The organism is Planomicrobium sp. CPCC 101079 (assembly GCF_007859275.1).
Classification (GTDB): domain Bacteria; phylum Bacillota; class Bacilli; order Bacillales_A; family Planococcaceae; genus Planococcus.
This window is the reverse complement of the sequence record NZ_VOHC01000028.1, coordinates 57672-115342: the sequence shown is the minus strand read 5'-3', so window position 1 is coordinate 115342 and position 57671 is coordinate 57672. Positions and strand designations below refer to the sequence as shown.

Below are 57671 nucleotides of genomic sequence, written 5' to 3'. Positions count from 1 at the left end.
ACAGCAAGTGGCTGGAAACAAAAACGGCAACGCCGCTTTCAGTTGCGACTTTTTGCAAATACAGGCGAAATTCCCGTATCCCTGCAGGATCCAGCCCGTTTGTTGGTTCATCCAAAATCAAAAATTTTGGTTTGTGAAGAAGGGCTTGGGCCAAACCTAAGCGCTGCCGCATGCCGAGCGAATAAGAACTTACTTTTTCATGAATGCGGTTTTGCATCCCGACTTGCATGACGACTTCATCGATGCGCTGTTTCGAAACGCCTTTGTGCATGCGGGAAAAATGCAGCAAGTTTTTATACCCGCTCATGTACTTGTACATTTCAGGATTTTCGACGATAACGCCAACTTTCTGGATACTTTCTTCAAAATCGGTCTGAATGGATTGTCCGTCGATCATCACGTCTCCGGACGTCGGCTGCATCAGCCCGACCATCATCCGGATGGTCGTGGTTTTTCCTGCGCCATTTGGCCCGAGAAACCCTGTGATTTGACCGGGGTATAAATCCAAGTTCAAATTTTTGATGATTTTCTTTTTGCCAATGGTTTTTGAAAGGTTTTTTAATTGCACAATCGGTTTTCCATCCATCTTCCTTCACCTGCTCTCAATAATAACGTTCAATTCTCAGTAGTAATAACGAATCAACCTGCCTAAAGTTTCGGTTTTTGAACAATCGCCTGCAGGAAATCTGCTTATCAGAAGAAAATGCATATTGAAGTGAAAATCAGGGAATACGAAAACAAAGAGCAGGAAAAATGGAGGGATTTTAATGGCGGCATTTCAGGATAAAGAACAAATCTTAATGGCTTACTATGTGCAATACTACAACGGCGCAACGATAGCAGAAGTGAAAGAGCTTGATAAACGCCTGCGCGACGAGATAGGTGAAGAACAATACAGCAAAGCGATGGGTGAATTGGTTGATCAAGGCTTGGCCCTTGGAATCGAAGGGGTGGAAGAGCGGGACAGAGAAGGGCTTGAAGCGCCGATGGCAACAAGAGAAGGGATACTTTACGTTACCGATGCTCTCAGCCTGCAATCGGATATGGTAGAAGAAACAATGTTGTACTTTTTCGAAAAATATCTTCAATCAAGTGAAGAGAATGGACTAGAACTGACATTGGAACCCGTAAAAGCCTATATCCAAGAAGCAATTGAAGAACATCGGGAAGAAAAACCGAATTCCAATCAGCCTTAAAAATATAAAAAGAGCCCGCAAAATTTTGCGGGCTCTTACAATTCCAGAGCGAAAAAAGATAGGACCAGCGCCAAGAGGACGGCAAAGTTTATGACTATCGCCTTGCGTCTGTCAACAGGTTCTTCTAATGAAGGAAGGCGCGCGGCAAGTTTCGATAAGCCGGCTATCAACGCAACAATCAGCAAAATCACCAACACTACATGCATATTGTAAATGCGGACATCAATAAACCGGACAAAGATAACTGAGAATGCCAGAATGACGCCGTTTAGCAGCTTCTGTTTCGTCATAGCAAGTGCTGCAATTCGTTTTCTAAAAAAGGCTCAGCGGACAAAAGTTGCGTGAACGCTTTATAGCGCTCGAGTTGTCCAGATGCTGGTTTTTTGCCGGTCTTATACGCCCGGATCAGAATGTTTTTTGGTGTGTTTTCCAAGTCGATAAATTCCATCAGCTGCGTTTCGTAGCCGACAAGCGACAAGATTTCAGCACGAATGGAGTCGGTCGCAAGGGCACTGAGGCGCTCTTTGATCAATCCATGCTGAAGCATGGGCCCGAGTTCAGGTGCACCTATCTGGCTGTTCAATTCATGCTGGCAGCAAGGGACACTCAAAATTACGCTGGCGTTCCACTTTACTGCCCGGGAAAGGGCCATGTCTGTTGCGGTATCGCAGGCATGAAGTGTCACTACCATATCGACTGCTGATTCTTCATTGTATTCATTGATGTCGCCGACCAAAAATTCCAATTGCTCATATTGAAGATCGTCAGCGATTTTTTGGCACTCTTCTATTACTTCTTTTTTCAGATCGAGGCCGGTCACACGCAAGTCCAAACCTTTTTCAATTCTCAAGTAGTGATACAGGGCGAACGTTAAGTAAGATTTGCCCGAACCGAAATCGAGGATTCGCACTGTCCGGTCTTTTGGTAAATGTTCAAGCGCATCATCAATAAATTCAATAAAGCGATTTATTTGGCGGAATTTATCATATTTTTGCTTTTTCACTTTGCCGTCTGAGCTTTGAACGCCGAGGCGTACTAGAAATGGGTAAGGCACTCCATCTTCAAGCAAATATTGCTTTTTACGGTTGTGCGAAAGCTCTGCGGTTTTCGCTGCAGTTCCTTCGGCTTTCCAGGACACTTTGAATTTCTTGGAGATCTGGATTTGCACTTTTTCTTCCGTAAATTGAAATAGAGCTTGGCGAAAATCATCAAAAATGGCTTCCAACTTCGCAGCCGCTTCATCCACGGACAAGTTTTCGTGCTTTAATATATGTTCATGTTGGTATTCAAATTGAATATGATATTCGTTTCTTATAATGACGGGTTTAAGTTTTATGCGCTTAATATCGTTTGATTTTAATCGGGGCTGGCTGATGGTTGCGGAAACAAGTTCGCGGCCATTTAAGCGTTCGGCAAGTTGAGTGTGCATCGTTTGTAGTTCCATTGCAAATCCTTTCCTTTGACCAGAGTAGCCTTATTTTATCACGATTATGAACAAAAGCGCGAATAAGCAGCACAGACGGAACCAGCTTTCTTGCCGCTGTATTCTAAATTTTATGATAATATGGAAGGGATATTAAAAGTGACGAGATGGGGGTATGGTGATGGCAATTTTGCAAAAGACGGTAGGACAAATCGTGCGCGAACAAGCAGCAAAGCATCCGGAAACGGAGGCGTATGTCTATCCGGAGCACGGCATCCGCAAAACGTATAAAGAGTTCGATGAAGAAACGGATCGATTGGCAAAAGCCTTTATCGGCATGGGTATCGAAAAAGGGGAACATGTCGCAATTTGGTCAGACAACAAGCGCGAGTGGCTATTGAGCCAATTTGCAACGGGCAAAATGGGCGCGGTGCTTGTGACGGTAAACACGAATTACCAAGCGAGCGAACTGGAATACTTGCTGAATCAATCAGACGCGACCACATTAATACTTGGAGAAGAATTCAAGGGAACCAACTATATAGACATTCTTAACCAAGTCTGTCCAGAGCTGAAAACAGCAGAAAAAGGGTCTATCGAAAGCGGCAAATTGCCTCATTTTAAACGGGTGATCCTCATGGGGGAAAATAAGTATCCAGGAATATTTACGTGGAGTGAAATGGAAGCGTTTGCAGACAGCGTAACAGACGATCGACTCGAAGAACGTTTCAGCTCAATGGATTCAGATGATGTCATCAACATCCAATACACTTCCGGTACGACTGGATTCCCAAAAGGGGTGATGTTGACGCATGTGAACGTTGTCAATAACGGCAAATTGGTCGGTGACACGATGAATTTAACGGAGCACGATCGCTTGTGCATTCCTGTGCCATTTTTTCATTGCTTCGGCTGTGTGCTCGGAACGATGGCGGCAGTCACGCATTCGACAACAATGGTCATCGCGGAGCAGTTTGAAGCGAAGCGCGTCCTGCAGATGGTGGAAGACGAGAAATGTACGGGGCTTCACGGTGTTCCGACGATGTTTATCGCAGAACTGAACCATCCGGATTTTTCGTCGTTTGACACTTCGACACTCCGGACAGGCATCATGGCAGGTTCACCGTGCCCGATTGAAGTAATGAAAAAAGTCATCAATGATATGGGCGCATCGGAAATCACCATCGCTTATGGGCAAACAGAATCCTCTCCGGTCATCACGCAAACGCGCTCGGATGATGCAATTGGAAAGCGCGTAGCAACGGTCGGCAAACCGCATGCCGAAGTGGAAGTGAAAATTGTTGATCCGGCAACCAATGAAACAGTGCCAGTAGGAGTGCCAGGCGAACTTTGTACGCGCGGCTATCACATCATGAAAGGGTACTATAAAAACGACGAGGCGACTAAGAATGCTATTGATGAAGAAGGCTGGCTCCATACGGGTGATATTGCGGTTGAAGACGAAGATGGCTATATTGCCATCACCGGCAGGATCAAGGACATGGTCATCCGCGGCGGTGAAAATATATACCCGCGTGAAATCGAAGAATTTTTGTATAGCCATCCAGCCATCCAGGATGTGCAAGTAGTGGGAGTGCCGGATCCAAAGTATGGAGAAGAATTGATGGCTTGGATTATTTTGAAAGAAGGGCAAGGTATGGATGAGGACGAACTGCGTGCCTATTGCACCGGCAAAATCTCGCGCCATAAAATTCCACGCTATATCGAGTTTACAAAAGAATACCCGATGACGGCATCGGGAAAAATCCAGAAGTTCAAGTTGCGCGAACTGGCAAAAGAACGCAGCCAAAAAACAGAAGCTTGAAAATTGGACCTTTGAAAAGAAATCCATTGCTTGTTAAGGATTTCTTTTTTTTAACTTTGGAAAAGATACTAAAAGAGGTTCTCTTGAATTGGTGTTTAATGAAACGTGATAAGGGGGAAATGACTACAGTAAGAAAAATCTTTAAATCAGGATATTTAAAACTATGGCAACTGTCACGGATCTTATAGTAAAAGGGGAGAACTTACAATGGCAAATGTTAAGTTAGCAATCATTTACTACAGTTCTACAGGAACCAACTACCAAATGGCTCGTTGGGCAGAGGAAGCAGCAACTGAGGCGGGCGCTGAAGTACGAGTGGCAAAAGTAAGAGAAAATGCACCGCCGCAAGCGATTGCGGCAAATCCTGCCTGGCAGGCTCACTTTGATGCAACTCAAGATGTTCCAGAAGCGGAGGTAGCTTTGCTGGAATGGGCAGATGCCATCATTTTCAGTTTTCCGACGCGCTATGGCCACATTTCTTCTCAAGCACAGCAATTTTTTGATATTACAGGCGGTGCATGGGCGCAAGGCAAGCTAGCAAACAAAGTGGTAAGCGCCATGTCTTCTGCACAAAATCCTCATGGAGGACAAGAAGCGACCGTTTTGGCTGTTTATACGACGATGTTTCACTGGGGTGCCATTGTCGCGGCTCCGGGATATCGCGATGCGGCACTGTTCAAAGCCGGCGGAAATCCATACGGTACAAGTGTTACTGTCAATCAACAAGGTGAGATGGTGGAAGACGTAGAGGATGCCGTGAAATTACAAGCCAGACATACGATAGAAGTGGCCGGCTGGGTAAGAAACGGACAAAGCCAGTAAAGGCAATATAAATGCAAAACAGGTGGGTGCTCAATTCCTCACCTGTTTTTTGTACTTTTATTAGGAGGGGAAGACACTCATGATGTTTTGGTTAAGTTTTGTTTTTGTAATTGGATTTATTCTAATTCATCTTTTTTCTAAAAATATGACGTTTTTAAAGGACGTGCCTCGCAGCCGGTTTTTATCCATCGCTGGAGGAATCGCTGTAGCCTATGTTTTTTTGCATTTGCTTCCGGATCTAGGCAGATATCAGGAAACACTGCAAGAAGAGCTGGAAACCAGTAGTTGGAGATTCTTGGAAAGCCATATATACGTTATTGCGATGCTGGGGCTGGCACTTTTTTATGGACTAGAAAAAATGGCCAAATCCTCTAAACATAAAGAGGCGGAAGAAGAAGGTGAAAAATCGCCGGCTGGAGTTTTCTGGGTTCATATTGGTTCATTTACACTTTATAATGCAATCATCGGATATCTTCTTATTCGTGAGGAGTATGTTAGAGAATGGGGAATGGTTTTTTTCTTTGTAGCGATGGGTGTTCACTTTATCACCAATGACAGAGGGCTTCGGGCCACCCACAAAGAAGATTACGATCGATATGGAAGATGGCTGTTAACAATCGCTATTTTAGTAGGCTGGTTGATCGGAGTACTTACTGAAGTAAATGAACTGGTGATCTCTGTCCTTGTAGCAGTGCTTGCAGGAGGAGTGATATTGAATGTATTGAAAGAAGAATTGCCGGAAGAACGAGAAAGCAGTTTTACTGCTTTCTGCCTAGGCTTGTTCGGTTATTCAATACTATTGCTATTACTGTGATAAATGTTCTAATTTTCTGGCTATTTTCTTTTTAATCTGCTATAATTAAGGATAATATAGGTAGAAAGAGATGAGCCTTTAAAACTACGATTCTTTGAGGTGGCCAACTTGCTGACAAAAGAAGAACGAGTTGTTTTCGAAACTGAATTGCATAAACTGTACGGTGAATACCAAAAATGCGGAAATAGATACTTGAAGCTTCAAATTGAGAAGGACATCTCATTGATAAAATCGGTTATTTCGCCAGTCCAAAAACAAAAAGTTTAATGGACATGCAGCACTCAAACTATAGGAGCCCATGATTTTTCATGGGCTTTTTTTATTTGGCTTGTTGAGCGACGGGCTTGATATGGACTAAACGGCGAAAACTGAAAACTTATATTGTGGAATAGCATTAATTATCAAAGTTTTTGTTTTCAACTAAACTGTTTGGCTGGCATCGCTTTTCAATTGATATTGTGAACAGAATTGTAACAAACGCCCCTTGGCCTTAGGGAGAACAGGGCAACTGCGAAGGGTTTTAAAAGGGGATGCTTTATAATAAAAGCATAAGCGATAAAGCGCAATAAAAGGAGAGAACGGCATGATTGATCTGAAACAAATGGCGTTTGAGCGAAAAAATACCATGGCATTGCTCGGGACAGCTTCAGTATTGAAAGGGCTGGCCATCATCTTGCAAGCTTTGTTTTTTGTCTGGGTTGTAGACGGTGTTTTTCTCAAAGGCGATTCTTTTGAAACGGTCCTCCCATTGCTTGGCGGTTTATTTGGTGCAATTGTGCTTCGGGGTTTTTGTGGATACATTCTTGGAAGAACAGGCGTCCACCTGGCCACGGAGATTAAAAGCGAGTTGCGAAAAAGATTGATCCGTTCGTTCGCAACAAACCCGCTTCAAGCGGCGAGTCATGGCCAGTCCGGTAAAAAAGTGAGTTTGTTAATGGACGCAGTGGATGAAGTGGACGGCTTTTTCAGCAAATATATACCGCAGATGATGCAGACCTATACGATTCCTTTGATGCTCCTCGCAGTGATTTTTTATCAACATTGGGCAACTGGCCTCATCATTTTGATTACTGCGCCGTTTATCCCGGTCTTCATGGCGATTGTCGGGAAACGGACAAAAGTGAAAGCCGATGAAAAAATGGAGCAGCTTGGCCAATTCTCGGGGACTTTTTTAGATGTTCTGCAAGGATTGACCACGCTTAATCTTTATGGGCAAGCCAGCAAACAGAAACAACTCATTCAAAAAAACAGTTTGGCTTTCCGTGATGCTACGATGGGGGTATTAAAGTCGGCATTTTTATCTTCTCTCATGCTTGAGTATATTTCGATGCTGGGCATTGGAATCATTGCTCTTGAAATAGGGCTTCGGCTCGTGGTGTTTCAAAATATCACGTTCTTTACTGCTTTTTTCATGATGCTCCTCGCACCGGACTTTTTCAATATGCTAAAAGATTTCGGGGGTGCATTCCATACAGCGAGAGGCAGCATGGCAGCGGCCAAATTGTTATCGGCAGAATTTTCAAAAGAAGAACACAAGACCGAATGGGGGCAAGAAGTTTTGTCCTCTGGACCGCCTCATATCCAGCTTGATGAATTGGCATTCCAATATGGTGATGGTTTTGCTTTGCATCCGGTGCAAGCAGAAATTCCGCCCTTTAGCCGGGTTGCAATCATCGGCAAAAGCGGTTCAGGAAAAACGACGCTTATGCATTTGATTGCAGGGTTGTTGCCGCCAAGCGAAGGAACGGTAAAAATCAATGGGGTTCCGCGTGAAGAGATTAGCGAAAAAGCTTGGTTCGACCAGTTGAGTTATATTTCTCAAAATCCTTACCTGTTTGCCGGAACCATCAAAGAGAACATCACAATCGGCGCAACAGCAGAAGTGACGCACGAAGAAGTGGTGAAGGCAGCGGAAAAAGCGGGTATTGCTGAAATGGTGGCATCGCTTAAAAAAGGGTTTGATACAGAAATTGGCGAAGCGGGACGCGGATTGTCCGGTGGAGAAAAACAACGGATTGCCCTGGCGCGTGCCTTTTTGAAAAAGCCTTCTATTATCTTGTTTGACGAACCGACCACGGGGCTTGATTTGCAGACCGAACAGATTTTGCAGGATTCCATGGAAGATCTCGCCAAAACTTCTACGGTTATTACGATTGCTCATCGGCTTCATACAATCAGCCAGTCGGATCTTATCTTTTTCCTTTCAGACGGCCGGCTATCAGCTGTCGGCGGCCATATGGAATTGATAGAAAATTATAGCCCGTATCGTGAAATGGTTGCTGTACAGCAAGGAGGAGTTGCTGAATGAAGGAACTCAAGAGTATTTTCAAATTGACGATTATGGAGAAAAAAGACGTTGCGCTTGCAGTTTTATTTGGTTTTATAGCGGGCATTGCCGGAGTGGCTCTTCTTGCTTCAAGCGGTTACTTGGTTTCAAAAGCGGCTTTGACTTCGCAAATGACAACTTTGGTTGTGATGGCAGCGTGTTTAAAATTATTTGGCTTTGTTTCAGCGCTCAGCCGCTATGCGGAACGCTTGTATTCACATAGGGCAACATTCACGATGCTGAGCAACTTGCGGGTGTCGTTTTTTGAAAGATTGTCTCCGCTCGCCCCGAATCTATTCCAACGCTACAGAAGCGGTGATTTGCTGGCCCGCATTGTTGGGGATGTAGAAAGCTTGCAAAACTTTTTGCTGCGCGTATTCTATCCGCCGGTTGTTTTGGCGATTGTGTTTTTAAGCACCATTTTCTTTGCTTCTTTCTTTTCAGCGACGGTTGCTCTTGTACTGTTCATCGGCTTTTTACTGACGGTGGTGGTAGTGCCGGCTTTGTTCGCGTGGCAAAAACGCAAAACCGTTTCAAGAACAAGAGCGAGCCGTGCGGCTTTATCGACGGAAGCTACTGAATTTCTATACGGATTTCGCGATTTGAAAATCTATCAACAGCTGGAAGAAAAAGAAGGACAATTGCAGCGGCTGGTTGATGCCTATGCTGTAGAGCAACGGAACGAAGGGCAGAGGGAAAATTACAGCCAGTCTGCCAATGCTTTTGTGGCGATGCTCGTGTCGTTGGTGGTCCTTGGATTAGGTGCTTATTTTGTAGCGGTGGGTGAACTGGAAGGCTTGTATTTGGCTATGCTTGTTATGTTGTCACTGGCGGTATTCGAAAATGTGACGCCGATGGCTGTATTTCCAGCTTACTATGAAGAAAGCCGAAAAGCAGCGAGCCGTTTGGATAAAGTGGTGGAAGAACCTGTGCAAAATGAAGGGGAAAAAGGCCTTCAACCTGGGCACATAGGGATTACATTAAAAGATGTCTCGTATACGTATCCGCAAGAAGAACGGCCGGCGTTGAACAATGTATCGCTCAACTTGCCGCCTGGATCGAAAACAGCGATTGTGGGACCCAGCGGATCCGGGAAATCGACGCTGCTGCAAGTCCTCCTGCATATCCTGCAGACTGATAGCGGTTCGGTTCTTGTGAACGGGGAAGATATAAATCACTTTGATCAAGAAAAACTGTGGAGCCGAACCAATGTCGTGCTGCAAGAAAACCACTTCTTTTTCGGGACCATCCGAAGCAATCTGGCCATCGCAAGCGAAGAAGCGACGGATGAACAAATGAAAAGCGTGCTTGAAAAAGTAGAGCTTGACGCATTTCCTCTGTCGATGAAAGTGGAGGAAAAAGGGCAAAACTTGTCTGGAGGCGAAAAGCAGCGGCTGGCCATTGCGCGTGCCATGCTGAAAGGTGAGGCATTATGGTTGCTCGATGAACCGGTTTCTTCTATAGACAGCATGACTGCGAAGAGCATTTACAGCCGCCTTTTTGAACAAGGAAAAGAAGATACGTTTGTAGTCATTAGCCATGATTTATCCGGCCTTGAACAGTTGGATCAAATTATCGTCATGGAACAAGGGCGAATTGTAGAGATGGGTTCGTATAAGAACCTTATGGAACGCCGAGGTTATTTCTACGGACTGAAAAAAATTGAAAAAAGCGTTTTTGCATAAACAAAAATCACGAACTGCATTGCAGTTCCGTGATTTTTTTATTTTAGGAGAAAATCGTTTCCTTTTCTGGCGTCTTCGAGTTTCATCTGCTCTAGTTCAAGCCGCATTTTTTGGGTTTCAATGACAAAGTTGTCGTGCTTTAGCTTCTCAAGTTCCAGTTCTTTTTCAATCATTTTGTTTTTCAATTTTGCTTGTGTCTGAAGATGCGAGGTGATGATGCCAGCGAGCGGGATCGAAAAAATCATTATGACGGCTATCAGTCCGGTCATGCCGTTCACTCCTCTTTTGAATTTTCTGACTCCTTACAGTATACACCAATTCAGCAAAATAAAAAGCGGGGAAAAGGAGAAAAGATATGACAAGTGTCATGTCTAAACTAGACGTTTATGTCTTTTTTGCAGATGCTTTTCTCTTTATGATAAGGATAATAAGTTATCCGAGCCGACAAGCTCGTATAAGGAGGAAGAACATGAGCAGAGAAAAAACAGCACAATTACGCAAGTTTGTTGCCCCTTTCGAAAAAGCCGATGTAAAAGCAAGTGTCCGACAAATAATTAACACTATTCCACCATTTATCCTTTTCTGGGTTCTAGCGTATTTAGCGTTAGATGTATCCATCTGGTTGACAATCGCTAGCTCGATCGTAGCAGCAGGGTTTGTGGTCCGGACATTCATCATTTTCCACGATTGCACGCATGGTTCATTCTTTAAAAACAAAAAAGCCAATGCTGTTGTAGGGACGATTACAGGGATTTTGACGCTTTTCGCTTATGAAAAATGGAAACGTGAGCATTCGATTCACCATGCTTCAAGTGGAAATTTAGATAAGCGCGGAGTTGGCGATATTTGGGTCATGACAATTGACGAATATGTACAAGCGTCAAAATGGGAACGTTTCAAATACCGCATGTACCGCAATCCGCTTGTCATGTTCGGTTTAGGGCCTTTGTTCTTGGTCTTGATTTCAAGCCGCTTTAACCGCAAAGACGCACGTAAAAAAGAGCGCAACAACACGTATTTGATCAATGTTTCATTGGTTGTTCTTTACTCTCTCATTATTTGGGCAATCGGCTGGCAGGCATTTTTGATCGTACAAGGTACGACGATGTTTACAGCTGGAGCTTTAGGGATCTGGTTGTTCTACATCCAGCATACATTTGAAGATTCGTATTTTGAAGACGAAAGCGAATGGGATTATGTAAAAGCTGCTGTAGAAGGAAGCTCTTATTACCAGTTGCCAAAAGTGTTGCAATGGGTAACTGGAAACATCGGTTTCCACCATGTGCATCACTTGAGCCCAAGAGTTCCGAACTACAACTTGGAGAAAGCGCACGAATCGACTCCGCCGCTTCAGCAAGCTACAACAATCAACCTTAAAACAAGCTTGAAGTCATTGCGCTACAAAGTCTATGACGAGAAAAACAAAACATTTGTTACGTTTGGAGACATCAAGCATTTATTGAACGGTTCCCGAACAGCAGCAGATTGATAGAAAGAAAAACCATTCAGCGATGAATGGTTTTTCTTATTGTTTTGCCTGTTATCGGGCCGTTCAGTGAAGAGCGGCCATTTCCGCTTTTCATCAACATTTGATATGATGTTAGTAACAGAAAGGCGAGGAGGAGCTTATGCAGAGCTGGTATCAAATTTTTCCGAAAAATTCATGGCTTAGCCTTTATGCCTGGATAGCTTTTTGTATTTTGCCGTTCTTCTTTATTTTCAGGTCATCTTCACTTGCAGAAATTGCAGTAGGCATTTTGTTATTGCTGTTGTTTTTCTTGGCGTATCGTTTATCGTTCAATTCTAGAACCGGCATGGTCTATGTCTGGATAAGCGTAGAAATAGCTATTAATATTGCTATGACTTTCTTGTTCGGTTATGTTTATTTGTCCTTATTTTTAGCGTTTTTCATCGGGAATATTCGCCATAAGGTTGGTTTTTTTATCGTTTACGGGATTCATATTGGCACGACGATCATTGCGATCATTTTGGGGCTTATCGAACACCAAGAATTGTATACGACCCAGTTTCCATTCATGCTCCTCACGGTTATCGGTGTCATCTTATTGCCTTTCAATACGTATAACCGCAACAAACGTGAAAAACTGGAAGGCCAGCTTGAAGATGCAAACAAGCGAATTTCGCAGTTGGTGATCATCGAAGAAAGAGAACGGATTGCGAGGGATTTACATGATACACTTGGGCAAAAACTTTCTTTGATCGGTCTCAAAAGCGACCTAGCCAGAAAACTGGTCAACCGTAATCCCCAAGCGGCTATAGATGAAATCAACGATGTGCGGCAGACGGCACGTACTGCACTGAAAGAGGTTCGTGAACTGGTTTCAAATATGCGGGGGACCAGATTGGAAGATGAACTGCTCCGCATCCAGCAAATTCTTAAGGCAGCGGATATTGACTTTGTGCTATATGGAAATGCCCAGTTGACCAATACACCTTTACTGGTGGAAAATGTTTTAAGCATGTGCTTAAAAGAAGCAGTGACTAACGTAGTCAAGCATAGCCAAGCCTCACGCTGCAGCGTGCTGATCAAGCAAAAACCCGAAGAAGTATTGGTCCAGGTGCAGGATGATGGAATAGGGCTTTCTGAAGGAAGCAGTTTGACTCAAGGCAATGGCCTGGCGGGGATGCGTGAGCGACTGGAATTTGTCAACGGCACATTGGAAATCAAAACGATGGAAGGCACGATTTTAAACATTCGAGTTCCGAATGTTATTCTCTATAATTCAAAGGAGAAGTTGGTATGATACGAATTGTCTTAGCGGAAGACCAGCGGATGCTGCTTGGTGCATTAGGGTCGCTATTGGATTTAGAAGAAGATATGGAAGTTGTCGGCAAAGCTTCGAACGGAGAAGAAGCGATTGCGCTTGTTGAAAAACTTCAGCCGGATATTTGCATCATGGACATTGAAATGCCGTTAAAAAGCGGACTTGATGCGGCGGAAATTCTGAAAGACCATTCTTGTAGAACGATCATTTTAACGACTTTTGCGCGTTCCGGTTATTTTGAACGAGCGCGAAAAGCAGGAGTTAGCGGTTATTTGCTGAAGGATAGCCCGAGCGAAGATTTAGCGACTTCCATCCGTTCCATCATGGCTGGACGGCGCGTTTACGCCCCGGAACTTGTAGATTTGGCATATGGCGATGAAAACCCATTGACGGATCGCGAGCAGGAAGTATTAAAGCTTGTAGCTGATGGGAAAAATACAAAAGAAATTGCAAGTGAGCTGTTCATTACGACAGGGACAGTCCGGAACTACATTTCCACAATTTTAGACAAACTGGAAGTTGGCAATCGCATTGAAGCGATTTCACGATTTAAAGAAAAAGGCTGGTTCAAGTAAAATCCCGTTGCTAAAGAGCAACGGGATTTTGCTTTTTAATTTTCTTTGTATAGCGTGTCTTCTAGGGAACCATCTTCTGTGTAGATGTGCAGCTCCCCATTGTTCTTATTGACGTAGCGTTTTGCTTCACCCATCAGTTCCGCTTTTGTTTCTTCAATCAAAATGGCTTTTTTGCTGTCTTTTTTCTTGAGCTGCCAGCCTTCGTCATGGGGCCGGATTTCATAGACAGGCTGTTCTTCTTCCCCATGGACGCTTTTGCGTGCACGATCCAGGGCAATCGGAATTGCGCGTCCTTCTTCATATCCATCGCGAAGAAGCGCATTGGCAATTTCAATTGCTTTGCTGCGTACATCGGCATTCAAATTTTTAAATGAGTCCGGATAATTTTCGTTGCTCCACGGCACAATGATCGCCTCCTTGGTCTTCCTTTCCCCCTTAGTCTGAAAAATAAAACAAAAAAAATATAGACAAGGTTAAAGAACCTGTTACACTAAAAATCTGAGGGGGAGTAAAGATGTCAGATTCAATTTATCAAATTATAGCTCTTGTCATTTATATGGCAGCTATGCTGTTTATCGGATGGTATTCATTTAGAAAAACAGCTAATTTAACAGATTATATGCTTGGTGGAAGAGGGCTTGGTCCTGCAGTTGGTGCATTGAGTGCCGGAGCAGCTGACATGTCCGGATGGCTATTGATGGGATTGCCTGGTGCCATTTATGTAAGTGGCCTGGTCGAAGCTTGGATTGCAATTGGTTTAACAATCGGAGCTTACTTGAATTGGTTCTTCGTGGCACCGCGCTTGCGTGTCTACTCATTTATCACGAAAGACTCGATTACCATTCCTAGCTTTTTGGAAAACCGTTTGAAAGACAATTCGCGCTTGTTGCGTGTGGTATCCGGAATTATTATTTTAGTATTCTTCACATTTTATGTTTCTTCAGGGATGGTCGCTGGAGGTGTGTTTTTTGAAAGCTCATTCGGCCTCGATTACCATCTTGGTTTAGTTATCGTATCGGCTGTTGTAGTGGCTTATACACTTTTTGGCGGATTCCTGGCTGTAAGTTATACAGATTTTGTTCAAGGACTTATGATGTTCTTGGCGCTGATTGCTGTTCCTATTATCGGGATTGTGGCTACAGGCGGCTTTAGTGAAACCGCTACGAGCATTCGCGAAGTCGATCCAGCGTTATTAAATTTCACAACAGGGGCTTCTCTTGTTGGAGTAATTTCGGCAGTGGCTTGGGGTCTTGGTTATTTTGGCCAGCCACATATTATCGTCCGCTTTATGGCGATTAAAACGTTAAAAGAAGTGCGCCAAGCTCGTCGCATCGGAATTGGTTGGATGATTTTAAGTCTTTTTGGTGCGATTGCGACCGCTTTAGTTGGCTTAGCCTACTTCCAGCAAAATCCAGGGGCAACCTTGGGAGATCCTGAAGGCGTCTTTATCGTACTGGGACAAATCTTCTTCCATCCGTTGATTGCCGGATTCATGCTGGCGGCTGTATTGGCAGCAGTCATGAGTACTATTTCATCTCAGTTGATTGTTACATCTTCTGCGCTAGTTGAAGATTTGTACAAAATTGCTTTTAAAAAAGTTTCTACGGACAGACAGTATGTAACGCTTGGCCGTTTGGCTGTATTGGTCATTTCATTGATTGCCGCTTTCCTTGCATGGGAACAAAATGCGACCATCTTGGACTTGGTAGCTTATGCTTGGGCCGGTTTCGGTGCTGCGTTTGGTCCGCTTATCTTATTGGCTCTATTCTGGAGAAAGTTGACGACTTGGGGCGCTTTAGCGGGCATGGTTGTTGGTGCCGCTACAGTTATCATCTGGGACTCAATAGGCACAGCAGCTGAAGATCCTGGCGCTACCGCAGCCACTAACTTTATCGGCAGTGTTTATGAAATCATTCCAGGTTTCCTTCTTTGCCTGATTGTTACACTTGTTGTAAGTATGATCACATACAAGCCAAACAAGGAAATCGCGGCAGAGTTTGACGAAACGGAACGCTTAATCAAAGAAAGAGCATAAATAGTAAACAAAGGCATTAAAAGCGACTTCTATGTTGCTTTTAATGCCTTTTTTGTGTGAAGCCATATAAGCTCTCCGAAACAGAGGAAATGCAAGGAATCTCTGAAGATGTAACGTATAATTGAAAGCGATAAGCGGACAAAGGAGTGAGAGGCCATGTATTTGGATCATATCGTGCATTTTATTGATGGAACCCCACAGGAAGCTACAGATTATTGGAACCGGCTTGGTTTTGCTGCAGTACTTGGCGGACAACATCTGAAGTGGGGCACCCATAACGCCCTTTTCTACGTCAAAGACTGTTACATAGAATGGCTAGCTATAGAAAATCATGAAATTGCAAACCGGGCGAATCATCCACTGACCGAACTGCTCCTTCACGATAGGGAAGGGTTTGGTACGGTTTGTCTTCGCACAACTGAAATTGAACAATTAGACAAACGATTACAGAAACAAGGATTTGAAACTTCTGGAGTCTTAGACGCGGAGCGGCGGACAAATGCAGGCAAGCTGATCCGATGGAAAATGCTGTTTATCAAAGAAGCGATTTCAAATCAATTGCCATCTCCGTTTTTCATTCAATGGCAAGAGCCTGACGAGATCCGCTTAGAAAACTTGCGGGAAAGCGGAGCATTACAGCCGGAAAATGAAACACTGGAAATCGAAGAATGCGTTTTTAGTGTATACGATGTCGCTGCAAGCACTGAAAAATGGACGAAGCTGCTCGGGGGAGTTTTAGAATTGAATAATTGCCGCTTTAAATTCAGGCTTGCCAATGATGGGAAGGAGCGTTTGGAAAAGGTGATATTCAAAGCGTCTTCTCAGGAAGTGACTTTCGCCGAAGGGGTTTATTGGCTGCCGGAGAAAGGGAATAACAAAGGTAACTAAATGCGACCTTTATTCAGCTGTATACTATAGAAGAAACTGGAATAGTCTGTTCGTTTCGGGAAGTTTCCGAATGAAAAAAGGAGGATTATAAATGGATATACTGATAGAAAAAGCGATACTTGTTGGCATTCAACTTCAAAAGGACATCCATTTTGATTATGAAATGGAAGAGTTGCGCAACTTAGCGGAAGCTTGTGAAGTGGAGGTAGTCGGGGAAATTACTCAGAATCTGGAGCGGGTGAATCCCTCCCATTACGTGGGAACAGGAAAAGTCGATGAAATTAAAGCGTTATATGAAGAATCGGAAGCGAACTTGGTTATTTTCAATGATGAACTTGGCCCTTCGCAAATTCGCAATTTAGAAGAAGAGCTTGAATGCAAAGTAATCGACCGTACGTTGTTGATTTTGGACATTTTCTCACGCCGCGCCAAAACGCGTGAAGCCCAAGTGCAAGTGGAATTGGCGCAGCTTCAATACATGCTGCCGCGTTTGGTCGGGCTTCGTGCATCACTTAGCCGCCAAGGGGGAAGCAGCGGCGGCGGTTATCAAAACCGTGGTGCCGGTGAAACAAAACTGGAACTTGATAGACGGAAAATTGAAGATCAAATTTCGAAGCTTCGCAAGGAATTGGAGCAGATCAAAGACCAGCGTGTTACCCAGCGGAAACAGCGCACTAAAAAAGGAACGCCGGTCGTATCGCTTGTCGGTTATACGAACTCAGGAAAATCCACTATTATGAACGAACTGCTTACAAAAACAGGACAGCATGAAGAAAAGCAAGTGTTTGAAAAAGATATGCTTTTTGCAACACTCGACACATCTGTACGCCAAATCCGCCTAGAGGACAACAAGTCGTTCCTGCTTGCAGATACAGTCGGATTCGTCAGCAAACTGCCCCATCATTTGGTCAATGCCTTTCGTTCAACATTAGAAGAAGCACGCAATGCAGATTTGCTGTTGCACGTCGTGGATGTATCAAACGAGGAATACCGCCACATGATGGATGTCACCAATTCGACGTTGCATGATGTCGGCGTAGAGGATATCCCGACTCTCTTTGTATACAATAAAGCGGATTTAGCTGGAATCCCGTACCCTAAAGTGGGAGGGGATGCTTTGTGGATCGCTGCCAAGGAAGATCAGGGCTTGGATGAACTGCTAGAAGTGATTAAACAGCGAATTTTCTCTGATCATGTTACGTGCCGAATGATCTTGCCATTTGAACGCGGCGACATTGTCGCTTATTTGAATGAGTATGCAACCATTGAAGAAACCGAGTATGAAGAAAACGGCACACTTCTGAAAGTGGAATTGAGCCAAGCGGATTATGACCGTTTCGAAGAATTTGTCATTGGAAAATAAAAAGAGCGTCCCTCCATTTGGAGAGGACGCTCTTTTGCTTATACCGCTGCATTGTTTCGGTGAAGAAGAACGTCCCTACTGGTAGGAGGAACATTCTTAGTTCCTGTCTCTGCATCGCTGCGCTGCTTCGGTGCAGATGAACTATTGCTCCTGCAGTGCTGTGCACTTCGGTGCAGATGAACTATTCCTCCTGCAGTGCTGCGCACTTCGTCGCAGATGAATCATGCCCCTGAGGGGGCATGATTCATTGCTGAAACTGGATGCGGTGGAGGTTAGCGAAGATGCCGTTGTGTTCAAGCAGTTCGCTATAGCCGCCTTGTTCAGCGATGCCGTCTTCGGTTACGACGATTACACGGTCGGCATCCCGAATAGTGGCCAAACGGTGGGCGATGATGAGCGTCGTGCGGTTTTCAGCAAGTTCGGACAAGGCTTCTTGGATGATCCGCTCTGTTTCTGTGTCGAGTGCTGAAGTTGCTTCATCAAGAATCAAAATCGGCGGATTCTTTAAGAACATGCGAGCGATGGCTAAACGCTGTTTTTGCCCACCGGATAGTTTCAAGCCGCGTTCGCCGATTTGTGTTTCGTAACCTTCGGGAAGCTTGGACACGAAGTCTTCCAAATGGGCTTTTTTAGCAGCGGCCAAAATTTCTTCATTTGTGGCATTTTGTTTGCCATAGGCGATGTTTTCCCGAATTGTTCCTGTAAACAAAAAGACGTCTTGTTGCACAATCCCGATATGGGAGCGAAGCGATTTTGTTGTCATATCCCGGATATCGATGCCGTCAATCGTAATGGCGCCTTTTTGAATATCATAAAAACGCGGTATCAAGGAACAAATAGTAGTCTTGCCGGCTCCGGAAGGGCCGACGAACGCAATTGTTTCTCCGGCTTTTAGGGTTAAATCAATGCCTTTCAATACCGTTTTGTGATCGTCATAACCGAAATGGACGTTATCAAAACGGATGTTTCCTTTTAATCCATTAACCGCAACCGCATCTTCGCGATCGAAAATTTCCGGTTCTTGGTTGATCAGTTCGCGGAAGCGGCCAAATCCGGCCATGCCTTTCGGGTACAACTCCAAAAGCGCACTGATTTTATCAATCGGTTTGATCAAAACGTTCAAAAACAAGACAAAGCTCACAAGTTCACCATAAGTCAAGCTCCCTTGGTAGTTCAGCCAAGCTCCGTACACCAGAACAATAAGCGTCAGCAGCCGTGTCATCATGTAAATGCTGGAATGGGTAGCAGACATGACTTTATAAGCGACAAGTTTTGCTGTGCGGAATCGGTCATTATCTTTTTTGAAGCGGTTGATTTCGAATTCTTCGTTTGTGAAAGACTGCACGACACGTGCTCCTGAGACACTGTCTTCCACGCGCCCGTTAACATCGGCAATTTTGCCATACATGCTGCTCCAGGCGTGGTTCATCTTGATGTTGCAGTACGTAATCAGCCAGACAAGGAATGGAATGACGATCAATGTGACGAGCGCAAGTTTCGGATTGATCCAGAACATAATACCGAAAGCGCCAAAGAAAGTCATGATGGCGATGAAAAAATCTTCTGGCCCGTGATGGGCAAGTTCGCCGATATCAAACAAGTCATTCGTCACCCGGCTCATAATGTGACCAGTTTTTGTGTTATCAAAAAAGCGGAAAGACTGGCGCTGTACGTGAGTGAACAATTCTTCCCGCATATCGGTTTCAATATTGATGCCAAGTTTATGCCCCAAATAATTGACGATATACTGCAGGAACGTGCTCAGTAAAAACACAGCAAGCAACAACACGCTGACTGTCACGATAGAATTCCACTCGCCGCTCGGCAATAGCGAATCTATGAACCATTGAACGGCCAGGGGAAAAGCGAGTTCCAAGATCGCTACGACAATAGCGCTTGAAAAGTCAATAATAAACAAGCGTTTATGCGGCTTGTAATACGCGAAAAACTGCTTTAATTTCAAAAGGACCACCTCTTAAGTTTTTTGCCATAATCCAAAGTATAATGCAAAACTGGTTAATTCACTAATATAAATTCGTGAATCGAAATGTTTTTATGTAACTAAATAGAAGTCGTACACGTACTAACCCATAAGGCAAACCATGAAAGGAAGATCAATTTGAAAAAATGGATCACATTCATTAGTGGGGCGGCACTGGCTTTAAGTGTATCAGCCTGCAGTCAGGCGGAACAGCCGGAATCGGGCAGTGAAGGAAGTACGGGTGAAACTAGCAAATTGATGCCGGAAGAAGTGTACGCAAACACAGTGGAAGCGGCTGGAAATTTGGAGAGCCTGCACGCCGATATCTTAACGAACCAACATATGAAGATGCAGCCGGACGGCATGGAGATAGATGTTACGATTGAAGCAAGAATGGATTTGACCAGAATGCCAGAAGCTTTCCACCACCAATCGGAAACTTCCATTGTGTCTGACGATATTCAAAATGAAACCCCTGTCTCTATGGAGATGTATTACACTGCAGAAGGTTTGTACATGTATGAAGTCTCGTTGGATATGTGGTTGAAATTGCAAGATGAAGCCGTTGGAGATTTTAAACTGCTTGCCGATCAGCAAAGTGCAGATCCCGCTCACCAATTGAAAAACTTGGAGGCTTTTGCTGAAGAGTTTACTCTGGAAGAAGATGGCGATGACTATGTACTGATATTGGAAGCTTCCGGAGAAGAATTCTATCCACTAATGGTCGAACAGCTGGAAAAATCATTTGGCCAAATGGAAATTGGAACACCTATGGATAGCGAAGACATGGAAATCCGTTCTATTCGTTATGAATACCGTCTCGATAGAAGATCTTTTCAAGTGAAAAAATTAAAAATGGATGCGGATCTCGATGTGAAAATTGCTCAAGATACGATGTCGGTTCAGTCCAATGTGGAAGCCGCGTACAGTAAATATGATGAAATCAGCGAAATCGTTTTGCCGGATGAAGTCATCGAACAAGCACAAGAGTTAGAATGAGAACCGATAAAAAGAGAGTGCCGGGAGCACTCTCTTTTTTATGGGTTTTTAGCTTTTTCTTTGGCGAATTTGAACAAAATAAGACATTCTCAACTAAATGAAAATAATTCTCATCAAAATATTGACTCTCTTTCTCAACCTGCTATACTAAAACTTGTGTACCAGTGATAATGATTATCACTGTCGTAAAAATTCGAAACATATTCTAACAAGGATGAGGACAGTAATGAAAAAACGTTATTTAATACCACCATTGATCATACTGTCGTTCGTCTCTCTATTTGTCGGAGTCAGCAGCATCAGTATTACCGATTTGCTAGATTTTCAATCTGAAGAAACACAAATTTTCCTGATTAGCCGAGTGCCAAGGCTGGTGGCCATTTTGCTTGCGGGAGCCGGCATGAGCATGGCGGGCCTCATTATGCAGCAGTTGAGCCGCAACAAGTTTGTGTCTCCAACAACTGCCGGAACACTCGACGCCACCCGGCTTGGGATTCTCGTATCGATGTTGATGTTTGCGAATGCCTCAATGCTTGAGAAAATGACGCTGGCGTTTGGCTTTGCGCTTGCTGGCACGTTCCTCTTTATGCAAATTCTCAACCGCATCAAATTCAAAGATGCCATTTTCATTCCGCTTGTCGGGATGATGTTCGGAAATATCTTGTCTTCAATTACCACCTTTTTTGCATACCGCGCGGACGTTATCCAAAACATGTCTGCATGGATGCAAGGCGACTTTTCGATGGTCATGAAAGGGAGCTACGAACTGCTTTACATCAGTTTGCCAGTCTTTATCATCGCTTATCTTTACGCCAACCGTTTTACAGTCGCAGGGATGGGGGAGGATTTCTCCAAAAATCTCGGGTTGAAGTACCGGAGCGTCGTCAACATTGGGTTGATACTTGTCTCGCTGATTACCGCAACCGTCGTTTTGACAGTAGGGGTCATTCCATTTATAGGTTTGATCATCCCGAATATCATTTCAATTTTCAAAGGCGACCATCTGCAGAAGACATTGCCGCATACAGCAATGCTCGGAGCGATTTTCTTATTGCTTTGCGATATTTTAGGAAGAGTTCTTATTTATCCATATGAAATCTCCATCAGCTTAATGGTCGGAGTCATTGGAAGCTTTATTTTCCTCTTCTTGTTGTTTAGGAGGAAAGCATATGCGTGATTTACATAAACTGGCGATTCTCGTCGGTTTAGCACTGCTAGCGTGCGGGGTTTACCTGTTTCAAGATTTGAATGGCAGTTTTGATTATGCCCTGCCAAGGCGCGGAGTTAAAGTATTTGCGATGGTGCTGACCGGGGTTGCGATTGCGTATGCTACGGTCGTGTTCCAGACAATTACCCATAACCGAATTTTAACACCAAGCATCATGGGCCTTGATTCGCTTTATATGCTGCTTCAAACTTTGCTGATTTTCTTTCTTGGCTCTAGTCATGTAACGCTTATCAACAAACAGGTGAATTTCATTTTATCTATAATAGTCATGGTCGTATTCGCTTTGTTGTTTTATCAGCTGCTTTTTAAAAAAGGAAATCAGCCGATTTACTTTTTGCTGTTGATAGGCATCATTTGCGGCACCTTTTTCTCAAGCATATCAACATTCCTGCAAGTGCTGATCGATCCGAACGAGTTTCAGATCGTTCAGGACCGGATGTTTGCCAGCTTCAACAATGTCAATGCCGATCTGGTTTGGACTTCGCTTGCAATCATCAGTGTGCTCATCATTTTTGCTTGGCGGCATAACAATTCGCTGGATGTCTTGTCGCTGGGACGCGATACATCGATCAACCTCGGCATCAATTATGATGGCCTTGTCAGAAACATGCTTGTGCTGTCAGCGGTGCTGATTGCGATTGCCACGGCGCTTGTCGGCCCGATTACGTTTTTCGGTTTGATCGTCGCCAACTTGTCCTATCAATTCTTCAACTCCTATAAGCATTCAACAATTATTTTTGGGTCCATTATCATCAGTGTAATTGCACTTGTCGGCGGTCAATGGGTGGTGGAGCGAATCTTCACCTTTAACACGACGTTGAGCGTTATCGTCAACTTCATCGGTGGGATTTACTTTATCTATCTACTATTAAAGGAGAGTCGGTCTAAATGATACAAGTTCGTGAATTGACAAAGCTTTACGGCAAAAAACAAGTCGTGGAAAACGTCTCGGTTAATATTCAGCAAGGTCAGATTACCTCATTTATCGGACCGAACGGAGCGGGGAAATCGACGCTTCTTTCCATGGTTAGCCGTTTGCTTGATGCAGATACTGGGGAAGTTCTGATCGATCAAACCAACTCCAAAAAGATGAAATCGAATGATTTTTCCAAACGCGTATCGATTTTAAAGCAATCGAATTACATGAATGTGCGTTTGACCATTCGTGAACTTGTCTCTTTTGGCCGTTTTCCTTATTCTAAAGGCCGGCTCAACGGTGAAGATGAAAAAATGGTCGACCAAGCCATTGAATACATGGATTTAAAAGACATGGAGCATTCTTACTTGAATGAACTTTCCGGCGGGCAGCGCCAACGGGCGTTTATCGCCATGGTCATCGCACAAGACACGGACTATGTGCTGCTTGATGAGCCGTTGAACAACCTGGATATGAAACATTCGGTTCAAATCATGAAAATTTTGCGCCGATTAGTGGACGACCTAGGAAAAACCGTAGTGATTGTACTTCATGACATTAACTTTGCTTCTGTTTATTCTGACCGCATTGTCGCTATGAAAAATGGCCGCGTGATCAAGGATGGGACAACTGCAGAAATTATTCAATCCGAGGCATTAAAAGAAATTTATGATATGGATATACCCATTCAACAAATGGATAATTGCCGAATTTGCGTTTACTTTAATTCATAATAAGAGGAGATGGAATAGATGAAGAAATTATTGCTTTTAGCTTTCACATTAATGCTGGTTGCTTTCTTGGCCGCATGCGGATCCAGTGAAGCGGGGGAAACAAGTGCTGCTGAAGGGACTACTGAAAAAATGACGGTAACACATGAGCTTGGTGAAACGGAAATTTCGAAAAAACCTAAAAAAGTCGTGGTATTTGATTACGGCGTTTTGGATTCATTAGACAAGTTAGGCGTTGAAGTTGCAGGAGTACCGCAAGAATCAGTGCCTTCTTATCTAGAAAAATATGCAGATGAAACGAAATACGAAAACGTTGGAACATTAAAGGAAGCGGACTTTGAAGCGATCAACGCGATGGAGCCGGATTTGATCATCATCTCTGGGCGCCAAGCGGAAATGTACGAAGAGTTTGCCAGCATTGCACCAACAATCCATATGGCGGTTGATACAAACAACTACATGGACTCTTTCACTGAAAACATGACCCTTCTTGGCGAAATCTTCGAAAAAGAAGATCAAGTAAAAGAAGAATTGGCAGCAATCAACACAGAAATTGAAGGCGTAAAAGAATCGGTAAGCGCTTCTGATGAAAAGGCTTTGATTTTGTTGGCTAACGAAGGAAAAATTAGCGCATACGGACCAGCATCGCGTTTCGGTATTATCCATGACGTGTTCGGTGTTCCAGCTGCGGATGAAGGCATTGAAGTTTCAACTCACGGCCAAAGCATCACATTTGAATATATTTTAGATGTAAACCCGGATATCATTTTTGTAGTTGACCGCAATGCTGTAGTTGGCACAGATGCCAGCGCTAAAGATTCTTTAGAAAATGAATTGGTGAAAAAAACAAATGCTTATAAAAATGGCAAAATCATTTACTTGGATCCGGATTACTGGTACCTGTCAGGCGGCGGACTTCAATCGGTCAGCGCAATGGTGAAAGAAATCCAATCAGCATTCGAGTAAAACAGGAGGCTACTACACATGTTTGTTCAAATGAAAAAGATTGTCGTAAAAGAAGGGTTTTCTGAACCTGTTCTAGCCAAGTTTTCCGGTGAAGGAAAACTGGAGAAACAGCCTGGTTTTATCGACTTGGCGGTTTTAAAGAAAAACGTCAGACGCGGCGATGAAGAAGTTGTCGTCTACATCCGGTGGGAATCGGAAGAAGCATGGAAAAATTGGGAAAAGAACCCTGAGCATATAGCAGGGCATAAAGCGAATCTTGGAAAACCGAAACCGGATCACGTCCTTGAATCATCTCAAACCACCTATCATGTTCATGCAGTAAAATGAGGAAAAGGCGAACCACTGGCGGTTCGCCTTTTTCTTGTTTATATAGAAGAAATCGAAGAAGGGCGAAAGGAGGAGTGAGCCGATGTTTTTAGCGTGGAATGAAATCAAAAAGAATAAGCTGCGGTTTGTTTTGATAATCGGTGTATTGATGCTGGTATCTTATCTGGTCTTTTTCTTGTCTGGCTTAGCGAACGGATTGGCCAGCTTAAATAGGGAAGCGGTGGATAAATGGGATGCTTCGGCCATTGTCTTGACGGAAGAGTCCGATAAAAGTTTGCTGCAATCTACGATGACCATTGACGAACTGGATGGCATAGAAGCGGAAGAGAAGGCGGTGCTTGGGCAAATCAACGCCATTGCCCAGACGGGTGATAAAAAAGCAAATGTATCAATTTTTGGTATTGAAAAAGATGGCTTTATCATGCCGAACGTTATAGAGGGGGAAGAATTTTCAGCTGGCAACGAAGTGGTAGCGGCTGATTCTTTAAAAGACGACGGTTTTAAGTTAGGGGATAAATTGACCTTGTCTTCTACCGATGAAAGTTTAACCATTGTCGGTTTTACAGATGAAGCCCGGTTTAATGCAGCGCCTGTTCTGTATGGAGAGCTGGAGACTTTTCAGCGCGTGAAGTTTGGCGAAGCAGCAGAAGCGAACAGTGATCAAATCAACGGCATTGTTGTACGCGCAACGGGTCTTTCGAACATTGTCAGTGATGATGAACTAGAGGTGATCGAATCTGAGGCATTCATTGAAAACTTGCCTGGCTATACGGAACAAAGCCTGACATTAAACTTCATGATTTACTTTTTGTTTATCATTTCGTCCGTAATCGTCGCGATTTTCTTGTATGTATTGACCGTTCAGAAAATCAGCATGTTCGGGGTCATGAAAGCACAAGGGATTCCGAGCGGTTATTTGGCCCGTTCTGTCATTGCCCAAACATTTATGCTGGCAGCGGCTGGTGTGATTGTCGGGTTCATCTTGACGTTAATATCCGGAGCTTTCCTGCCAAGTGCGGTGCCGGTGGCATTCGATATCCTGACAATGATTTTCTATGGAGTTATTTTGATAGGGGTGGCTATTCTGGGTGCAGTCTTCTCGGTGCTGACGATTGTGAAAATTGACCCGTTAAAAGCGATTGGAGGCTAAATGATGGCGATTCTGGAAATGAACCAAGTGACAAAAACATACGGCTCGGGACATAAAAAAGTAGAGGCTTTGAAAGAAACTGATTTTCAAGCGGATAAAGGGGAATTGATTGCGGTCATTGGGCCTTCCGGTTCGGGGAAAAGCACTTTTTTAACCATTGCAGGTGGCTTGTTGTCACCGACAAGCGGTGAAATTTTAGTCAACAAGCAAGACTTAAGCCGTTTAAATGAAAAGCAGCGTTCTAAAATCCGTCTGAAAGAAATTGGTTTTATCTTGCAGGCTTCAAATTTAGTGCCATTCCTGACAATGGAAAACCAATTGAATTTACTGGATAAAGTCAAAAAGGGCAACATGACTAAAGAAGAGAGGGAGCAACTTTACATAGACTTAGGCATCAGCGATCTCCGCAGCAAATACCCGGCTGATTTATCCGGCGGGGAACGGCAAAGGGTCGCTATCGCAAAAGCTATCTATAGCAATCCTTCCATTATCTTGGCAGATGAACCGACGGCTTCGCTGGATTCAGACCGGGCATACGAAGTGATGGAATTGCTGAAAAGTGAAACTAAGAACAAAAATACGACGACGATTGTAGTGACGCACGATACCCGGCTAATCCGTTATTGTGACAAAGTATACCGTATGACTGATGGTGTGTTAGTATCGGACGGACAACCAGCAACATGAATGATAGTGCTCTTCCTTTCGTGCCAAGCACAAGGAGGAGCTTTTTCATGGAAACGAACTATCCCAGCTGCTTATTCTTCAAATTATTTCAAAATTTAAGTTATAATAAATTCACAACTGATGCGAAAGAGGGTGAGGAACATCAAGAATTTTTTCTACCCGCTTGGGATGGCGACATTGATCGGTTTTTTCGCCATTCTTATTACTTTTCCGAGTGTGCAGTTTCGGAAAATAGATATAGCCGCGTTTGAGTTTTTGGGAGGAAACGCTTTTGTAGACAGTTTGTCGCTGCTTGGAGAACAATGGGTGATCATGACAGTCAGCGTTGCTTTGATTGTGTACCTTTGGGTTCATCGGAAAAATTATCGGGGCATGTTGTTTGTTTTTTTAGCTGCGGGAGTGGGGAATATATTGAATCAATTGTTAAAGCGCATTTATGATCGAGAACGCCCTGATTTCCCCCATGGCTTGGAAAGTTTCAGTTTTCCTTCGGGACATGCGATGGTCGGGTTGTTGTATCTTTTCACAGCCGCTTATTTCATTACGGAACATCTTGGTTCAAAGCTGGCAAAGTGGCTGGTCTGGACAGCAGCTGCCGCACTTGCTTGCGGAATTGGGCTGTCCCGTATAGCAGGAGGCGAACATTATTTTTCGGATGTCTTGGCTGGGTGGTGTGCGGGCTATTCTTGGTTTGTCGCAGTTGCCGTTTGGTATGAAATGCGCGAACGGTTCTACAGAGAGCATCTGCAAAAACAAGCAAAAAGGACGACCGGGTAAAACGGAGCGTCCTTTTGCTTATTTTCTTGCTTAAAGTTTTTGGATAGAAGGATCTTCCCCCAATTGATTGAGCCGTGCAGCGAAACTTTGATCGCTGGAAGGGCCAGTGCCTCTTAGAACATCTTGCATGGAATAAGCTTGAGAACCGTGTTCTGTAAAATCAAGGCCGGTTTCTTCTTCTTCGGCAGTGACGCGAAGCGGGATGAAGACGTTGATAGCAAGAAGTGCAAGGCCGGCTGTAATTGAAGTCCAAGCGATGACAGCCAGTACTCCTACTGTTTGAATGCCCAGAACTTCAGCTCCGCCCCCGTAGAAAATACCGCCTGTTGTATCGAACAATCCTAGTGCAAGAGTTCCCCAAACTCCCACAATACCGTGTACGGAAATAGCGCCTACCGGATCATCAACTCGGATTTTCGAATCGAGTATACGGACGCTTTCTGTCATAACAACACCTGCAATCAGACCAATGATAATTGAACCTAAGAGCGATACATTAGCGCACCCAGCGGTAATCCCGACCAAACCGCTTAGGGCGCCGTTCATTGTAAGCGAAGCGTCGATACGGCCATATCTGAAACGTGTGTAAGCTGCTGTAGATAAAACACCGGCGGAAGCCGCAAGCAATGTATTGGCGATAATTGATGGTACAGTCGCTGGATCTGCTGCTAATGTGCTGGCACCGTTAAAGCCAAACCAGCCTACCCATAGAATGAAGACGCCAAGAGCTCCTAACGGCAAGTTGTGTCCCGGAATTGAATTGACCGTGTTTCCGGAATACTTTCCAATACGCGGACCGATTTTCCAAGCTGCAACAAAAGCGGCAGAGGCCCCGGTCAAGTGAACGACAGTTGAACCGGCAAAATCGATAAAACCAAGCTGCGATAACCAACCGCCACCCCATATCCAGTGGCCGACGACCGGATAGATAACAGCAATCATAACGACTGTCAGTATAATATAAGCTGACAAATGCATGCGTTCCGCTACTGCTCCGGAAATGATTGTGGCACATGTAGCGGCGAAAACTGCCTGGAAAACAAAAAATCCGATATCATCGCGTCCCAAAAGTGCAAAACCATCAGTACCAATAAGTCCGAAAGCTGACGTGCCGAACATTAGTGCAAAACCGATAAAAAAGAAAAGAACTGAACCGATGGCTACTGTAAGCAAGTTTTTCATTAAAATATTGACCGTATTTTTAGAGCGGGTAAATCCTGTTTCCACCATTGAGAATCCAGCATGCATGAAGAATACAAGAATAGCCCCGAGCATAACCCACAACATATCAACTGAACTTTGAACTGCCTCCATTTAATTTCCCCCTTATCCGACGGCGACGGCGCCGCGTTCTCTTGTTCTGATCCGAATGGCTTCTTCGACCGGCAGGATGAAAATCTTGCCATCTCCCACTTGGCCAGTGGAAGCATACTGCAATAGCGCTTCGACAATATCTTCTACTTTGTCATCTTCCACTACCATTTCCAGTTTGAGCTTTGGAGAAAATTCCATGGTGTAAGCATTGCCGCGGAACAAACCAACTCGGCCTTCCTGTTTTCCGATTCCAGCTATTTCGGTGACGCTCAGCCCATCGATTCCTTCAAGAGCCAATGCCTGGCGAACATCAGAAAAAACAGATGGACGGATAATCGTTTCAATTTTTTTCATGTTATCTCCTCCTTGATGTTAGGTTTGTTAACATCATAATCAAACTATTCGAAAAACGCAAGCTTTTATTTTGCGTTATGTTAGAAAATCTAACATAAGTGATTGTGGTAAACTGATTAAGAGGTGATTCTATGTATAAAATTTCAGATGAGCTGGCAGCAAACGGAATCAAACGCATTGAAGGTTTTCCGGTAGAAGGTTTTGTGAGGGGGGAAGGTCCAAACAATCCAGCGCTGATGTTAGTGGGGGAAGCACCGGGAGAAAATGAAGTGGAGACTGGCATTCCGTTTACAGGCAGAGCCGGAAAAGAGCTAATGGCTTCTTTGGCAAGCATCGGCCTATCCAGGGAAGATGTATATATAACGAGCGCCGTGCGAAGTCGTCCATATAAATGGGGACAGAAAAAACAGCGCAATGGCGAGGTGGTGGAACGCAAGTACAACCGGGCGCCGACGAAAAAAGAAATCATTGCCCATGCACCGATACTGGATACAGAGATTCGCGATATCCATCCGCCGATCATTGTGACGCTTGGAAATGTGGGGTTGCAGCGTTTGGTCGGACCTCAAGCAAAAGTTACGCAACTGCACGGCGTCTTGATGGAAACACCTGTTTTAATGTGGAACGAAGAAGCGCAGGCGTTTGAAGCTTCCGAAAACAATTACCACATATTCCCCACGTTTCATCCGGCAAGCGTTTTTTATAATCCGCCTGTCCGTGCATTAAAGGAAGGTGATTGGCGAAGACTAGGGGATTTGCTGCATTCGAAAAAATAGCGGATCAAAAATGAATTTACTACTCGTATAGGAACCGCGCTTCTCCAGTTGAAGAGGCTTGGTTCTTTTTTCTGAGAAAAACAGTGCTGCAAAGCTCCAATTTGAAAATCAATATTGATAAATAAAGAAAAGAGGGAAAAATAGAATATCTTTCTGAGTTGAAAAAAGTTGCGTGAAGGAAACTTATGCCGTACAATAATCATATTCAAGCGACGCGGAAAGTGGATGGTTCAATGGACACTGCGGTTTTATTTGCTTTAGGGTTAACGTTGTTTGCTGGGCTTGCAACAGGAATCGGCAGCTTAATCGCATTTTTTGCTTCACGGACAAATACGAAATTTCTATCGATATCACTAGGTTTTTCAGCCGGAGTAATGATTTATGTTTCGATGGTTGAAATTTTTGTTAAGGCGAAAACAGCCCTGACAGATGCCCATGGCGATTCACTAGGGTACTGGCTGACAATTGTCGGTTTTTTCGGTGGAATGATTTTTATGGCTGCGCTGGATCGGATTTTGCCTCAACTTGAAAATCCGCATGAAGTGAAAACAGTTGAAGATATGGATGCGGGTCCGACAAATGATCAGTATGCACATTTGCGCAAGATGGGTATATTTACGGCTTTGGCAATCGGGATACACAACTTTCCGGAAGGAATCGCGACTTTTATGTCTGCAATCCAAGATCCGAGTCTTGGTATAGCAATTGCGATTGCGGTTGCCATTCATAACATTCCAGAAGGCATCGCCGTATCTGTGCCAATTTTTTATGCAACTGGAAGCCGGAAAAAAGCATTTCAATACAGTGTGCTGTCAGGCATTTCGGAGCCTATAGGGGCAATTGCTGCATGGTTGATTTTAATGCCATTTATGAGCGATACGATGTTTGGCATTGTCTTTGCTGGTGTTGCCGGCATCATGGTGTTCATTTCGCTGGACGAATTACTGCCGGCGGCCAAAAGATATGATGAAGCTCATCTCTCTATATATGGCTTAATAGCGGGCATGGCAGTTATGGCCATCAGTTTGGTGCTGATTGCGTAGAAGCCGAAACTAAACGCCTCCTTATCTCGTAGAAAAGAGATAAGGAGGCGTTTTTATGGACATCAAAATAATCGAAAAAACATATGGAGAGGTGGCAAGGTCGCTTGGTTGGACGGTAGACAAACGCATATCATTGGCGGTGGCGATTTTCTATTTAACGCAAAATGGCAGTTTCCCTGCTGCTGCACATGAGGAAACCTCCAGAACCATCAAAAAGAACGAAGGTTGGTTTTCTCCATTGCAATCCCATATGCATCATATTGCGGCGGCTCATTTAACGCTTCAATCAGGAGATGCTGGAAGCGGGTTAAAGAACTTGAACGAAAAGCAGCGGAAGTTAAACGAAGCTGGATTCCGCAAAAGCCAGTATACATATTTAGCGGCATTGTTAATGGAGGAAGAGGGAGAAGCGGAAAAAGCGAAAGAACTCTACGATGCCATGAGAAACTGGCATAAAGTCCTGACTTCAAGCGAGGATGTGCCTTACGCCGTGTTGTTGGGAAGGCGGAGCGGGGGAATTGAAGAAAGAGCTGCAACAATGAATGCTTACTATAAAGAATTGCGGGAGCGCGGATTTTACATGGGGAACGACTTGCAATGGCTGTCGCAAATTATGACGTTCCATTCCGCTGTTTATGACCCGAAAGTTGTGGGTAGAGTATTGGCAATCAAAGAATTTTTCCAAAGCGAAAAAATCAAAATCCGGGGTATTCAATATCCGGTATTGGGATTATTGGCGGTAGCCGAAGCGGATGGCATGGCGCTGCGAAATATTGCAGAAGGAACAAGACTCCTGGAAAAAACAAAATTATTCAAGTGGTATAAGGATCTTGCGTTTTCGGCAGCGGTGCAATGCGAAATGAGGGATGCGGCCGCCGTTCGAAATCTTTCCGATGCCGCATTTTCTGCTTCTTTGGAGTTATTGATGCAAGCCCAGCAAGCCGTCATGATGACGAGTATCAATGCAGCAATTATGGCCTCCAACAACAATAGTTCCAGCTCTTAAATAATTTGAAAAGTGGAACATTTCTCAATGGCTTGTCACTTTATTTCTTGAAATGTATAGTAGAGGTGTAAAGACAGTTAGTTACATGTGTAAAGACAAGGGGAGAGGGAATGGCTACGTTAACGGAAAAGAAAGTGGATGCGATATCAAAAAATAAACTTTTGGGAGTTGCGGGATTAGGGTGGCTTTTTGATGCGATGGACGTGGGGATACTGTCATTCGTCATTGCTGCGCTTCACCAAGACTGGAATTTGACGACGCAGCAGATGGGGTGGATTGGCAGTGTCAATTCCATCGGCATGGCGGTGGGAGCATTTGTATTTGGCATCTACGCAGATCGCGTTGGCCGTAAAAAAATATTCATCCTTACCTTATTGCTCTTCTCGATAGCGAGCGGCTTATCAGCTTTCACAACTACGTTGGCCGCTTTTATGATTCTACGCTTTTTCATCGGAATGGGGCTAGGCGGGGAACTGCCGGTTGCCTCAACGCTTGTTTCGGAAAGTGTGCCGGCAGCGGAGCGTGGGCGTGTAGTTGTCCTGCTCGAAAGTTTTTGGGCAGGTGGATGGCTCATTGCAGCAGTGATTTCTTATTTCGTTATTCCGTCATTTGGTTGGCGTGTCGCATTGCTGCTTACAGCCTTGCCTGCTTTGTATGCCCTTTATTTGCGGGTGAAACTGCCGGATTCTCCGCAATTTACAGCGAAAAAAACAGGGCTCCAATCAATTTCAACCAATATCAGAAGTGTATGGTCTAAAGCTTATCGCCGTCCGACACTGATGCTATGGATTGTCTGGTTCACGGTAGTCTTTTCTTACTACGGTATGTTCCTTTGGTTGCCGAGCGTTATGGTATTGAAAGGATTTTCGCTAATTCAAAGTTTTCAGTATGTCTTGATCATGACGCTTGCCCAACTTCCTGGCTATTTCTCTGCAGCGTGGCTGATTGAGCGGATGGGGCGGAAATTTGTTCTCGTCACTTATTTGCTTGGAACGGCAGCGAGTGCGCTGGCTTTTGGCAACGCGGATGCCATTGCTACATTGATTGTCGCAGGTGCTTTCCTCTCGTTCTTCAATCTGGGAGCTTGGGGAGCGTTATATGCATACTCTCCTGAGCAGTATCCAACGGTTATCCGGGGGACTGGTACAGGTATGGCTGCTTCCTTTGGCCGCGTAGGCGGTATTCTTGGGCCTCTTCTTGTTGGTTCGCTTCTCGCCGCTGATTATGATATCAGCTGGATTTTCGCTATCTTCTGCGGCTCTGTCATCATTGGCGCATTAGCGGTTGCTTTCCTTGGAAAAGAAACAAAACAACTCGAATTAGAATAGGGAGTAAAAAGCTCGAATCATCTTGGGATGATTCGGGCTTTTAGTTTAGTTGGATAAGAAGGAATAAGTTAAAGAGATAAAAAATTCTTATGAGAATTCTCATATTTTAGCAGGTAATTTTTTTGTTATAGCTAATACTTTAGTAATGCGAATTTTAAAGAAATGAGAGTGGAGAAATGAAATGGAATATCTATGCTGAAACAGAAGCTTTTTCTGAAAAAGTAGAGCCGCTCCTTTATGGACATGAGGATATATACAGCTTGTTTTTAGGGATACTCAACCATATTAAACAAGGGAAATACGAGGATTATTTCTTGGCTCTTGCAGAAGATGAGGGAGTAGTATTGGCGGCATGCTTAATGACGCCGCCGCATCCATTGCAGTTGGTCTGCTTCCAAGGCGTGCCGGAACTAGAAAGTGAGCTCTCCAGGCTGCTTTTGGAGTCAGGTATTGAAGTGAAGGGAATTGTAGGAGACCGGGAAACAGTGAATCGATTTGTTTTAGCTTGGATAGCGGAAACCGGCCAAAAAGCAAATCTGCTGATGGATCAAGGACTATACCGAGCTGATGCAGTGGCAACTGGCCTGGAAAAAAGCCCAGGTACGTGGCGGGTGGCAAACAAAAAAGATGCTCCGCTTTTAGAGGAATGGTGTTTGCTTTTTGAAGTGGAGACCGGCATAAAAGTATCGAGTCCAGCAGAAGCGGCCCGAAAAATCGATGCATTTATTGAAGGTAAAGAAGTATACGTATGGGAAGTGGATGGCGAAGTGGTGTCTTGCATGAAAAAAACGAGGCCTTCAAAAAGGGGCATCACGGTGTCATTTGTTTTTACACCGCGCAAGCACCGAAGAAAAGGGTATGCCCGCACATTAGTCGCTGAAGTAACAGAGGAGCTATTGCTTGAGTATGATTTTGCTATGCTGTATACCGACTTGAAAAATCCAACGTCCAACAAGATTTATCAGGAAATTGGATATGAACAAATAGCTAATCCGGTGCATGTGTCTTTTGAAGAGTGATAGAAATTAGCAGAATTGTGTGATATAATCGATGCATCAAACTGAAGGGAAGATGGGTGGACGATGGATATTTGATCCTTTTTCTATAAAACCGTAAATACTTGGTGTAAAAGAAATTGGATTCGTCTGCCTATTTTCAAGTGGAATACCTGCGTAAGCGGGTTATTTAGGCGTGCGAATTCTTCCGACAATTATTTCGGAGGAATTTTTTGTTTCTCCGGCAAGGGGGAATAGCAATGGCTATCTTAGGGAAATTGAATAACTTAACCATACAGTATGGAGAAACGATTGTGCTGAAAAAGGTCAAAGCGGACATTCTGAAAGGCGTGCGAATTGGTGTTGTGGGACCAAATGGGGCAGGGAAATCATCATTGCTTCAAGCAATTGCTGAAGGGAATTCGGGAGTGGAATGGCAAGGGGCAGTTCCGGACATTGTTTATATGCAACAGGAAGTGAAAGAGTGGACTGATTGTGTGCCTAGTGTTGAAACCCGGAAATTAGAAGAAAAATGGAATGTTCCCGAAAGCCGGAACTGTTTGAGCGGCGGCGAAGGGATGAAGATGCGGTTGGCGCAAGCTTTAGCAGAAAAGGCGGAATTGCTGTTGCTTGATGAACCGACTAACCACTTAGATGCGGAAAGTGTTGAACTTGTCATAGAGCAACTGGTTTCCTATAAAGGAACCTTGATCATCATTTCGCATGACCGATATTTCATTGATAAAATTGCCAATTGCATCTGGGAAATTGAAGACGGGGAACTCAATGTCTATAAAGGGAATTATAGTGCTGCTCTCTTGGAGAAAGCGCATATCCGCTTAACGCAGCAGCGGAAATACGACAAACAACAAGCAAAGATTGCGCGTGTCGAGAGCCAAATAGACGAATTGAAATCCTGGTCAGGGAAAGCCCATGCAGATTCCACTAAGCAGGAGTTTGCGAAGGAGTTTTATCGCTCGAAAGCGAAACGTATGGATGTTCAAATACGCAGCAAGCAAAAACGCCTGGAAGCTGAGCTTGATCAAGAGCGGGTAGAAAAGCCGAAAGAAGAAAAAGCGGTTGCTTTCGAAATTGCCGGTGGATCCAAAAAAGGGAAACGGGTCATCGAGTTGAAGAACGCCGGCGTCCGTTTTGGCCCCCGAATCCTTTTTGATGCCGCTTCTTTTACCATTCAACACGGGGAACGCGTCGGATTGGTAGGCAGGAATGGCAGTGGAAAATCGACGCTATTTAATATATTGCGAGGAGAACAAGTTTTTTCTGGAGAAGTATGGACGACGACCGGCATGAAAATCGGCTATTTGAGCCAAAACGTCTTTGATCTGCCGGAAGAAAAAACGCCAGCTGAATTGTTTGGACCGCAAAACTTTGAACAAGCCGGGAGAATTCGAACACTGATGGACAATTTAGGGTTTGGCAAGGAACACTGGAGTCAGCCGATTCTCCATATGAGTATGGGGGAGCGAGTGAAATTGAAACTAATGGAGTTCATGCTCGCTGAATGCAACGTGCTGTTATTGGATGAACCGACCAACCATTTGGATTTGCCTTCACGTGAGCAATTAGAAAAAACGCTGGAATCTTTCGAAGGGACGCTTCTTATTGCGACGCATGACCGCTATTTTATGGAGCGGCTTGCCAATAAGCTTTTACTCTTTGATCAAGAGCGGTTGGTTAAATATGAAGGAAGCTACAGGGAGTGGCAGGACAAAAAGGCAGAGCGCAAGGAAAATCGGGAAAACGAAATTTTGGCGCTTGAGACGGAACGCCAGGCGGTTCTGGGCAAACTCAGTTTTATGCAGCCCAATGACAAGAAATACGCAGAACTGGATTCCCGTTTCAATCAATTAACGAAGGAAATACAGGCAATTCGAACGAATTAAAGTATACAAGGGAAAAAACGGTTGTTTCATGCAGCCGTTTTTTCTTTAATAGAACTGTGAGTAGTCTTTTCGATTAAGGGTAAGGACTTATCAGATAGGGAAAGAGGTGCTGCAATGATTCGCTTTGAAAATGTTAGCAGACGGTTCTCTGATGGAACGGATGCGCTGAAAAATGTTTCGCTCATTCTTCCGGCTCATCAATTGACAGCTATCATCGGCCCGAGTGGCTGTGGGAAAACTACATTGATGAAAATGATCAATAAACTGGAAAAACCGACGGAGGGCAATATATACATCGATGGAAGACCCGTTACGGATTTGGATGAAGTTCAACTTCGCCGCTCCATCGGCTATGTGATTCAGCGGATTGGTTTGTTTCCGCATATGACAATTTTGGACAATGTGTCACTTGTTCCCAGATTGCTTTCTTGGCCAAAAGAAAAAACGGCCTCTCGGATCCGTGAGTTACTGAGTTTGGTTGGACTTGATCCGGATACGTACCTAAAGAGATTTCCTTTAGAACTTAGCGGAGGACAGCAACAGCGGATCGGTGTTGTCCGCGCGCTTGCTGGAGATCCCGATATCGTATTGATGGATGAGCCGTTTTCCGCGTTGGATCCCATCAGCCGGGAACAGCTGCAGAATGAATTGCGCAATCTTCAGCAGACTATTAACAAAACCATTGTATTCGTCACTCATGATATGGACGAAGCGCTAAAAATTGCCGATACTATCGTCGTCATGCGAAAAGGGCAGATTGAGCAAGTCGGCACTCCTCGACAATTGGTGGATAGTCCCGCCAATGAGTTTGTCCGGAATTTTATCGGCATCGAGCGAATCCGCCAAAAGCGGTCGTTCGGAGAGCGTCAGCTGAAAGAATATATGGAGATTTTCGAAAAGGAGTGGAGCGGAGATGCGCAAAAAATCGCCTCTTCCTCTACGATTGACGAGGCGGTTCTTTGTTTAACCGAAAATCGCGGCAACCGTTTGGCAATCACTGAAAATGGCCGTGTCGTTGCTTATGCGAGCGAAAAAGATCTTTTGAAAGCCGCTCTTTTCAAGGAAGACGGTGCGCTAGTATGAAGAATTTCCTGGACACCCTCGTAAGCCGTCAAGAAATGATTCAAACTGCGTTTATGGAACATATTTACCTGTCGTTTATAGCCATTGCAATCGGAATCGCAATTTCTTTGCCTTTAGGCATCCTTATTGCGCGTTATCGCCGTTATGCAGAGCCGGTTATTGGCGTGACAGCGATTTTCCAAACAATACCGAGCCTGGCGCTGTTTGGATTTTTGGTGCCGATTCTAGGAATTGGCTACCCGACAGCGCTGCTGGCGCTCATCATTTACGCTTTGCTGCCCATTTTACGGAATACGTATACCGGCATTACCGGAGTTGATGCGTCAATTATTGAGGCAGGCCGCGGAATGGGCATGACCAAGACGCAAATACTGCGGCAAATCGAACTTCCGCTTGCCTTGCCTTTTATCATGGCAGGCATACGCACTGCTACTGTCCTCACGGTTGGAATTGCAACACTCGCTACCTTTGTCGGAGCTGGTGGCTTAGGGGATATCATTTACCGTGGCTTGCAATCTTATAACAATTCACTCGTTTTGGCGGGCGCTTTGCCGGTTGCGCTGCTCGCCATCGGGTTTGATTGGATATTGAAGTGGATTGAAAAGAAAGTCACGCCAAGAGGACTGAAAATTTAAAGGGGGTTCCATGATGAAGAAAAGCGCGTTTGGTGTTTTGTTGGCAGTGGCGGTTGTGTTGTCGGGTTGCGGTTCGGAAACAGGCGGAGAAAGCAAAGATCCAATTGTCATAGGCGGTAAACCATGGACTGAGCAATACATTTTGCCTCAGATTTTAGGGCAGTATATCGAAGCGAATTCGGATTACACAGTGGAATACGAGGAAGGGCTTGGAGAAGTGGCGATTTTGACTCCTGCACTTGAACAAGGGGATATTGACTTGTACGTGGAATATACGGGCACCGGGTTGAAAGATGTCTTGAAAGAAGAGTCCGTTCCAGGCCAATCGTCGGAAGAGGTGTTAGAACGCGTCCGCCAAGGGTATGAAGAACAGTTGAAAGCGACTTGGCTAGAACCGCTTGGATTTGAAAATGGCTATACCTTGGCATTTTCTAAAGATAGTGGTTACTCGGCGGAGACATATTCGGAACTTGCGGAGATTTCACAGAAAGAAGACATGTCGTTTGGAGCACCGCATCCTTTTTATGAACGTAAAGGAGACGGCTACAACGATATGGTGAAGACATATCCGTTCAATTTTTCGCAAATGGAAAGTTTTGATCCGGCTATTATGTACGAAGCTGTGAAGAACGGGGAAGTCGACGTGATTCCTGCGTTCACAACGGACAGCCGAATTGGGTTGTTCGATCTTGAAACAACCGAAGATGACTTGTCGTTTTTCCCGAAATACGATGCAGCGCCGGTTGTCCGGTTAGAAACGCTTGAAGAATATCCGGAGTTGGAGAATGTGTTGAACGAGCTTGCTGGACAAATCAGTGAAGAAGAAATGCTTGCGATGAATGCGCGCGTCGATCAGGACCAAGAAGTCGCAAGCGATGTAGCACGTGAATTTCTTGTTGAAAAAGGTTTGATAACAGAATAGTGATTCTCCCAGCCTGCAGAGGTTTCTGCAGGTTTTTTTATGGCATTTGGCGTAAAGCTCTTGTACAATAGCAGTAATTGAATGAATAGTCATTCAATTCTGAAGTTTATTTCGAATCTGAAAATGACTAACCAAGCGGGGTGTAGAAATGAGGGAGGCAGTAATTGTAGAAGCTGTTCGGTCAGCGGTCGGCCGGCGTAAAGGAGTACTTGGAGGCATTCGGCCGGATGAGCTTGCGGCTAAAGTACTGGAGGAATTGGTAAATCGTGCAGGCGTTGAAAAAGGAGACGTGGAAGACGTCATTTTAGGATGTGTTTCACAAGCTGGTGAACAAGGCGGCAATATTGCGCGGACAGCGGCGTTAATTGCCGGCTTTCCTGATCATGTGCCGGGCGTCACCATCGATCGGCAATGCGGCTCGAGCCAGCAAGCGGTGCATTTTGCAGCCCAGGCCATTTTGGCTGGCGATATGGATATCGTCATTGCAGGGGGTGTTGAAAGCATGACGCGTGTGCCGATGTTCTCGAACATGCAAGGAGCCGAGCCGAGTGAAAAACTGACTAGTGAATACGAAATTATCAATCAAGGCCTATCTGCAGAACGCATCGCGGAAAAATGGAAATTCACGCGAGAGCAGTTGGACGCATATTCGGTTCAAAGTCATGAGCGTGCGCAAAAAGCGATAGCGAATGGCTCTTATGAACAGGAAATCGTACCGGTTGAAGTAGAAAGCGAAAACGGCGAAAAGCGCGTAGTGGCAGTGGATGAGGGGCCTCGTGTTGGAACGACTATGGAAGTACTCGGCGGCTTAAAGGCCGTGTTTGATGAAAACGGTTCCATTACCGCAGGAAATGCGAGCCAAATGAGCGATGGGGCCTCAGCGGTGCTATTGATGTCAGGGGAGAAAGCGCAGGAACTTGGCCTAAAACCGAAAGCGCGCATTATTTCCCGAGTAGTAATCGGATCTGATCCAACGTTGATGTTAACCGGGCCAATTGCGGCAACGAAAAAAGCGTTGGAAAAAGCGGGCTTGAAGATTGAAGACATCGACCGCTATGAAGTAAACGAAGCATTTGCGCCGGTTCCACTCGCTTGGCTTGCCGATGTCGGCGGAGATCCAGAGAAATTAAATGTTGGCGGAGGCGCCATCGCTCTTGGGCATCCGCTTGGTGCGACCGGTACAAGGTTATTGGTTTCGCTCGTCCATGAACTCGAACGCATTGAAGGGCGCTACGGACTGCTGGCTATTTGCGAAGGAATGGGAATGGCCAACGCCACAATTATTGAAAGGCTATAAAAAGAGTTTCGATAAAGGGGGATTGCAATGGAACTGGCAGACATGAAAGCGGTTGTGACAGGCGGGGCATCTGGTCTTGGCGAAGCGACCGTTAGGCGAATTGTGGAAAAGGGCGGCCAAGCGGCGATTTTTGATTTAAATTCGGAACGCTCTAAAAAACTGATTGAAGAGCTTGGAAGAGAAAGTGTTTTCTATCTCCAGACAGACGTGACCGATGCTAAACAAGTTGAACAAAATATCGCGCAAGTTGTGGAGCGCTTCGGCCACATTAATGCAGTCGTCAACTGTGCAGGCATCGGCACCCCTGGGAAAGTCGTTGCAAAAAATGGTCCGATGCCACTTGAGCAGTTCGAGAAAATTATTCAAATCAATTTGATTGGCAGCTTTAATGTGATCCGGGTGGCTGCTGCCGCTATGCGGAAAAACGAATCGAACGGAAACGGCGAGCGCGGCGTCATCATTTCCACAGCCTCGGTCGCCGCTTTTGAGGGCCAGATCGGCCAAGCGGCGTACAGTGCTTCGAAAGGCGGTATTGTTTCCATGACGTTGCCAATTGCACGCGAATTTGCGCAATATGGAATCCGGGTCATGGCAATTGCGCCTGGACTTATGAAAACACCGATGTTTGATGGATTGCCAGAAGCGGCAGTTGAATCACTTTCTGCATCGGTGCCGTTTCCGGCACGCCTCGGACAACCTTCAGAATATGCGCAGCTGGTGGAAAGCGTAGCAGAAAACGTTATGTTGAACGGTGAAGTGATCCGGCTCGACGGCGCTATTCGCATGCAGCCGAAATAAGGGGGGATACGAGTGGGCAAGTATCGATTTGAAGAAGCAGAACATGAAATGTTCCGCAAATCGTTGCGCAAGTTTTTGGAGAAAGAGGCAGTGCCGCAATACGAAAAGTGGGAAGGAGACCATTTGATACCCAAATCGTTTTGGAAACAGTTAGGCGATATGGGTTTTTTATGCTCGCAAGTGGAAGAACAGTACGGCGGCCTTGACACCGATTTTCGGTATGCAGTTATCATTGGCGAAGAAATGGAGCGGGTTGGTGCCAGCCTCACCGGTGTTGGGCTTCATAATGATATTACCGTGCCTTACATCGAGGCATATGGCACGGAAGAACAAAAACAGCGCTGGCTGCCGGGATGTGTATCGGGAGACCACATTACGGCAATCGCAATGACGGAGCCCGGCGCGGGGTCAGACCTTGCCAACTTGTCGACGACAGCTGTCCGCCAAGGCGATCATTATATCGTCAACGGCCAAAAAACCTTTATCACCAATGGCATCAATTCGACACTTGTCCTCACGGCGGTCAAGACCGATCCAAAAGCGGAACCAAAGCATCGCGGCATTTCTTTGCTGATAATCGAGGAAGGGACGCCTGGTTTTACGAAAGGGCGCAAGCTCAATAAAGTCGGTTTGCACGCTCAAGACACATCGGAATTGTATTTTGAAGACTGCATCGTCCCAGCGTCAAATTTAATAGGTGTTGAAAACCAGGGCTTTTCATATTTAATGGAAAAGCTGCAGCAAGAACGCCTGGTTGTCGCTATTGCAGCGCAAGCCGCTTCTGAAGACATGCTGGAGTTGACGCTTGATTACGTGAAATCGCGAAAAGCGTTTGGCAAGCCGATCAGCTCTTTCCAAAATACGCAATTCAAACTGGTGGAAATGGCAACCGAAGTGGAACTGGGCCATTCGTTTCTTGAATCGCTCATCGAAGACCATATGGCCGACAAGGATATTGTCTCTAAAGTTTCAATGGCCAAATACTGGCTAACGGATACGGCAAAGAAAATTTCAGGGGAATGCATGCAGCTGCATGGCGGTTATGGCTATATGGAAGAATACAAAATCGCCCGGCGGTACCGTGATATTCCAGTTGCCGCCATTTATGCCGGTTCCAATGAAATCATGAAAACAATCGTCGCCAAACGGATGGGTCTCTAAGATGATACAATAAGTGATATTATTTGGACTTGACAGAATAAACAAAAGACTTTAATATGAATGAAACTTGTTGAACGAGCCGACAAGTCCCTTTGAGAGAAAAGCCTAGAAGAGCAGAGCATAGATAGCAGAGAAATCGAAGATTGAGACGAGTAGGCAAGAACATCCATTTAGAGAGTCAGCGGCTGGTGGGAGCTGATTGGACGGCTTGCGCGAATGGACTTAGGAGAGCTGGCCTGAAAGCGGAAGCGAGTAAGGGAGACGTATACCCTGCGTTAAAGGGCAAGGCGAATAGCCTGTTTAAGTGAGTGCAAAAAGGCACTAATGCGTGGTGGTACCGCGGTTTTAACCCGTCCCCGCAACCGGATGACTGTCCGGTTGCGGGGATTTTTGCATTTAAAAGACAAGTCGAGGAGCGATTGAGATGAGAAGAGCAGAGAATTATACAGAACAGCAAATGTATGAAAAGTCTTTGGAAATATTGAGCGGGAACGTTAACGAATCAATGATAAAACAGTTTTTAACTGAACTGCACACAAAAGGTGAAACGGCCGATGAACTCGTAGGCCTGGTAAGAGCGATGCGGGAAAAAGCAGTGGCATTGCCGCAAGTTTACGGCGAACTGATCGATGTTTGCGGAACTGGAGGCGATCGGTCATTCAGTTTTAACATCAGCACGCTCACCGCTTTTGTGTTGGCAGGATGCGGCATGACGGTGGCCAAGCATGGGAACCGGAGCGTATCGAGCAAGACGGGCAGTGCGGACGTGCTGGAAGCGCTTGGAATTTCCACCGGGCTGGACGTTGCCTCCATCCCGGCGATGCTCGAACAAACCGGCATTGCCTTTTTATTCGCTCCGGCTATCCATCCTGCTCTTGGCCCGTTGCGGGCTGTGCGCAAGAACATCGGCACGCCGACCATTTTTAATCTGGTTGGTCCGCTTGCCAATCCGCTGCCGATTTCTGTCCAAATGACAGGTGTATATCGCCGCGATATGATGGAGCCTATGGCCGATGCGCTGATGCGCTTAGGCAGAACGCGTGGAGCGCTCATTCATGGAGCAGGCGGCCTTGACGAATTGTCGCTAGCCGGAACAAACGAATTGATTGTTTTTAATGAACAGGGCAAACAAAAAATGACGATCCACCCGCATGAGGCGGGATTGGAAACGGCGCCAATCGAAGCGATTCGCGGAGGTGAGCCGATGCGCAACGCAGAGATTTTCATGGGCGTGCTTGAAGGAAAAGAAAGTGCGTATTTGGATACTGTTGCGCTAAACGCAGGAGCTGCCCTTTACGTCAGCGCACGTGTCTCTTCGATTGCGGAAGGCGTCCATCAAGCCCGAAAATCCATCTTATCCGGTGAAACAGCTCGTGTTTTCGAGCTTCATCGCATCACGTCAGGAGTGCTTGTATGACCATTTTAGATAAAATCATTGCCACCAAACGTGAAGAGATTCAACACTATACAAACAGTCCCGGCGAAAATTGCGTTTTTCCCGAAAAAACACGTTTGGCCGACCATTTGCGCAACAGAAACGGCGTTATTTCCGAGATCAAACGGGCGTCGCCATCGAAAGGAGACATCCATACAACGGTCAATATTGTTGAGCAGGCGAAAAAGTATGAACAAGCCGGCGCCGCTGCCATATCGGTACTGACAGACGAAACCTATTTTAAAGGATCGATCGACGATTTGCGGCAAGTGGCACAAGCGGTATCCGTCCCGGTACTCTGCAAAGACTTTATGATCAGCGAAATCCAAATCGATCGGGCTAAAAGCGCGGGCGCTACCATCATTTTATTGATCGTTGCAGCTTTGGAAAAAGAGGAGCTGCAGCGGCTGTACCAGTATGCGAAAGCGCAAGATTTGGAAATATTGGTTGAAGTGCACGATGAAGAAGAACTGGAAACTGCATTAGAGCTGGATGCTCTATTGATCGGTGTCAACAACCGTGATTTAAAGACGTTCAATGTGTCGCTCGAACGGACCGCTGAACTGGCGAAAAAATTTCCTTTTGACAGCGGCCGGATTTTGATCAGTGAGAGCGGCCTTCATACGAAAGAGGACGCCCGGTTTGTTTACAGCTGCGGCGCTTCGGGCATTTTGGTCGGTGAAGCGTTGATGCGCTCGGAAAATCCGGGCGTGTGGATCCGCGAAGCGATCAAAGGAGAGGTTGTCCGATGACGAAAGTGAAAATATGCGGACTTATGGAAGAAGCACATGTAAAAGCGGCGGAAGGAGCGGACGCGATCGGCTTTGTTTTTGCGCCGAGCAAACGGCGGGTTTCGGTTGAACGGGCTAACGAATTAGCAAAATATGCGCCGGTTGATATTGAAAAAATCGGTGTTTTTGTAAATGCTTCTCTTGAAGAAATCGAGAAAGCGGTCGAAATGGTGCCGTTGACGATGGTTCAGCTGCACGGCGACGAACCGGACAGTTTAGTCGAAGCGATCCGCGTGCCGGTCGTCCAAGCTTTTTCCATCCGCAGCAAACAAGATGTCGAAAGGCTGAAAAATTCGGTGGCCGATTACGTATTGGTTGATGCGCCCGGTACGGATCATCGGGGAGGCAGCGGCAATGTGTTTGATTGGAGTCTGCTTGAAGGCGGCGGAATCGATGCATCAAAGCTTATCGTCGCAGGGGGCTTGAATCCGGAAAATGTTCGTTCGGCTATCAAGCAAACCCGGCCGTTTATGGTCGATGTATCAAGCGGCGTGGAAACGCATGGCAGAAAAGACAGTTCGAAGATACAGAAATTCATTCAACAAGCAAAGGGTGATTTGATGGAGCAGGCGATAGAAAAAGTAGGGTTTTTCGGGAAATACGGCGGACAATTCGTTCCGGAAACGCTGATGAAGGCTGTCAAGGAATTGGAAGATGCCTATACGGAAGCGAAGCAAGACCCGGAGTTTTTAGAAGAATACCATCATTATTTGAAGGAATACGTCGGGCGCGAGCAGCCGCTGACATTCGCCAAACGATTGACTGATGCATGGGGCGGTCCGAAAGTGTATTTAAAGCGAGAAGACTTGAATCATACCGGAGCGCATAAAATCAATAATGCCCTTGGCCAAGCACTGCTTGCGATGCGCATGGGCAAACGCAAGATTGTTGCAGAAACGGGAGCCGGCCAGCACGGCGTGGCGACTGCTACGGTTTGTGCACTGTTTGATCTGGAGTGCGTCATATTTATGGGGGAAGAAGACATCAAACGCCAGCAATTGAACGTCTTTCGCATGAAGCTGCTTGGTGCGCGGGTGGAAAGCGTTACGAAAGGCAGTTCGACATTGAAGGATGCTGTCAATGAGGCGCTTCGCTATTGGGTGACAAATGTTGAAGATACGCATTACTTGATCGGGTCGGCGCTCGGACCGCATCCGTTTCCGACAATGGTCCGGGATTTCCAAAGCGTTATCGGAAAAGAAACAAGACGCCAAATTTTGGAGCATGAAGGCCGGTTGCCGGATGTGGTCCTTGCGTGCATCGGCGGTGGAAGCAATGCCATTGGCATGTTCTATCCGTTCTTGCAGGATGAATCGGTGAAATTGATCGGCGTGGAAGCGGCAGGCGAAGGCGCAGATACCGAAAGACACGCAGCAACAATGACGAAAGGGACAGAAGGTGTGCTGCACGGGGCGTTCATGAAGTTGCTGCAGGATGATGCTGGGCAAGTGCAGGAAGCCCATTCTATTTCAGCCGGCCTGGATTACCCGGGCGTCGGCCCGGAACATGCCCACTTGGCGGATATCGGACGAGTGGAATACAAAGCGATCACAGACGAGGAAGCATTAAAAGCCGTCATTACATTTTCGCAGCTGGAAGGCATTATTCCGGCGCTGGAGTCGGCCCATGCCATTGCGGAAGCGGAAAAGTGGGCGAAACAAATGGCTCCGGATGAACTGCTTGTGATTTGCGTATCCGGCCGCGGCGATAAAGATATGGCGACTTATGCTGAGAGATTGGAGGGGCTGACATGAAGCGATTGGCAGATTTGAAAAAAGCGGGACGAAAAGCGTTTGTCACCTACATTATGGCAGGTGACGGAGGATTGGAGCGCTTGAGCGAGCAAGTGAAATTCCTTCAAAACGCTGGGGTGACAGCGATTGAAATCGGCATTCCGTTTTCAGATCCAGTAGCGGACGGCGCCATCATCGAAGCGGCAGGCAATCGGGCGCTGAAAGAAGGCGTGACACTGCAAAAAGTGCTGGATGAACTGGCAAGTTGGACTTTTGAAGTGAAAGTGCCGCTCATTGTCATGACGTATTTAAATCCGGTGGTGAAGTTCGGCATTGAACGCTTTGCCAAAGAATGCAAACGGGCAGGCATCTCGGGAACGATTATCCCTGATCTTCCTTATGAACACCGCGAACTTGTGCAAGGAGCGACTCAGCAAGAAGGAATTGCGCTGATCCAGCTCGTGACGCTGACAACGACCGAAGAGCGGATGGAAGCTATTTTGCAGGAAGCGGAAGGATTCGTCTATGCCGTTACGGTCACCGGGATCACCGGTGCGCGCGATCACCTTGCCGAAGAAGTGCGGGAATTCATGAAGCGTGTCCGCTCGAAAAGCCCGGTTCCGGTATATGCCGGATTTGGCATTTCAAAAGTCCAGCATGTCGACATGCTGCGCGGCGACGTCGATGGATTCATCGTCGGCTCGGCCATTGTCCAAGCGTTCCATGATGATAAAATCGACGAGCTCCTACCCTTGATTGATGCAGTGGCTGCCCCTTCTTCGGTATAATGCCGATAGGAGGGATGCAGCATGTTCACAGCACTCAAAGCTGATTTTTTTGATGCGCCGACGCTTGAACTGGCGCGCAGCCTGCTCGGGCAAATTCTTGTCCATGAATTGCCAGGAGGAACCGTTGCGGGCCGGATTGTGGAGACGGAAGCGTATATGGGAGCAGAAGACCGGGCAGCCCATAGTTTTGGGAATCGCCGTACAAAACGGACCGAGATTATGTTTGGAAAGCCCGGCCTTGTTTATACATATCAAATGCATACGCATACCCTTATCAACGTGGTCAGCGGCCCTGTTGACACGCCGCGCGCGATTTTAATAAGGGCAGTGGAGCCGGTCGAAGGGATTGATCTGATGGCGGAACTTCGCGGCAAACATTTGCCGATCAAGCAATGGACAAGTGGCCCAGGGAAATTGACGAAGGCAATGGGCATTACAATGAAATATTACGGCCATCATTTCTCGGAACGGCCACTGTACATTGCTGAAGGAGACCCGGTTCATGCGGTTGCTGTCGGTCCGCGTGTCGGCATCGGCAATTCACAGGAAGCTGTCAATTATCCGTATCGCTTTTGGGAAAGTGATAACCCGTTTGTCTCGAAGTTCCGTTAAGCTCTATGTTTAAGATGTTTCTCTCGTGGAATATGAAGGGGGAATACTTAAATAGAAGGAGTGAAAGATAGTGGCAAAAATTGCAACGCTAATTACGGACATGTTCGAAGATGTAGAATATACCGATCCATCAAAAGCATTAAACGATGCAGGCCATGAAGTCTTTACGATTGAGAAAGAAGCTGGAAAAGAAGTGACCGGCAAGCAAGGTGAAGCTGTAGTGACAATCGACACTGGAATTGACGATGCCAATCCGGAAGATTATGACGCATTGTTCTTGCCTGGCGGATTTTCTCCAGACCAGCTTCGTGCGGACGACCGTTTCGTTTCTTTCACAAAAGCATTCATGGACGCGAAAAAACCGGTTTTCGCCATCTGCCATGGACCGCAATTGCTGATTACTGCAAAAGCGCTTGAAGGGCGAAAAGCTACGGGCTATAAATCAATTCATGTGGACATGGAATACGCAGGCGCGAAGCTTGTCGACGAAGAGGTTGCTGTATGCCAGGACCAATTGGTGACAAGCCGCCAACCGGACGATATTCCAGCGTTTAACCGTGAAGTGCTGCGCGTACTTGAGAAATCGGCACAATAAAACAAGAGGTGGAAATCCCGTCAGCGAGTGCTGGCGGGATTTTTTTTGTAGAGGAATTTCCGTAATGGAGAAAACAAGTGGAAGTGAATTGCTGCAAAGAAACCAGTGTTTTCTAGAAACAGCATTACTGAAATTCGAAAGAACTTCTTGCTATCGATAAGTATTTGCTTATATAATAAATCTATTATAAATAAGAAGGTGGCATAGTATGGATTATTCGCAAATGGAATTGTATTTGAAAGCAGTCGGAGATCATAACCGGATGCTTATATTAAAATACCTAATGAAAGAAGCATTGTGCATTTGCGAGTTTACAGAGCTTCTGGACATGACCCAGCCGGCGATTTCGCAGCACATGCGCAAACTCAAAGCGGCGGAATTGGTCATGGAGGAAAAGCGCGGCCGCTGGACGATTTGGTCGTTGAACACACGGCATCCGCAATATCCGATTTTGCTCCATTTATTGAGTTTACTGCCGGAACCGGAGCGGACAATCGAATCATTGGCGGCAGAAGGAAAAAGGGTAATCTGTGAATAGGGAGTTGTATTAGTAGTGGAAGTTTGGTTAGCGGGAATTATTTTTATCATTACCTTGTTTTTGGTGATTGCACAGCCGAGAAACTTGTCGATCGGCTGGTCGGCAATCGGGGGCGCGATTGTTGCGCTGATTTTTGGAGTTGTCGATTTTGGCGACGTCTGGGATGTAACGGGAATTGTCTGGAATGCTACTTTGACTTTTGTTGCACTCATTATCATTTCACTGATTCTCGATGAAATCGGATTTTTTGAATGGGCCGCTTTGCACATGGGGCGGTTTGCCAAAGGCAGTGGCCTGCGCATGTTTTTACTTGTAACGTTTCTTGGCGCTGTTGTGGCGGCGCTGTTTGCCAATGATGGTGCTGCACTCATTTTAACCCCAATTGTCTTGGCGATGGTCCGTGCATTGAATTTTAAAGATGCCATGATATTGCCGTTTATTATGGCTTCGGGGTTTATCGCAGATACAGCATCCTTGCCGTTCGTCATCAGCAACCTTGTCAATATTGTCTCTGCGGACTTTTTCGGAATCGGTTTTACCGAATATGCATTACATATGGTAGTGCCGAACCTTTTCAGCATCCTGGCAAGTATGCTTGTCTTGTATTTGTATTTTAGAAAAAGCATTCCAAAGAACTTTGATAGCAGCGTACTGAAAAAACCGGGTTCGGCAATAAAAGATTTAAAGATGTTCCGCTTGTCATGGGCGGTTCTCGGAATTCTCCTAATTGGCTATTTCCTGAGCGGGCCGCTGGAGATTCCGGTATCCATTATCGCTGGCGCCGTAGCGATTCTGTTTTTGGCCATCGCGCGCAGAAGTGAAGCTGTGCATACGCGAGCAGTCATCAAAGGCGCACCCTGGGCAATCGTCTTTTTCTCAATCGGCATGTATGTGGTCGTTTATGGCCTGCGCAATGTCGGGCTCACATCTGTACTTGCTACGGCTATTGAGTGGACAGCAAGCCATGGCTTGTATGCGGCAACGATTGGCATGGGCTTCATCGCAGCGATTCTGTCTTCAGTGATGAACAATATGCCAACGGTTATGATTGACGCGCTCGCCATTGCAGATACAAATACAGCTGGCGTGACTCGGGATGCGTTAATTTACGCAAACGTTATTGGGTCCGACCTCGGGCCGAAAATCACGCCAATCGGTTCATTGGCTACACTTCTTTGGCTGCATGTTCTGCGCGCGAAGGGCGTGAAAATCAGCTGGGGCTATTATTTTAAAATTGGAATCATCTTGACGATTCCAACGCTATTCATCACATTGACCGGATTGTATTTCTGGTTGCTGGTATTGAATTAAAAAAACACATTAAAAAAGAGGCCTGCAAATGCAAGCCTCTTTTTTAATCGAGAAATTTTGCCATGTAGAATTCATCGTGCGGTTGTTCATCGATGATGAGTGATTTTTTTCGTACGCCTTCTTTTGCATAGCCGGCTTTTTCATACAAATTGATAGCAGGTATATTCTCGGCGACTACAGTCAATTCCAAGCGCGTAACACCTTTTGCAAGCGCCCACTCCTCAGCTCTTTGGAGAAGTGAAGAAGCGATTCCTTTCCCTCTGGCGTTCTCTTGAATTCCAAGAACAATGGCGGCTCGGTGGGCAGCCCGCTTAGCGGCGTTCCCGATAATCATCAAATAGCCGACATGTTCGCCGTTCAAGATGGCAATAAAGATTGTGGAATGGCCATTTTTCTTCCATTCGATGATTTGCTTCCGGACTTTTTGCGTTGATTGTACGTGTTCATCTTTGCCGTACAGCATGAAATCCGATTCTGCTTCTACTGTTTTTTGCAGTGTTACAAGTGAGCTGGCGTCACCGTGTTCAGCAGTCCGGATCAACAGGATGTCCTCGTCGATATCAGCGCCTCCATTTGCGCCTCCATTGGAAAGGTCGATTCGTTCAAAAACAACGTAGCGGTTCGGTTCAACATCTTTAACGAGATAACCCGCATCGATCCAAGCATGAAAATGTTTTGCAGGAGCTTTTGTTTTTTTCCACCAACTTTTATTTAAATAGGCGGCATTGGGCAATTGCTGGCCCATAATTTTCTCAATTTCATTAAAACTTAGCCTAATTGATGGATTTGTAGCAGACGAAAAATAATTTGCTAATGGAATGTATTTTTTTTCCAATAAAATAGTCAATTTCTTCTCTCCTTTTCGTCTATTTCGATTATATTTACTGATGATTATATCATTAGTCCTATTGATAAGTACACAATTTTTCCCTTAATATTTAAAAATTCTATTTATTTCATATGAGAATAGATTTTCTTCCTACTAACTCCCTTGCCGGTATTTCCAAAAGGCTGACTTATGGTAGAATAATCACGGAAAACAACTAAAACCAGGAGGCACCAGTATGTCAAAAACTTTTGTATTAGGCCACAAAAATCCAGATACCGATTCAATCTGTTCTGCTATTTCATATGCGTACTTGAAAAACGAAATCGGAATGGACGTTGAACCAATCCGTCTTGGCGAATTGAACAACGAAACGCTTTATGCGCTTGAACAGTTCAATTTTGAGCATCCACGCCTTGTTACCCGTGTAGCGGCTGAAGTTTCCCAAGTGATTCTAGTCGACCACAACGAGCGCCAACAAAGCGCTGAAGACATTGATGATGTGCAAGTGATCGAAGTCATCGACCACCACCGCATCGCAAACTTCGAAACAACCGATCCGCTTTATTTCCGTGCTGAGCCTGTAGGGTGTACAGCCACAATTTTATTGAAATTATTTAAAGAACATGGAGTGGCGGTTCCGGCAAATGTTGCAGGGCTAATGTTATCAGCCATCATTTCAGATTCATTGTTATTTAAATCTCCAACTTGCACTGAGCAGGATATCCAAGCTGCCCGGGAACTTGCCGAACTTGCAGGCGTTGACGCAGCGGAATACGGTCTGGCTATGTTAAAAGCCGGCGCCGACCTAAGCAATAAAACATTGGAAGATTTGATGTCATTGGATTCAAAAGAATTCGAAGCCGGCGCCCACCATTTCGAGGTTGCTCAAGTTAATGCAATCGGAGTGGATGACGTTATTAGCCGCCAAAAAGAACTGGAAGTGCTGATGGAGCAAGTCATCGCGAAAAAAGGCTTGTCGCTTTTCGTCTTCGTCGTAACGGATATTTTAAACAATGATTCGGTCGGCATTGTCCTTGGAGAACAATCGGGCATTATCGAATCCGCATTCAAATCGAGCGTAATCGATAACCGTGTGCTTCTTCCAGGCGTCGTTTCACGCAAAAAACAAATCGTGCCAGTTATTACTGAAGCACTTAGCTGATTCCCTTTTGGGAGTCAGTTTTTTTTTGCGGGAAAAAATTGTGTATTTTGGTGCTTATTGCAGACCCTCCAGCGCCCAGATTCTCGGGTCATAAGCCTTCCCGGCTGTGCGGCAAAAAGCGCCGCGTCGCCGGTTTGTCTTATGCCTGTCGAATCTACACGGGCGCCTGCGCTTTTCTTATAAGCAAAAAAATTGAGGCTGTTGTCTTCTGTTGTTATAGTAGGTGCAAGAGGTGGATAAAATGAAAATTGAAATTTGGTCAGATTATGCATGCCCATTTTGTTACATAGGCAAGCGGACATTCGAACAAGCGTTAAAGCAATCCGGGTTTGAAGGCAAGGCGGAAATTTCATTTAAAGCCTTTCAACTAGATCCAGATGCACCGAACAATTCGGCCATTTCGATTTATGATCACTTGGCCAAAAAAATGGGCCAGACAGTGGAGCAGGCAAAAGCAATGACGCAAGATGTTGCTGAACACGCTCGAACAGTCGGACTCCAATTTAACTTTGACGATATGATTCATACCAATACATTTACGGCGCACCGCTTAGCAAAGTGGGCCGAAAGCATAGGGAAAGACGCGGTAGTCGCGGAAAAATTGCTTCATGGGTATTTCGCTGAAGCAAAAAATGTCGGCGACAAAGATGTACTTGTTGATATTGCTGAAGAAGCGGAATTGCCGCGAGAGGAAGCGCAAGCGGTTGTCGCTTCTGAGCAGTTTTCGGAAGAAGTATTAAACGACATAGAAGAAGCCCGCCAGATTGGCATCCAGGGCGTGCCATTTTTTGTAGTTAACCGCAAATACGCTTTATCTGGCGCTCAGTCTCTTGAAACATTTGTAGAAGCGATTACTCAAATTGCAGAAGAAGAAGGCATCCGTCCAGAGTCAAAGCCACGTAGCAAAACTAGTTACTGTACTGGAGACTCCTGCGAAGTATGAACATGAGCAGAGTGATGGACTTTCACTCTGCTTTCATTTATGATTAAGTTATCTTGAATTGAAGATAAATAATTTTAGAATAAAAGGAGTTTTCAATTAATGAATGTACTAGTAGTAAAAGCAAACAACCGTCCTGCAACTGAAGGCGTTTCTAGTAAAATGTATGAAGTATTTATGAATGAAATGGGAACAGACGTAAATGTTACAACATTTGATGTCTTTAAAGAAGATATGCCCTACTTCGGGCAAGACTTTTTCGATGCAATGCAGAAATCAGCTCAAGCTGAAGCAATGACCGAAGTAGAGCAGCGCATTCTGACTGCTTCTGCTAAAGCAATGGATGCTTTCATGGAAGCGGATGTCGTTGTATTTGCCTTCCCGTTGTGGAACATGACAATTCCAGCGGCACTTCAAACTTTCATCGATTATATTTATCGTGCAGGCGTTACGTTCAAATATACTGAAAATGGTCCAGTTGGCCTTGTGCCGGATAAAAAAGTCATCATCTTGAATGCACGTGGAGGCATTTATTCCACTCCAGAAATGGCACCGGCTGAAATGAGCGTTACGTACGTCCGCAACATCATGAACTTCTTTGGCATCCAAGATATCAACGAAGTTATCATCGAAGGCCATGCCCTTGATCCTAATGCTGCCCCTTCAATCATTGAAGAAGGCATGGAACGCGTAAAAGAAGCAGCCCGCCAACTTCAAGGCATTAAAGCGTAATATTTTATATAATAAAGTAAGCCCAAAAGCGTATCTTCGCTTTTGGGCTTACTTTATTGATTAAAATTAGCATGAAAGGGTAGATATCTTATAAAACGGTTATGAGGAGGCAGAGTATGTTAAAAGAGGAAAACACTAGCCGGGTCCCGGAGTTTCCAAAATCGTACTGGCGAGATGTCAAAGACCTACCGAAATTTCCGGCGCTGCAGGAAAATGAATCAACCGATATTGCTGTAGTGGGTGGCGGAATCACTGGAATTATCAGTGCTTATCTGTTAGCAAAAGCAGGAAGAAAAGTTACTTTGATTGATGCCGGAAGATTAATGGATGGAGTGACAGGGAACACAACCGCAAAAATCACAGCGCAGCATGGCCTGTTTTATTATCCTTTGATCAAGATTATGGGTGAAGAAAAAGCACGCTTGTACTATGAAGCGAATCTTGAAGGCTTGGACTGGATCAAACAAACCGCTGCTGATTTGAATATCGACTGTGATTTCTCGCATCAAAACGCGTTCGTCTACTCCCAGTCGAAAATCGGGGCCAAGCTTATTGAAAAAGAAGGGGAAGCTTATCGGCAGTTAGGAATCGATGGCGGTTTGGCAAAAGATGAAGTCGAGCTCCCTTATGAAGTCGAGCAAGCAATTATTATGCGCAACCAAGCACAGTTCCATCCGGTTAAATTTCTGACAGGCTTGGTGCATGAAATTGAGCGGCTTGGCGGAAAAATTTATGAAAAAACGCGCGCGGTGAAGATTTTAAAGAAAAACGACCCGGTCATCCAGACAGAAAACATGTCCCATTTATCATGCAACAAGGTGATTGTTGCGACCCATTATCCTTTCAATGACTCGGACGGCTTTTATTTTGCACGCATGAACATTACCCGCTCCTATGTTATCGGTGTTCGGACGAACGGCCCAATTCCAAACGATATGTATGTCAGTGTTGATATGCCGTCGCGTTCATTGCGCTATGCAACTACCGATGACGGTGAAAAGCTTTTGCTGATCGGTGGAGACGGGCATCCGACAGGAAAAAGCAAAACAGAAATGATGCAGCATTACCGCAACCTTGAACAATTTGGAGAAGAGCACTTCGGCATTGAAGACATTCCTTACCGCTGGTCCGCGCAGGATATGACCACGCTCGATAAAGTGCCTTATATCGGAACTGTCACGGCAGGTTATGACAACATCCTCGTCGCGACCGGCTTCCACAAATGGGGGATGGCACACGGTGCGGTTGCCGGGCTGTTGCTGTCGGACCAGATTCTTGGGAATGCCAACCGCTATGCAGAGCTTTACGATCCGACACGTCCGAAATTGAAAGCGGTCGATATTGCGAGCTTCCTGAAAGACAACGGCGGCGTAGCAAAAGAACTGATTAAAGGCAAGCTGAAGATGCCATACAAAACGGTCGATAGCTTAGGCAAGGATGAAGGCGGCCTAGTCAAAGTCGGCGCAAAAAAAGCAGGAGGCTACCGGGACAAATACGGGCAAGTCCATTTGGTTGATACGACTTGTACCCATATGGGGTGTGAAACTGCATGGAACGACGCAGAACGTTCATGGGATTGCCCATGCCATGGTTCCCGGTTCTCGTATACCGGTGAAGTCATGGAAGGGCCAGCTGTAAAACCGCTAAACAAACTTGGCGATCAATAAAAAAAGGCAGCTAATCAAAACATTGATTAGCTGCCTTTTGCCGTTCTATTGCTGTGGCCGGTTCTCCAAATAGGCAATCCAAGCTTTTGAACGCCACCGATAAAACATGATGGCTCCCCGGACCCACTCGTCCATAATTGAAGCGATCCAAATGCCGACAAGACCGTAAGCAAAATGGATGCCGAGTACGTAAGAGAAAACCACACCCAAGCCCCACATCGACATAGTGCCGAAAATGAGGGGGAACTTCATATCCCCAACCGCGCGGAGAGATGTAATGATCATCATATTGATCGCACGTCCAGGTTCTAAAATGATAGCCAAGTAAATAAGTTTTTTAGCATCTTGGACAATGGCCGGATCATTGGTGAACAGAGACAACAGGGGTTCTGAGACAAGCGAGAAGGCGATTGCCAAGACCGCCGAAACGGCAATTGCCAATTTCAGGCTGTCCAAGCAGCGCTTATAGGCATCGTCGTATTCTTTTGCGCCGACATGGCGGGCGACTAGGATTTGCGTGCCTTGAGATAATGCCATGCTTCCCAGGACGATAAAACTCATTATATTAAACGCATAAATGCGTGTAGTGACAAACATTGTTCCCATATACGTAGTGATAAAGAAGATGGTGACGAACTGGCTTAAGTTGTATGAGATTTGTTCTGCTGCAGCAGGCAGACCGATATGCAGCAATTCTTTCAAGTGGGTTTTCGGCAACTTGAATGCTTTAAACAAACCGAGCGGTTCTTTTATCCGCTTTTTCAGTATATAAATAAAAGCTGTCAAAGCTAACAAACGGCTGATAGTTGTCCCCATAGCGACCCCTGCAACTCCTAAGACAGGGAAGCCAAGCGGTCCAAATAAAACTACATAGTTCAATAAAATATGAAATACATTCATTGCAATATTTATATACATAGCATCTTTTGTAAAGCCGTGACTGCGCAAGATTGCACTGAGAGTCAGCATAGCCGCTTGGATAAACATGAAGCTTCCGACGAGCGTCAAATAACTTTGTGCTTCTAATGCGACATGCCCGCTGACATTCATCCACTCAAGAATCTTGTCTTGGAAAAGATAGATGCCGCCGCTTAAAACGATTCCGATTCCTAAATTTGCAATAATGGAAACAGCGGCCAATTCACTGGCGCGTTGCTTGTTTCCTGCACCCAATGCCTGAGACATGAGTACGGTGGTCCCCGTGACGATAAATCCAAACATGACAATCAGCAAATAGATAATCTGATTTGCTATTCCAACTGCGGCTACTGCATCATCTGAATATTGGCTGAGCATAAACGTGTCGACATTCCCCATCAACATGGCTAAAAGCAGCTCAGCGAATATTGGTATTGTCAATGCGGGCAATGTAAATTGCTTCGCATTTTCTTTTGCGATCAATTGATTCGTACTCCTTTATTATAGCTAAAAAATAAACAACGTTGTCCATAATACGACAGTCGATATAGTGAGTCAATGGGGAAGACTTATATTTTACAGATATATTTTTTTGAAATAAAGACAAGAAAAAGTAAAAGATAAATTAGAAAATGCAGGCATATTATCAGAAGAAGTAGTATATTCTATAAATATAATGATAGTAGGAAAAGTTGAAACAAAGTCTGTTAACTACATAAAAAGACTGTAAGAAGTTCCCGGATTTCCAGGTCTTCCTACAGTTTAAGGTGTTTCGCTTTTTGTTTATCAGAGCTGAACAGGCGGTTCCGCCTTTCTACTTAAGCAGGTGTTGCTTGTAGGTCTAGAGAGATCTTGATGTCTTCGCCGACTAATACGCCGCCTGTTTCCAAAGCTTGGTTCCAAGTAAGGCCGAAATCTTTGCGGTTCACTTTTCCTTCAGCATTGAATGCTACTACTTCTTGGCCCCATGGGTTCGTGCCTTTGCCGCCGTATTCTACTTCGAAAGTAGCTGGGCGCGTAATGCCTTTCATTGTAAGATCGCCAGTCAGCTCATATTCGTCGCCTTTTTTCACGATGTCGCTTGCTTTGAATGTAATGTATGGAAATTCTTCAGCGTCAAAGAAATCAGCGCCACGCAAGTGAGCATCGCGGTCTGCATTGTTTGTGTTAATGCTTGCCACGTCGATTTTGAAATCGATCAAAGCGCCTTGAAGATCTTCTTCGTTTGCTTCAACTGTTGCATCATAAGCACCGAAAGAGCCTTTGACTTTTGAAATCATCATGTGCTTTACGGAAAAACCAACTTCTGAGTGTGCTGCATCTACTGTCCATTTTTTCATGAGTATTGCCTCCTAAGATTTAATGTTCTGTTATAACTATAACCAGCAACTATCTCAGTGTCAATAAGTTTTAATTAAAAACTCTCGAATTCGAGATTATTTTTTTATATGACTTTAGAACGGAACATCGGGATATAGCTTGTCAAACAGTCCCGAACATCGGA

56 protein-coding genes, 1 pseudogene and 1 other annotated feature (1 of these 58 only partly in view) are annotated in these 57671 nt (G+C 45.2%); of the genes and pseudogenes, 46 read left to right on the top strand and 11 right to left on the bottom strand.

The annotated features are described in order from the left end of the window. Nucleotides 1-586, bottom strand: the 5' portion of a protein-coding gene (locus tag FQV28_RS12680) for an ABC transporter ATP-binding protein (protein WP_146496867.1). The gene continues 338 nt to the left of window position 1, outside the view; only the first 586 of its 924 coding nucleotides appear in the window; its start codon is at nt 584-586; its stop codon lies off the left edge, out of view. A gap of 181 nt (nt 587-767) precedes the next feature. Here FQV28_RS12680 and FQV28_RS12675 point away from each other — a divergent pair, with 181 nt between their 5' ends. Next, a complete protein-coding gene (locus FQV28_RS12675; protein ID WP_146496866.1) occupies nt 768-1196 on the top strand; it encodes a hypothetical protein in 429 nt (142 codons plus the stop codon). A gap of 35 nt (nt 1197-1231) precedes the next feature. On the opposite strand, the gene FQV28_RS12670 is transcribed toward FQV28_RS12675, so the two are convergent. Both FQV28_RS12670 and FQV28_RS12665 read right to left on the bottom strand, forming a co-directional pair. Beyond that, entirely contained in the window at nt 1232-1486 is a 255-nt protein-coding gene (locus FQV28_RS12670) for a hypothetical protein (protein WP_146496865.1), read from the bottom strand. After that, nucleotides 1483-2640 (bottom strand): class I SAM-dependent methyltransferase, encoded by a 1158-nt coding sequence (locus FQV28_RS12665; RefSeq protein ID WP_146496864.1) that lies wholly within the window; start codon nt 2638-2640, stop codon nt 1483-1485. Before FQV28_RS12665 ends, FQV28_RS12670 begins: the two co-directional genes overlap by 4 nt. Before the next feature lie 160 nt (nt 2641-2800). Between FQV28_RS12665 and FQV28_RS12660 the strand changes: the two genes are divergently transcribed. From FQV28_RS12660 to cydC, 5 genes are all read left to right on the top strand, one after another. Beyond that, nucleotides 2801-4444 (top strand): AMP-binding protein, encoded by a 1644-nt coding sequence (locus FQV28_RS12660; RefSeq protein WP_186763869.1) that lies wholly within the window; start codon nt 2801-2803, stop codon nt 4442-4444. A gap of 207 nt (nt 4445-4651) precedes the next feature. Beyond that, nucleotides 4652-5266 (top strand): NAD(P)H:quinone oxidoreductase type IV, encoded by a 615-nt coding sequence (gene wrbA / locus FQV28_RS12655; protein WP_146496863.1) that lies wholly within the window; start codon nt 4652-4654, stop codon nt 5264-5266. A 79-nt stretch (nt 5267-5345) separates the two neighbouring features. After that, on the top strand, nt 5346-6080 hold the full coding sequence (locus FQV28_RS12650; RefSeq protein ID WP_146496862.1) for a ZIP family transporter: 735 nt from the start codon (nt 5346-5348) through the stop codon (nt 6078-6080). Nucleotides 6081-6663: 583 nt separating this feature from the next. After that, entirely contained in the window at nt 6664-8388 is a 1725-nt protein-coding gene (gene cydD, locus FQV28_RS12645; protein WP_146496861.1) for a thiol reductant ABC exporter subunit CydD, read from the top strand. Further along, nucleotides 8385-10091, top strand: a complete 1707-nt coding sequence (cydC, locus tag FQV28_RS12640; protein ID WP_146496860.1) for a thiol reductant ABC exporter subunit CydC — start codon at nt 8385-8387, stop codon at nt 10089-10091. Before cydD ends, cydC begins: the two co-directional genes overlap by 4 nt. Before the next feature lie 38 nt (nt 10092-10129). Here the strand turns inward: cydC and FQV28_RS12635 are convergent, their stop codons facing one another. After that, complete coding sequence (locus FQV28_RS12635) at nt 10130-10360, bottom strand: hypothetical protein (protein WP_106533259.1); 231 nt, start codon at nt 10358-10360, stop codon at nt 10130-10132. Between the two features lie 200 nt (nt 10361-10560). Here FQV28_RS12635 and desA point away from each other — a divergent pair, with 200 nt between their 5' ends. The 3 genes from desA to FQV28_RS12620 all read left to right on the top strand — a co-directional run bounded on the left by desA (nt 10561) and on the right by FQV28_RS12620 (nt 13452). After that, complete coding sequence (gene desA / locus FQV28_RS12630) at nt 10561-11580, top strand: Delta(5) desaturase DesA (RefSeq protein WP_146496859.1); 1020 nt, start codon at nt 10561-10563, stop codon at nt 11578-11580. 139 nt (nt 11581-11719) lie between these two features. After that, nucleotides 11720-12856, top strand: coding sequence for a sensor histidine kinase (locus FQV28_RS12625; protein WP_146496858.1), 1137 nt, complete (start codon nt 11720-11722; stop codon nt 12854-12856). Next, on the top strand, nt 12853-13452 hold the full coding sequence (locus tag FQV28_RS12620; RefSeq protein ID WP_146496857.1) for a response regulator transcription factor: 600 nt from the start codon (nt 12853-12855) through the stop codon (nt 13450-13452). The genes FQV28_RS12625 and FQV28_RS12620 overlap by 4 nt, the downstream gene beginning before the upstream one ends. A 35-nt stretch (nt 13453-13487) precedes the next feature. On the opposite strand, the gene FQV28_RS12615 is transcribed toward FQV28_RS12620, so the two are convergent. Further along, entirely contained in the window at nt 13488-13856 is a 369-nt protein-coding gene (locus FQV28_RS12615) for a DUF2188 domain-containing protein (protein ID WP_146496856.1), read from the bottom strand. A 110-nt stretch (nt 13857-13966) separates the two neighbouring features. On the opposite strand from FQV28_RS12615, the gene putP reads away from it, so the two are divergent. From putP to hflX, 3 genes are all read left to right on the top strand, one after another. Beyond that, nucleotides 13967-15487: a sodium/proline symporter PutP gene (putP, locus tag FQV28_RS12610; protein WP_146496855.1), complete on the top strand. Its 1521-nt coding sequence runs from the start codon at nt 13967-13969 to the stop codon at nt 15485-15487. 156 nt (nt 15488-15643) lie between these two features. Further along, entirely contained in the window at nt 15644-16375 is a 732-nt protein-coding gene (locus FQV28_RS12605) for a VOC family protein (RefSeq protein ID WP_146496854.1), read from the top strand. 91 nt (nt 16376-16466) lie between these two features. Beyond that, a complete protein-coding gene (hflX, locus tag FQV28_RS12600; RefSeq protein ID WP_146496853.1) occupies nt 16467-17738 on the top strand; it encodes a GTPase HflX in 1272 nt (423 codons plus the stop codon). A 244-nt stretch (nt 17739-17982) separates the two neighbouring features. Here hflX and FQV28_RS12595 read toward each other — a convergent pair whose 3' ends face one another. Beyond that, nucleotides 17983-19701 (bottom strand): ABC transporter ATP-binding protein, encoded by a 1719-nt coding sequence (locus FQV28_RS12595; RefSeq protein WP_146496852.1) that lies wholly within the window; start codon nt 19699-19701, stop codon nt 17983-17985. 156 nt (nt 19702-19857) lie between these two features. Here FQV28_RS12595 and FQV28_RS12590 point away from each other — a divergent pair, with 156 nt between their 5' ends. From FQV28_RS12590 to FQV28_RS12550, 9 genes are all read left to right on the top strand, one after another. Further along, a complete protein-coding gene (locus FQV28_RS12590; RefSeq protein WP_146496851.1) occupies nt 19858-20718 on the top strand; it encodes a DUF6612 family protein in 861 nt (286 codons plus the stop codon). Nucleotides 20719-20944: 226 nt separating this feature from the next. Continuing rightward, nucleotides 20945-21895, top strand: coding sequence for an ABC transporter permease (locus tag FQV28_RS12585; RefSeq protein ID WP_146496850.1), 951 nt, complete (start codon nt 20945-20947; stop codon nt 21893-21895). After that, nucleotides 21888-22838 carry an iron chelate uptake ABC transporter family permease subunit gene (locus tag FQV28_RS12580; RefSeq protein WP_146496849.1) on the top strand — a complete coding sequence of 317 codons (951 nt, stop codon included), beginning with the start codon at nt 21888-21890 and terminating at the stop codon, nt 22836-22838. The genes FQV28_RS12585 and FQV28_RS12580 overlap by 8 nt, the downstream gene beginning before the upstream one ends. Then, nucleotides 22835-23596 carry an iron ABC transporter ATP-binding protein gene (locus FQV28_RS12575; protein WP_146496848.1) on the top strand — a complete coding sequence of 254 codons (762 nt, stop codon included), beginning with the start codon at nt 22835-22837 and terminating at the stop codon, nt 23594-23596. The genes FQV28_RS12580 and FQV28_RS12575 overlap by 4 nt, the downstream gene beginning before the upstream one ends. Before the next feature lie 18 nt (nt 23597-23614). Continuing rightward, nucleotides 23615-24559, top strand: a complete 945-nt coding sequence (locus FQV28_RS12570) for a siderophore ABC transporter substrate-binding protein (protein ID WP_146496847.1) — start codon at nt 23615-23617, stop codon at nt 24557-24559. Nucleotides 24560-24577: 18 nt separating this feature from the next. Further along, a complete protein-coding gene (locus tag FQV28_RS12565) occupies nt 24578-24886 on the top strand; it encodes an antibiotic biosynthesis monooxygenase family protein (RefSeq protein WP_146496846.1) in 309 nt (102 codons plus the stop codon). A gap of 82 nt (nt 24887-24968) precedes the next feature. After that, nucleotides 24969-26036: an ABC transporter permease gene (locus tag FQV28_RS12560; protein WP_146496845.1), complete on the top strand. Its 1068-nt coding sequence runs from the start codon at nt 24969-24971 to the stop codon at nt 26034-26036. 3 nt (nt 26037-26039) lie between these two features. Next, nucleotides 26040-26723: an ABC transporter ATP-binding protein gene (locus FQV28_RS12555; RefSeq protein ID WP_146496844.1), complete on the top strand. Its 684-nt coding sequence runs from the start codon at nt 26040-26042 to the stop codon at nt 26721-26723. Between the two features lie 132 nt (nt 26724-26855). Further along, nucleotides 26856-27500 carry a phosphatase PAP2 family protein gene (locus tag FQV28_RS12550; RefSeq protein WP_255472933.1) on the top strand — a complete coding sequence of 215 codons (645 nt, stop codon included), beginning with the start codon at nt 26856-26858 and terminating at the stop codon, nt 27498-27500. Nucleotides 27501-27530: 30 nt separating this feature from the next. On the opposite strand, the gene FQV28_RS12545 is transcribed toward FQV28_RS12550, so the two are convergent. Both FQV28_RS12545 and FQV28_RS12540 read right to left on the bottom strand, forming a co-directional pair. Then, nucleotides 27531-28814: an ammonium transporter gene (locus FQV28_RS12545; RefSeq protein WP_146496843.1), complete on the bottom strand. Its 1284-nt coding sequence runs from the start codon at nt 28812-28814 to the stop codon at nt 27531-27533. Nucleotides 28815-28826: 12 nt separating this feature from the next. Next, a complete protein-coding gene (locus FQV28_RS12540; RefSeq protein WP_146496842.1) occupies nt 28827-29168 on the bottom strand; it encodes a P-II family nitrogen regulator in 342 nt (113 codons plus the stop codon). A gap of 131 nt (nt 29169-29299) precedes the next feature. Here FQV28_RS12540 and FQV28_RS12535 point away from each other — a divergent pair, with 131 nt between their 5' ends. The 21 genes and pseudogenes from FQV28_RS12535 to FQV28_RS12440 all read left to right on the top strand — a co-directional run bounded on the left by FQV28_RS12535 (nt 29300) and on the right by FQV28_RS12440 (nt 49919). Next, nucleotides 29300-29944 (top strand): uracil-DNA glycosylase, encoded by a 645-nt coding sequence (locus FQV28_RS12535; RefSeq protein ID WP_146496841.1) that lies wholly within the window; start codon nt 29300-29302, stop codon nt 29942-29944. A gap of 233 nt (nt 29945-30177) precedes the next feature. Continuing rightward, nucleotides 30178-30987: a zinc transporter ZupT gene (gene zupT / locus FQV28_RS12530; protein ID WP_146497113.1), complete on the top strand. Its 810-nt coding sequence runs from the start codon at nt 30178-30180 to the stop codon at nt 30985-30987. Between the two features lie 55 nt (nt 30988-31042). Continuing rightward, nucleotides 31043-31993 carry a DUF4003 family protein gene (locus FQV28_RS12525; RefSeq protein WP_146496840.1) on the top strand — a complete coding sequence of 317 codons (951 nt, stop codon included), beginning with the start codon at nt 31043-31045 and terminating at the stop codon, nt 31991-31993. Between the two features lie 110 nt (nt 31994-32103). Further along, the gene (locus tag FQV28_RS12520; RefSeq protein WP_146496839.1) at nt 32104-33321 is read left to right on the top strand and encodes an MFS transporter; all 1218 of its coding nucleotides are present in this window, start codon (nt 32104-32106) and stop codon (nt 33319-33321) included. A 176-nt stretch (nt 33322-33497) separates the two neighbouring features. Beyond that, nucleotides 33498-34340 carry a GNAT family N-acetyltransferase gene (locus tag FQV28_RS12515; RefSeq protein WP_146496838.1) on the top strand — a complete coding sequence of 281 codons (843 nt, stop codon included), beginning with the start codon at nt 33498-33500 and terminating at the stop codon, nt 34338-34340. Between the two features lie 236 nt (nt 34341-34576). Then, on the top strand, nt 34577-36220 hold the full coding sequence (gene abc-f / locus FQV28_RS12510) for a ribosomal protection-like ABC-F family protein (RefSeq protein ID WP_146496837.1): 1644 nt from the start codon (nt 34577-34579) through the stop codon (nt 36218-36220). A gap of 114 nt (nt 36221-36334) precedes the next feature. Continuing rightward, nucleotides 36335-37303: an ABC transporter ATP-binding protein gene (locus FQV28_RS12505; protein WP_146496836.1), complete on the top strand. Its 969-nt coding sequence runs from the start codon at nt 36335-36337 to the stop codon at nt 37301-37303. After that, nucleotides 37300-37938, top strand: coding sequence for an ABC transporter permease (locus FQV28_RS12500; RefSeq protein ID WP_146496835.1), 639 nt, complete (start codon nt 37300-37302; stop codon nt 37936-37938). The genes FQV28_RS12505 and FQV28_RS12500 overlap by 4 nt, the downstream gene beginning before the upstream one ends. A 13-nt stretch (nt 37939-37951) precedes the next feature. Continuing rightward, nucleotides 37952-38860, top strand: coding sequence for an ABC transporter substrate-binding protein (locus FQV28_RS12495; RefSeq protein WP_146496834.1), 909 nt, complete (start codon nt 37952-37954; stop codon nt 38858-38860). 148 nt (nt 38861-39008) lie between these two features. Next, nucleotides 39009-40157 carry a thiolase family protein gene (locus FQV28_RS12490; protein ID WP_146496833.1) on the top strand — a complete coding sequence of 383 codons (1149 nt, stop codon included), beginning with the start codon at nt 39009-39011 and terminating at the stop codon, nt 40155-40157. Between the two features lie 27 nt (nt 40158-40184). Beyond that, on the top strand, nt 40185-40955 hold the full coding sequence (locus FQV28_RS12485) for a 3-hydroxyacyl-CoA dehydrogenase (RefSeq protein WP_146496832.1): 771 nt from the start codon (nt 40185-40187) through the stop codon (nt 40953-40955). A gap of 12 nt (nt 40956-40967) precedes the next feature. Next, nucleotides 40968-42116, top strand: a complete 1149-nt coding sequence (locus FQV28_RS12480; protein WP_146496831.1) for an acyl-CoA dehydrogenase family protein — start codon at nt 40968-40970, stop codon at nt 42114-42116. A gap of 130 nt (nt 42117-42246) precedes the next feature. Next, nucleotides 42247-42477: a binding site (T-box leader), on the top strand. A 63-nt stretch (nt 42478-42540) separates the two neighbouring features. Continuing rightward, nucleotides 42541-43533: an anthranilate phosphoribosyltransferase gene (gene trpD / locus FQV28_RS12475; protein ID WP_146496830.1), complete on the top strand. Its 993-nt coding sequence runs from the start codon at nt 42541-42543 to the stop codon at nt 43531-43533. Next, nucleotides 43530-44303, top strand: coding sequence for an indole-3-glycerol phosphate synthase TrpC (gene trpC / locus FQV28_RS12470; protein ID WP_146496829.1), 774 nt, complete (start codon nt 43530-43532; stop codon nt 44301-44303). Before trpD ends, trpC begins: the two co-directional genes overlap by 4 nt. Continuing rightward, nucleotides 44300-44875, top strand: a pseudogene (locus tag FQV28_RS19570) (phosphoribosylanthranilate isomerase); the annotation flags it as partial. The gene trpC and the pseudogene FQV28_RS19570, both read left to right, overlap by 4 nt. 27 nt (nt 44876-44902) lie before the next feature. After that, complete coding sequence (gene trpB / locus FQV28_RS12465) at nt 44903-46096, top strand: tryptophan synthase subunit beta (protein ID WP_255472960.1); 1194 nt, start codon at nt 44903-44905, stop codon at nt 46094-46096. Continuing rightward, the gene (gene trpA / locus FQV28_RS12460; protein ID WP_146496827.1) at nt 46093-46863 is read left to right on the top strand and encodes a tryptophan synthase subunit alpha; all 771 of its coding nucleotides are present in this window, start codon (nt 46093-46095) and stop codon (nt 46861-46863) included. The genes trpB and trpA overlap by 4 nt, the downstream gene beginning before the upstream one ends. Nucleotides 46864-46884: 21 nt before the next feature. After that, a complete protein-coding gene (locus FQV28_RS12455; RefSeq protein ID WP_146496826.1) occupies nt 46885-47475 on the top strand; it encodes a DNA-3-methyladenine glycosylase in 591 nt (196 codons plus the stop codon). Nucleotides 47476-47545: 70 nt separating this feature from the next. After that, a complete protein-coding gene (locus FQV28_RS12450; protein ID WP_146496825.1) occupies nt 47546-48070 on the top strand; it encodes a type 1 glutamine amidotransferase domain-containing protein in 525 nt (174 codons plus the stop codon). A gap of 208 nt (nt 48071-48278) precedes the next feature. After that, nucleotides 48279-48608, top strand: a complete 330-nt coding sequence (locus FQV28_RS12445) for an ArsR/SmtB family transcription factor (protein ID WP_146496824.1) — start codon at nt 48279-48281, stop codon at nt 48606-48608. A 15-nt stretch (nt 48609-48623) separates the two neighbouring features. Further along, the gene (locus FQV28_RS12440; protein WP_146496823.1) at nt 48624-49919 is read left to right on the top strand and encodes an arsenic transporter; all 1296 of its coding nucleotides are present in this window, start codon (nt 48624-48626) and stop codon (nt 49917-49919) included. A gap of 43 nt (nt 49920-49962) precedes the next feature. Here the strand turns inward: FQV28_RS12440 and FQV28_RS12435 are convergent, their stop codons facing one another. Then, nucleotides 49963-50766, bottom strand: coding sequence for a GNAT family N-acetyltransferase (locus FQV28_RS12435; protein WP_146496822.1), 804 nt, complete (start codon nt 50764-50766; stop codon nt 49963-49965). Between the two features lie 217 nt (nt 50767-50983). Here FQV28_RS12435 and FQV28_RS12430 point away from each other — a divergent pair, with 217 nt between their 5' ends. The 4 genes from FQV28_RS12430 (at nt 50984) to FQV28_RS12415 (ending at nt 55249) form a co-directional block, all read left to right on the top strand. Continuing rightward, nucleotides 50984-51910: a manganese-dependent inorganic pyrophosphatase gene (locus tag FQV28_RS12430; protein ID WP_146496821.1), complete on the top strand. Its 927-nt coding sequence runs from the start codon at nt 50984-50986 to the stop codon at nt 51908-51910. 241 nt (nt 51911-52151) lie between these two features. Beyond that, nucleotides 52152-52853 carry a DsbA family oxidoreductase gene (locus FQV28_RS12425; RefSeq protein ID WP_146496820.1) on the top strand — a complete coding sequence of 234 codons (702 nt, stop codon included), beginning with the start codon at nt 52152-52154 and terminating at the stop codon, nt 52851-52853. Nucleotides 52854-52952: 99 nt separating this feature from the next. Beyond that, nucleotides 52953-53582: an FMN-dependent NADH-azoreductase gene (locus FQV28_RS12420; RefSeq protein WP_146496819.1), complete on the top strand. Its 630-nt coding sequence runs from the start codon at nt 52953-52955 to the stop codon at nt 53580-53582. Nucleotides 53583-53698: 116 nt separating this feature from the next. Further along, on the top strand, nt 53699-55249 hold the full coding sequence (locus tag FQV28_RS12415) for an FAD-dependent oxidoreductase (protein ID WP_146496818.1): 1551 nt from the start codon (nt 53699-53701) through the stop codon (nt 55247-55249). A 45-nt stretch (nt 55250-55294) separates the two neighbouring features. Here FQV28_RS12415 and FQV28_RS12410 read toward each other — a convergent pair whose 3' ends face one another. Continuing rightward, the gene (locus tag FQV28_RS12410; RefSeq protein WP_370455133.1) at nt 55295-56650 is read right to left on the bottom strand and encodes an MATE family efflux transporter; all 1356 of its coding nucleotides are present in this window, start codon (nt 56648-56650) and stop codon (nt 55295-55297) included. A gap of 335 nt (nt 56651-56985) precedes the next feature. Beyond that, the gene (locus FQV28_RS12405) at nt 56986-57507 is read right to left on the bottom strand and encodes a YceI family protein (RefSeq protein WP_146496817.1); all 522 of its coding nucleotides are present in this window, start codon (nt 57505-57507) and stop codon (nt 56986-56988) included. Between the last annotated feature and the right edge of the window lie 164 nt (nt 57508-57671).

What these genes read in the sequence shown, in the direction of transcription:
- FQV28_RS12675 (WP_146496866.1), top strand. Translation starts at nt 768, where the DNA reads ATGGCGGCATTTCAGGATAAAGAACAAATCTTAATGGCTTACTATGTG.
- FQV28_RS12670 (WP_146496865.1), bottom strand. Translation starts at nt 1,486, where the DNA reads ATGACGAAACAGAAGCTGCTAAACGGCGTCATTCTGGCATTCTCAGTT.
- FQV28_RS12665 (WP_146496864.1), bottom strand. Translation starts at nt 2,640, where the DNA reads ATGGAACTACAAACGATGCACACTCAACTTGCCGAACGCTTAAATGGC.
- FQV28_RS12660 (WP_186763869.1), top strand. Translation starts at nt 2,801, where the DNA reads ATGGCAATTTTGCAAAAGACGGTAGGACAAATCGTGCGCGAACAAGCA.
- wrbA (WP_146496863.1), top strand. Translation starts at nt 4,652, where the DNA reads ATGGCAAATGTTAAGTTAGCAATCATTTACTACAGTTCTACAGGAACC.
- FQV28_RS12650 (WP_146496862.1), top strand. Translation starts at nt 5,346, where the DNA reads ATGATGTTTTGGTTAAGTTTTGTTTTTGTAATTGGATTTATTCTAATT.
- cydD (WP_146496861.1), top strand. Translation starts at nt 6,664, where the DNA reads ATGATTGATCTGAAACAAATGGCGTTTGAGCGAAAAAATACCATGGCA.
- cydC (WP_146496860.1), top strand. Translation starts at nt 8,385, where the DNA reads ATGAAGGAACTCAAGAGTATTTTCAAATTGACGATTATGGAGAAAAAA.
- FQV28_RS12635 (WP_106533259.1), bottom strand. Translation starts at nt 10,360, where the DNA reads ATGACCGGACTGATAGCCGTCATAATGATTTTTTCGATCCCGCTCGCT.
- desA (WP_146496859.1), top strand. Translation starts at nt 10,561, where the DNA reads ATGAGCAGAGAAAAAACAGCACAATTACGCAAGTTTGTTGCCCCTTTC.
- FQV28_RS12625 (WP_146496858.1), top strand. Translation starts at nt 11,720, where the DNA reads ATGCAGAGCTGGTATCAAATTTTTCCGAAAAATTCATGGCTTAGCCTT.
- FQV28_RS12620 (WP_146496857.1), top strand. Translation starts at nt 12,853, where the DNA reads ATGATACGAATTGTCTTAGCGGAAGACCAGCGGATGCTGCTTGGTGCA.
- putP (WP_146496855.1), top strand. Translation starts at nt 13,967, where the DNA reads ATGTCAGATTCAATTTATCAAATTATAGCTCTTGTCATTTATATGGCA.
- FQV28_RS12605 (WP_146496854.1), top strand. Translation starts at nt 15,644, where the DNA reads ATGTATTTGGATCATATCGTGCATTTTATTGATGGAACCCCACAGGAA.
- hflX (WP_146496853.1), top strand. Translation starts at nt 16,467, where the DNA reads ATGGATATACTGATAGAAAAAGCGATACTTGTTGGCATTCAACTTCAA.
- FQV28_RS12585 (WP_146496850.1), top strand. Translation starts at nt 20,945, where the DNA reads ATGAAAAAACGTTATTTAATACCACCATTGATCATACTGTCGTTCGTC.
- FQV28_RS12580 (WP_146496849.1), top strand. Translation starts at nt 21,888, where the DNA reads ATGCGTGATTTACATAAACTGGCGATTCTCGTCGGTTTAGCACTGCTA.
- FQV28_RS12575 (WP_146496848.1), top strand. Translation starts at nt 22,835, where the DNA reads ATGATACAAGTTCGTGAATTGACAAAGCTTTACGGCAAAAAACAAGTC.
- FQV28_RS12570 (WP_146496847.1), top strand. Translation starts at nt 23,615, where the DNA reads ATGAAGAAATTATTGCTTTTAGCTTTCACATTAATGCTGGTTGCTTTC.
- FQV28_RS12565 (WP_146496846.1), top strand. Translation starts at nt 24,578, where the DNA reads ATGTTTGTTCAAATGAAAAAGATTGTCGTAAAAGAAGGGTTTTCTGAA.
- FQV28_RS12560 (WP_146496845.1), top strand. Translation starts at nt 24,969, where the DNA reads ATGTTTTTAGCGTGGAATGAAATCAAAAAGAATAAGCTGCGGTTTGTT.
- FQV28_RS12555 (WP_146496844.1), top strand. Translation starts at nt 26,040, where the DNA reads ATGGCGATTCTGGAAATGAACCAAGTGACAAAAACATACGGCTCGGGA.
- FQV28_RS12545 (WP_146496843.1), bottom strand. Translation starts at nt 28,814, where the DNA reads ATGGAGGCAGTTCAAAGTTCAGTTGATATGTTGTGGGTTATGCTCGGG.
- FQV28_RS12540 (WP_146496842.1), bottom strand. Translation starts at nt 29,168, where the DNA reads ATGAAAAAAATTGAAACGATTATCCGTCCATCTGTTTTTTCTGATGTT.
- FQV28_RS12535 (WP_146496841.1), top strand. Translation starts at nt 29,300, where the DNA reads ATGTATAAAATTTCAGATGAGCTGGCAGCAAACGGAATCAAACGCATT.
- zupT (WP_146497113.1), top strand. Translation starts at nt 30,178, where the DNA reads ATGGACACTGCGGTTTTATTTGCTTTAGGGTTAACGTTGTTTGCTGGG.
- FQV28_RS12525 (WP_146496840.1), top strand. Translation starts at nt 31,043, where the DNA reads ATGGACATCAAAATAATCGAAAAAACATATGGAGAGGTGGCAAGGTCG.
- FQV28_RS12520 (WP_146496839.1), top strand. Translation starts at nt 32,104, where the DNA reads ATGGCTACGTTAACGGAAAAGAAAGTGGATGCGATATCAAAAAATAAA.
- FQV28_RS12515 (WP_146496838.1), top strand. Translation starts at nt 33,498, where the DNA reads ATGAAATGGAATATCTATGCTGAAACAGAAGCTTTTTCTGAAAAAGTA.
- abc-f (WP_146496837.1), top strand. Translation starts at nt 34,577, where the DNA reads ATGGCTATCTTAGGGAAATTGAATAACTTAACCATACAGTATGGAGAA.
- FQV28_RS12505 (WP_146496836.1), top strand. Translation starts at nt 36,335, where the DNA reads ATGATTCGCTTTGAAAATGTTAGCAGACGGTTCTCTGATGGAACGGAT.
- FQV28_RS12500 (WP_146496835.1), top strand. Translation starts at nt 37,300, where the DNA reads ATGAAGAATTTCCTGGACACCCTCGTAAGCCGTCAAGAAATGATTCAA.
- FQV28_RS12495 (WP_146496834.1), top strand. Translation starts at nt 37,952, where the DNA reads ATGAAGAAAAGCGCGTTTGGTGTTTTGTTGGCAGTGGCGGTTGTGTTG.
- FQV28_RS12490 (WP_146496833.1), top strand. Translation starts at nt 39,009, where the DNA reads ATGAGGGAGGCAGTAATTGTAGAAGCTGTTCGGTCAGCGGTCGGCCGG.
- FQV28_RS12485 (WP_146496832.1), top strand. Translation starts at nt 40,185, where the DNA reads ATGGAACTGGCAGACATGAAAGCGGTTGTGACAGGCGGGGCATCTGGT.
- trpD (WP_146496830.1), top strand. Translation starts at nt 42,541, where the DNA reads ATGAGAAGAGCAGAGAATTATACAGAACAGCAAATGTATGAAAAGTCT.
- trpC (WP_146496829.1), top strand. Translation starts at nt 43,530, where the DNA reads ATGACCATTTTAGATAAAATCATTGCCACCAAACGTGAAGAGATTCAA.
- trpB (WP_255472960.1), top strand. Translation starts at nt 44,903, where the DNA reads ATGGAGCAGGCGATAGAAAAAGTAGGGTTTTTCGGGAAATACGGCGGA.
- trpA (WP_146496827.1), top strand. Translation starts at nt 46,093, where the DNA reads ATGAAGCGATTGGCAGATTTGAAAAAAGCGGGACGAAAAGCGTTTGTC.
- FQV28_RS12455 (WP_146496826.1), top strand. Translation starts at nt 46,885, where the DNA reads ATGTTCACAGCACTCAAAGCTGATTTTTTTGATGCGCCGACGCTTGAA.
- FQV28_RS12445 (WP_146496824.1), top strand. Translation starts at nt 48,279, where the DNA reads ATGGATTATTCGCAAATGGAATTGTATTTGAAAGCAGTCGGAGATCAT.
- FQV28_RS12430 (WP_146496821.1), top strand. Translation starts at nt 50,984, where the DNA reads ATGTCAAAAACTTTTGTATTAGGCCACAAAAATCCAGATACCGATTCA.
- FQV28_RS12425 (WP_146496820.1), top strand. Translation starts at nt 52,152, where the DNA reads ATGAAAATTGAAATTTGGTCAGATTATGCATGCCCATTTTGTTACATA.
- FQV28_RS12420 (WP_146496819.1), top strand. Translation starts at nt 52,953, where the DNA reads ATGAATGTACTAGTAGTAAAAGCAAACAACCGTCCTGCAACTGAAGGC.
- FQV28_RS12415 (WP_146496818.1), top strand. Translation starts at nt 53,699, where the DNA reads ATGTTAAAAGAGGAAAACACTAGCCGGGTCCCGGAGTTTCCAAAATCG.
- FQV28_RS12405 (WP_146496817.1), bottom strand. Translation starts at nt 57,507, where the DNA reads ATGAAAAAATGGACAGTAGATGCAGCACACTCAGAAGTTGGTTTTTCC.